Origin of the sequence: Blautia sp. MSK.20.85, from assembly GCF_013317245.1 — a bacterium.
Classification (GTDB): domain Bacteria; phylum Bacillota; class Clostridia; order Lachnospirales; family Lachnospiraceae; genus Blautia_A.
Genome location: NZ_JAAIUN010000029.1, coordinates 1 through 45,478, shown reverse-complemented (window position 1 = coordinate 45,478; position 45,478 = coordinate 1). Strand labels below are relative to the sequence as shown.

Sequence of the window (45,478 nt, the reverse complement as noted above, 5' to 3'; positions counted from 1 at the left end):
AGCTAATCCAACGCGGGTCCATCTTATACCACCGGAGTTTTTCACACCGGACCATGCGGTCCTGTGCGCTTATGCGGTATTAGCAGTCATTTCTGACTGTTATCCCCCTGTACAAGGCAGGTTACCCACGCGTTACTCACCCGTCCGCCACTAGAAACCAGCTAAATCTGCCGAAGCTTCAATAAAAGGTTTCCCGTTCGACTTGCATGTGTTAAGCACGCCGCCAGCGTTCATCCTGAGCCAGGATCAAACTCTCTGATAAAATGTTTGATTCGATCACTCAAGACAACCGTTTGGCTATCTCTCGTTTTTACTGCTTTTGGTTTGTTTAAACCGTTCTTTAAATGTAAAGAAATTTTCGAGAATCGTATGTGTTTCACTGTTTAGTTATCAAGGTTTTTCGTTCTGTCTCTCAGACAGCTCGTTTATTTTATCTCATCTCAAATCATTTGTCAAGTACTTTTTCAACTTTTTTCAAATTCTTTTTTGATGAATTTCTGTCTCGCTGACAGCTTGTTTACTTTATCATGTTTGCAAGCGTTTGTCAACAAGTTTTTTTATTTTTTTGAAAAGTTTATTTTTTTCAAAAAAATAACGGAGAAGGAGGGATTTGAACCCTCGCGCCGCGTTAGCGACCTATACCCTTAGCAGGGGCACCTCTTCGGCCTCTTGAGTACTTCTCCAGACTCCGAACTCATAATTTCTTATTAAATTGGAGTGCATTTCTTCTGTGTTTTCATCCGAAACGCAGGTTTAATTATAGCGGAAGGCGATATGCTTTGTCAACACCTTTTTTTATTTTTTTACATTAATTTTATTGTATTGTGATAGATGGGGAATAACAACGGGTATATACTGTTGTTTATTGCCTTATTGCATATGGCTACGCGGGTCGCATTGTAATGCGGGAATACGCAGGGGGAAGGCCATCTCAGAGTTCCGTAAGCCCGAAGGCCCTCCCCCTGCACCCCCACCCTCTTGGGCACGGAAAGAAGTGTTACATCTTCGATGTGTAACACAGTTGACTCTTGTCTGTATTCTTCGGTATTCAGGATGTAGCTCTTTGCCGATCCAATCTTCTGTATGCTACGATATTCAAAATGGTTCTCTTTGCCGATCTGGTTTTCTACATGCCACTCTATTTCAAAATGCTTCCCTTTGCCTATCCGGCGTTCTATATGCCACTCTATTCAAAATGCTTCCCTTCACTTATTTAATCCATATACACTATAAAAAACTCCACACAACCAGGACAGGGCGCCACAGCGCCCGCTTCCGTCCCTCTGCAGGCTTGTTTTCTCCTTTCCGGCCTGAATGCACAGCCGAGGCTCAGGATACTGGCTGGCTCTGCTTCTGCAGGAGGGGTGCGCTTCTTAGATGGCGGGAATCTGCGTTGTTTTTCAAAAGTTCGCTGTTTGAGCGAAGCGAGTTCGGACTTTTGGAAAACGGTTTTAGCAGATTTTCGGCATCTTAGAAGCCAGCCCCCGACGAAGCCGCAGACCGGACAGTATCCTGAGCCTCGGCGTCCCTTCAGCCACCAAACCGTCCAATCACCAACAACCTCCCGCAGAAGCCCACCCTCCCAGCCATCCAGCGCAGCGCTGATGGCTCAACAACCTTCAAATTCAACAAAAAAGAGACTGCACACCCATGCAGCCTCTTAATGTTATTGATACAGTTTTTCGTTAGATCATCCAGAAATTATCCGTGCAGACAATCTTCCTGTAAGTCTCAAACTTAAACCACTTATTATGAAACTCCGACTTATTATCAGCCGCCTTAAACTCCTTCAGGAACTGCTGATAATCATCATTACTGCGGATCTCCAGGGCAAAACCTCTCTCGTCCACAACAGGAAGCCCCATAAAGGCATACTTATCCAGCGGAATAATATCCAGCACCTTCTTATCACGAATAAGAACAGCTGCATTGTCCTCCAGGGATACAATATCAAAATAACCCGGATACTCGAAGCTATCACCCTCTGTAGGTACAGCATCCCCTACATGATAAGTCTTAACCTCTTTATCCGCCTTAGAAAGCAGCGCATTCTCAAGGTTAAAGTAAAACTCTTCAAAGACATAACCGCCAACCTTCACATCATCCTTCTGGAAATAAGGCTTCTCACCCTCAGTATCAACAGACTCCACAACACCACACGCAGAAGTCATATGACTCACACGATCGATCAGGATCAGCTCACCAAGAGTCTTGTTCTTCTTAAACTCATCCAGAACTACTTTGTCAGAAAGACCAATCTTACACAAAGCGATCTCATTCTTCTCAATGGTATCTGCATGAAGCTGCTCTCCAGTATTTACATCCGTCTTAAACTCAATACTCTTAACCACACCTGCGATCTTCTTGGTACCAAGCTTCACAAGATATTCCTTGCCCACTTCAAGTCTGGAATCATCCATCCAGAGAAGAGTAGCCTCGAAACCTTTTGCCACAGGAATCTCATTATTATTGGTAAGAACACAGCCACGGCTGACATCCACCTCTTTATCCAACTGAATGGTAACAGCCTGGCCTGCAACAGCCTCCTCACGGTTGTCGCTGCCCACCAGGATCGTCTTAACAGCCGCTGTCTCGTTGCTTGGAAGCGTAGTGATGGTATCGCCTACATGAACCCGGCCACTCTCGATCTGGCCCTGGAAACCACGGAATTCATGGTTTGGACGGGAAACACGCTGAACAGGCATATAAAACTCGCTGACATTCTCAGCCTCGGAAACATCCACAGTCTCAAGATGATCCAGAAGAGCTTTGCCCGTATACCATGGCATATTCGGAGACTTCTTCGTAACGTTATCACCCTCTGTAGCACTGACAGGAATGATCACAACATCCTGAAGACCCATAGTCTTTGAAAGCTCATTAATATCCTTCACGATCTCGTTAAAACGGCTCTCACTGTAATCAACAAGATCCATCTTATTAACAGCAAATACAAAATGATGGATACCCATCAGAGCGCAGATACGCGCATGACGTCTTGTCTGCACCAGAACACCCTGTTTTGCATCCACAAGAATAATGGAAAGCTGGGCAAAAGAAGCACCAACTGCCATGTTTCTTGTATACTCCTCATGACCAGGAGTATCCGCAACAATAAAACTTCTCTTATCCGTTGTAAAATAACGGTAAGCAACATCAATGGTGATACCCTGCTCACGCTCAGCCATCAGACCATCCAGAAGAAGAGAATAATCAATGGCACCACCTCTGGAACCTACCTTGCTGTCCAGAAGAAGGGCTTTTTCCTGGTCTGCATATAAAAGCTTGGAATCATAAAGAATATGGCCGATCAGTGTAGACTTTCCATCATCCACACTTCCGCAAGTGATAAATTTCAGTAATCCGCTCATCCTAGAAGTACCCCTCTCTCTTTCTTTTTTCCATGCTGGCAGCTCCGCCGTCAGAATCGATAACACGTGTAGTTCTCTCAGATTCCACAGAGCTTAAAGTCTCGTCAATGATCTCGTCCAGTGTCTCCGCGTCAGACTCGATACCACCTGTCAGAGGATAGCATCCAAGAGTACGGAAACGAACTTTTTTCATCTGCGGCTCCTCACCCGGGTTCAGACGCATTCTGTCGTCATCCACCATAATGATGTTGCCGTCTCTGTATACAACCGGACGCTCTTTTGCAAAATACAGCGGAACGATCGGGATATTTTCTCTCTTAATGTACTGCCAGATATCAGTCTCAGTCCAGTTGGAGATTGGGAAAACACGGATGCTTTCACCTTTGTTGATCTCAGTATTGTAAAGCTTCCACATCTCCGGACGCTGGTTCTTCGGATCCCAGGCCTGCTCTGCGTTACGGAAGGAGAAAATACGCTCTTTTGCACGGCTTTTCTCCTCATCACGACGGCCGCCGCCAAATGCAGCTGTGAAACCATATTTCTTAAGAGCCTGTTTCAGGGCCTGTGTTTTCATGATATCTGTATATGCGGAACCGCTGTCAAAAGGATTGATTCCCTGTTTCACACCGTCCTGGTTAATGTACTCAAGCATTTCGATCCCGAGATCTTTTGCAGTCTTGTCACGGAACTCGATCATCTCTTTAAATTTCCAGGTTGTATTTACATGAAGAAACGGGAATGGCGGTTTCTCCGGGTAAAAAGCTTTCATCGCAAGATGAAGCATTACAGAACTGTCTTTTCCTATAGAATAAAGCATTACCGGCTTTTCGCACTCTGCTGCAACTTCACGGATGATGTAAATTGCCTCCGCTTCCAGCTCATCCAAATGTGATAATCCACTCATATCTGATCTGATCCTCCTGTTTTGGCCGCCAAAACCGGCAGCACCTGTCTTCTAGTATTTATTCGAATTTCGTCGATCCACATCGATCACGGATGTGGAACCGTCTGTTTTTGTAATGATCCAGTGAAGGATATCACCTTCGCTTTTTACATTCATGATACTTCCGTTACCGCCGATATCCGCACCAAGGAAAAAGTCAATGGCACCGGCTTTACATTCCTTTACGCAGGAAACGCAGCCCCAGCAGTTTTTCGGATATTTCATCACGGCTTTTTTGTTTTCCATGACGATCAGGGTTCCCGGACATACTTCACTGCACTTTCTGCAGCCAACACATTTTTTCTGATCAATTCGTATGCTCATATGTGTCCTCCTTTACAATGTCACGGAAAATGATCTTGATCTCGCCGTTTTCCAGTTTCGAATTTACATATTTATAAAATTTCTCATCGGTTTCCGGATGATCCAGATTTTCGTTGAAAGAATGCCATCTGGTCTCTTTTCGGTTTTTCAGATGAGCAATCAGTGAACGACACACAATGAGACGCTCACGAAGTTCGTATGCAAACATCAGCTCATGCATATCTGCTGCCGCTGTTTTTTCGGCAAGAGCCTGAAGCTTAAGGATCTTTTCATCTGCAAGATCCAGCTGTTTCTCATTGAACTGATAATTGGAAGCAATTCCTCCCGCATACTCGTCCATGACTTTCTGCATGGCTTCCTCAAGCTCCTCAACGGAAAATGCCGGTGCATCTTCATTACGGAACTTTTCGTACTGAGAAAGGATTTTTTCTTCCTGAACTTTGATCTCCGCTTCTGTGGTAATATCCGCTTCTTTCAGAGATCCTGCGGAAAACTGTTTCACCATATCCAGTGCTGCAAGTTTTCCTTCTGCAAGTGCCCCTGTTACATATTTCTGGGGACATCCGCCTGCAACATCACCTGCTGCATAAAGACATTTCACAGTAGTCTCACGGCCTGTGTTTACCCAGTAGCCGCTGGCTGTATGGCCGCCTACGATATAGGGCTCTGTTCCCTGGATCTCCACATCCTGCTCACTTGGGTTTTTTCCACTTTCGATCCATTTCAGAGTCTGGCTTGGTGCCATGTTCAGATAAGCTTTCAGAAGATCTTCATCCTGCTCTTTCGTGATCCCTGTAGTCTTCAGGTAACACGGGCCATGGCCAAGCTGATTTTCCCGGACTGTTCCGTAAACTCGCTCGCTTGTGGTCAGACCGTATTTTGTCTCGTAGATCTCGCCTGCCGCATTGATCTGTTTTGCGCCGACACCCTGTGCGATGGTTCCTGTAGGAGCGATGGTGTCCTTGCAGCGAAGAGCAATAAAACGCATCTCAAAAGATGTCATCTCCGCGCCTGCCAGGATTCCCATTGCGTATCCGGCACCTGTGTTAAATGGCGGATACCACATCTTATGTCTGGAAAATCCAGGATTGTTCGGTTTATAAAGTCCAGCCGCTCCGCCGGTTGCAACAAGAACTGCTTTTGCCCGGATAACGTAAGCGGTTTCTTCCATAATAGAAAAACCAACGGCTCCGTAAACCTGACCGTCTTTTACAAGAAGGTCTGTGATATTTACATAATTCAGAACATCTACATTCTCAGCTTCATGAACTGCATCCGCAAGAAGTGGTTTGAAATTCTCGCCGTTGATCTTGATGTTACGGTTTCCTCTGGCTACATAATCGCCATTTTCATCCTTCAGGATCACAAGTCCAAGTTTTTCCATTTTTGCGGTAACTTCGTTGAAGTTCTCCGCTGCTGTAAGAAGAAGGTCCTGTCTTACGATCCCGGCGGCATCTTTTGTGGCGTAATCTACATAGTCCTGAGGCTTGCGGCCTTTTACAATGTAGGCATTGATGGCGTTGACACCAGCTGCCAGACAGCCGCTTCGCTTGATATTTGCTTTTTCTGCGATCAATACCCTGCCGGCTTTCTGTTCTGAGAGAACCAGCGCCGCATAGCAGCCTGCGGTACCTCCGCCTATGATCAGCACATCCGTTGTAATTTCTTTTGTGTTTAATCTGTTTTTCATACTCATCACTCTGTTATCTGAATCTCATGTACAGTTACATTTTTTTCTTTGTCTACGCCGAAGGCCTTCAGCACCGGGTTTTCTGCATCCATAAGGGAGAGGATCAGATATTCGATGTTCGGGTCAAAAGCAAGTCGTTTGTCTTCTTCGGAAGGCCTTGACGGAGACTCCGGATGAGAATGAAAGTTTCCGATCATCTGATATCCGTTCTGACGGATATCTTTGATCGCGCTCAGCTGTTCTTTCGGATCCATGGAAAAGTGCTCGTTACTCTCGTCGATATTTGTCAGTAAATACACCTTCTCGATGGTTTTTACATCGCCCTCAATGGTCCCGCCCAGAAGGCCGCAGGACTCATTGGGAAGTCCCTTTCTGCAATGGTCTAATATTTTTTCGTAATCTTCTTTTTTTAATTTCAGCATTATCTTCGCAGCCTCCAATGGGTTTCTATACTTATTTATACTGCCTGCACCAGCAGACACTTTTGACTTCTATATGATCAGTGTTTCAGCTCGCACACAGCCTGCTCGTAATCGATCAGCTCTGTGATGGTCGGATTGTCGCCGCATACCGGGCAGTGATGGTTCTTCGGAAGTTTTACGGTACGGAATGTCATCTTCAGCGCATCGTAGGTAAGAAGTCTTCCTGTAAGAAGGTCACCCTGTCCGATGATGTACTTGATGGCTTCCATTGCCTGAAGGCTTCCGATCACGCCGCCCATGGCTCCGATAACACCAGCCTGCTTACAGGTCGGTACGGCATCCTTTGGTGGCGGGCTCTGGAATGCACATCTGTAGCATGGTCCCTGTCCCGGAACGTAAGTCATCAGCTGTCCCTGGAAACGGATGATACCTGCATGTGAAAACGGTTTCTCAGCCATTACACAGGCATCGTTGATAAGGAATTTTGCAGGGAAGTTGTCCGTTCCATCCAGAATGAAATCGTAATCTTTGATCAGATCCATAATGTTGCTGGAATCTACAAATGTATGATATGTATTTACGGTAACGTCCGGGTTGATGGCTTTCATAGTCTCAGCCGCAGACTCTACTTTCAGTTTGCCAACATCTGCAGTTGTGTGGATGACCTGTCTCTGAAGATTTGAAAGATCTACCTCATCTGCATCTACGATTCCGATTGTTCCCACACCTGCTGCTGCAAGGTAAAGGGCTGCCGGTGATCCAAGTCCGCCGGCTCCGATGATAAGAACCTTGGCATTCAGAAGCTTTTTCTGGCCTTTTACTCCCACCTCTTTCAGGATGATGTGGCGGGAGTAACGCTCAAGCTGCTCATTTGTAAAAGCCATTATCTTGCGCCTCCTCCCATGTAGTACAGGAACTCAACAACATCACCGTCTTTTACAACTGTGTTCGGAACGTCTTCTTTGCTGATGAATTCATCGTTGATGGTTACGGTTACATACTCAGGACTTTCGATATCCTCTTTCTCAATAAGCTCTGTAAGTTTCAGTCCGTCTTCGTATTCTTTTTTATTTCCTGCAACTGTGATTGTCATTTCTCTGTTCTCCTATTCTTCAACTTTTCTTACGATCAGTGTATAAGTTCCATCTTCATTATCTTCAAGTTTCAGGATCTGATGTCCTTCTTCTTTTACGCTTCTCGGTACATTCTGTACTGGCTCGCCATCGTTCATTTTGATCGCCAGGATCTGTCCGTCGTCTAGCTCCTCAAGTGCTACTTTTGCTTTTACAAAAGTTACCGGGCAAACTACATCGGTAATATCTACTGTATCATCAATTTTAATATCAGCCATTGTATGCTCCTTTCAAAACTTCCTGAAGTTTTTCAGCGCCTACCCGGTCGATGGTAAATTTAAAACGCTCTCCCGGATTTGCATAGTCATCAAAGAACTGGATCGCTGCATCGGTCACTCTGAAAAGCTGTTCTTCAGAGGTGATCAGCGGAAGGAATTCCTGTCCCTTGCTGATGTGATTTCCAAACGTTCCGCCAAAGGAAACGATATATGCTTCGTTTACATCCCATGCATCCACCGGACAGGATTTTGCACATCTGCCACAGTAGTTACATTTCTCTGTATCGATCACCAGCTTGTCATCTTTAAAGGAAATGGCGTTTTCTCTGCAGGCCTTTTCGCAGACACCGCAGTGGATACATGCCTCCTCTTTCCAGCTGACCTCAGCCGCTCCCTTGATCCCTACATCATTCTCCTCTGCCTTCAGACAGTTGTTCTGGCATCCGGTAACACCGAATTTGAATTTATGGGGAAGCTCTCTTCCAAAATATCTCTCATTTAATTTCACCGCAATGTCATAGCTGTTGATGTTTCCGCTTGGACAGACTGCATTACCCTGGCAGGCTGTAACTGTACGGACTCTCGGTCCGCAGACACCAGGTTTGCATCCGCCTTTCGCAAGATCATCTTTTACATCATCAATATCATCTAATTTAATGAACGGGATCTCAACTCCCTGTCTGGAAGTAAGATGTACATATCCGTCACCGTATTTCTCAGCTACTTCTGCAATCTTCTTAAGGTTTTCTGCGGTAAGCGTACCGCCTACACAGGCAAGACGAAGAGAAAAATTATTTTTCTGCTTCTGTCTCATGAAACCACCTTTTTTTAATGTAGCGTAATCTACTTTTGTCATAGCGAACTCTCCATTTCTCTGCTGGTGCAGCTATCGATTTTATCTGTTACTCTCTATCGCTTGTTTGAAATCTTCTTTTAAATCTTCAATGTCTTCAATTCCCACGCTGATCCGGATCAGGTCTTCGAACACTCCGGACTGCTGTTTCTCCTCATCGGAGATGTGTGCCGCGATGGTGGATTCCGGATGGATCACCAGTGTCTTCGTATCTCCGATGTTGGAGATGATCAGCGGGATCTTCAGGGAATTGATAATGGAAAAAGCTTTCTCCTTGCTTCCGGTTCTTACGGTTACGATAGCTCCGTAACCATTCCTGAACTGCTTTTTCGCAATTTCGTGATAAGGGCTCTCTTCCAGTCCCGGATAATTTACTTCAATGTCACCACCCAGGCTCTGTAAAAATCTGGCAAGTTCCAGTGCGTTGTCACACTGTCTCTGCATTCGAAGTCCCAGGGTTTCCAGTCCCAGATTATTAAGGAAAGCATTCTGCGGAGCAAGACACGCGCCAGTGTTCCGGAAAAGTCCGTTTCGAAGTTTGGCGATGTATGCAAATGGTCCGAATTTCCGGTATGGAGCAAGTCCCGGATATCGGTCAGGGTCCCATTTCAGTCCCTTACCACAGACAAGAATGCCGCTGATCGCATCGCTGCTTCCATTGATATACTTGGAAGAAGAATGAACCACGATGTCAGCTCCAAGCTTCAGTGGCTGGATCAGATACGGGGTTGCCACCGTGTTGTCTACGATCAGCGGTACGTCATGCTTATGTGCCACTTCTGCAACTGCCTGGATATCGGTAACGTCCAGCTTGGGGTTTCCGATCGTCTCCGCAAAAACAAGTCTCGTTTTCTCTGTGATCTCTGCCTCAAAAGCTTCCGGCTTATTCTCACTTACGTACTTTACGGAGATCCCGAAAGGCTTCAGATCATCGAACAGTTCCACAGTTCCGCCGTACAGTCCGCAGGCTGCCACGATCTCGTCTCCTGCCTGCAGAATGTTCAGAAACGCATTGGTCAGCGCCGCCATTCCGGAAGCACATGCCACACTGCCGATTCCATCCTCCAGCATAGTCACTCTTTTCTCAAAGGACTCTACCGTAGGATTGTTGATCCTTGTATAGGAGAAGCCCATTTTTTTATTGTCAAAAATTTTCTCCAGGTCTTCCGCACTGTCATGTCGGAATGCGCTGCTCTGATAGATTGGAACCTGTGTGGCACCCTGCGGATATTTCTCATTGGTGCCGTGGAGCAGCCCTGTATTAAAGCCGTATTCGTTCATAGCCTCTTCCCTTTCTTTTGTTGACACTTATATTAACCTAGTATTCATAGTATGTCAATAGGAAATATGGATTAATTGCATTTTTTTTGATACAAAAGAAAGGGCTGACATGGTACAATGAAATTATACTTATAGAATCTCAGATCCGGATCAGGCGGATATCTGCAATCCGCATTCGCTACATAACTCTGCATCGAATAACCGTTTCTAATTTTATCAGGAGGTGATCTCTATCCATATAAATCTGAAACTCCGAGATATTTTCCACTCATTATTCAGCCCCACCCTGGATTTCCGTGTCCGGCTGTTCAACATCCTCGCCTCCGGTGGCACCATTATCAGTCTGATCATGGCTTTTCTCAGTTTCGGGACCGGCTCCTGGGGAAATGTGCTGATCAACTTCGCACTGGTTGTCATATCCGGAGGACTTTTTCTTTATTCCTATTATAGTGGGAAATATCAGCGCTGTTACCTGATCACCATTGTCCTGATCTTTCTCATTGTTTTTCCGATCATGTTTTTTACCAGCGGCGGATATCATGGCGGCATGCCGGCATTCTTCGTGTTTGCCATTATCTTCACTGTGCTGATGCTGGAAAAATGGCGTGCTCTGATCGTTTCTCTTCTGGAGATTGTCCTATATATGGGACTGTGTCTGGTTGCGTACCATTTTCCGGACAGTATGACTCCTTTTGCAACGGAAAAAGACCGGCTGGCAGATGTACTCCTGGCATTTGTCTCTGTAAGTATTGTCTGCGGCATTGTTCTCTATTTTCATCTGAAAGAATACAATCAGCAGCAGATCCTTCTTAAGGAACAGAACCAGCGGCTTCGTTCCCTTGACAATGCCAAGTCCACCTTCCTGACCACCGTTGCCCATGAGATCAAAAATCCTCTGAACTCCATCTCCCTCCACGCCCGTGACACCTCCGAGCTCCTTGAGGAAGATCCTCTGGATTTCTCTCTTATGCAGGAAAATCTCCGCACCATCGAACAGTCGGTAATGCGGATCGACCGGATCGTGCTGGATCTGATGGACACGGTTTCCATTGAGCAGGGACGACTTGCTCTTTCTCTTATGCCATCGGACCTGGGCACACTTTTACATTCTGTGGAAAAAGATTTCAGCAGTCATCCAAGCTCCGGGAATAACCAGCTGGTCCTTACGATACAGCCCGACCTCCCGGAAATTTCAGCAGATCCGGAACGGCTGATCCAGGTTGTCACCAATCTGATCTCCAATGCAGAGCGTCATACCAGGAACGGAATCATCACTATCTCACTGTCCGGTGGGCCCAGGTGGCAGACAATCTGCGTCTCCGACACCGGTTCCGGCATGTCCGAAGAAATGCGAAAAAATGCTCTCAAAGGTTACGTTTCCGCAGATAAAGATTACTGGCGGCACGGCATAGGTCTCTACGTCTGCCACCAGATCATCACCGCTCATGGCGGTAAAATATGGATAGAAAGTGAAGAAGGCAAAGGTACCCGCGTGTTCTTTTCCCTTCCGGAGGAGGAATCTTAAATGACTGAAAACAAACCACACATCCTCATGGTCGAGGATGAAGAACAGATCCTGAATACAAACTGCCGGATGCTGCGGCGCCGCGGTTATGATGTCCGCACCGCACAGACAGCCGCTGAGGCTTATCATCAAATTGATGAAAATCTGCCGGATCTTCTGATCCTGGATATTATGCTTCCTGACGGAAACGGTCTGGATATCTGCCGCCGCTTCCGCGAAAAAACCATGCGCCCGGTTCTTTTTCTCACCGGAAAAGGTGATGTCCGGGATAAAGTGGAAGGGCTTCAGCAGGGCGGCGATTATTATCTCACCAAGCCTTATAATTTCGATGAATTTCTGGCTGTGATCCAGATGCTTCTGGAACGCCAGAAACGAATGGAAAAAAAAATAAAAGAAAAATTTCAGTCCTCCCGTCAGATCACCATCGGCAGCCTGCGGCTGGATCTTTCGGACGGCCATGCATATCTCAATAATGCCGACACAGGCCTTACCCGGACCGAATTCTCTCTGCTGCGTCTCCTTGCAGAAAACCAGGAGAAGATTTTTTCTGCAAAGGAGCTCTACGAAACGGTATGGGGCAGCTGTGCAGGAACAGATACCAGCACGGTACGGCGGCATATCTTTAACCTCCGGACCAAGATCGGTGCCGAGGATACCGATGAATATGACATTGTCTCGGTTTATGGGAAGGGATATCTTTTTACCTGCCGGTAAATGTCTCTTTTTCTTCACATTTCTGAATACCGGGATCTGTCTGTTATAATATATACAACAGACAGATCTTTTTTAACAGAATCCCGAAAATCGACATACATTGCAAACCCGGAGGTGCCTATGCATAAAAAAATATTAATTCTTTTAACCGGTGCACTTACCCTTTCCATAACTTCCATCCCGGTTCTTGCTTCTGATCCTCCAACCGATGACGGTCAGTACATCTGGCAGGATGAAAACGGAGATTACTGGTACCGCAATGGTTCCGAAGACGAATATATCGGCGAAGGTAATTATGCCCCTGACCCGGATTCCGGTGAACTGATGGAAGGCAACGATGCCGGCTGGACCGAACAGGACGGTTATTTTGAGCCTCATTATTATTATGAGGACGGCAGTGTGTGGCTGGAAGATGCCACCGGAACCACATATATTGGCTCCAGAGATAAATATTATATTGATGACTACGGTAATCTTCAGGAATATTCCGATTCTGAAACTGATTCCTCCTCCGGAGATTATTCAGAAGAATCCTCCGATACCAGTGGAAACTCCTCCTCGCAGGATTCCGATTCTTCATACCCAAATTCCTCTTCCGATACAAACACGGAAGATTCCTCTGAATCGGAAAAGCGCGGCGAGCTTCATATGCGGGTTGGATTCCCTGCCGATGATACGATCAGAGAATCCATGCCCGAAAAAGAAGGTTATTTCGAGCAGCGTTCCGTAAATGACGGAAAAAGCACTGCCTTTGTTTTAAAAGTACCGAATTCCTCTCTGGAGGATTCTTCCCTGAAGGGTTTTCTGGCAGAATACTATCCGGTAAAGGGTGAGATCATCACAAAAAAGGACCTTACCTTTGAATCTTATCCCGCCACGAAATATCAATACTTAACCGCTGTCAACGAAGAAGAAAAAAATGTAGATGCTCTTGTATGCCAGACTGACGATTATACATTTGGACTTTTTGTCCTGACTCCGTCAGACACCTATGATAAGGCCGCCGAAAAGGAAGCCACAGAGCTGATCAAATCCATAGATTTCGTTTACGCAGAGCGTGTGGATATGGCCATGACGGATTACTTCCAGGTCCTCACTCCGGAGCGCTGGAAATATCTCTGCCATTATGAAACAACCGAAACCGAAAATGGTGGATATAAACTGACTTATTACAATGAGGATGTTCCTGTACTGACTCTGGAAGCCAGATATTACGATGGCGAAGACCAGCCTCTGGACAGTGTATGGCAGGGCTATCTCGGCCGTATCGAAACCGTCGACGGCAAAAAATACGATCTTCTGTCCACCATCAGCCAGTACTCCAGGGACGCCTCTGATGAATGGAAGGAAATGTATGACACTTATCTGGATGTCATAAACGGGATCCGTATAATGGACGGCTGTTCCCTGACCGAAGGAAGCCATGCCTGATCCCTTGTGATTCACATTGCCCCCTCTGCCGTTATTTTGCAGACCGGAAGATCCATAGCTGCATGTGATGTTGACAGCTGCTATATATCAGGTACAGATTTTCCAGTCGCAAAAGGCACATCATATTTACATAAAAGAAGCTGCAGACTCTGTTTTTTCACTGTTCTGCAGCTTCTTTGTGTTATTGTGTCCAACTATATCTTCTACTGTCTATCCTTCGTAAATCTGATCAAAAATCCCTCCATCTGAGAAATGTGTTTCCTGTGCCTTTTTCCATCCGTCGAAATCATCAATGGTGACAAGATTGATGTCCAGGTCAAACACATCGGAGTATTCCTTCAGAATATCCTGGTTTGACGGACGGTAATAATTATCACCAGCGATCCACTGTGCTTCATCGGAATAGAGATAATTCAGATATTCCTCTGCCACATCTCTGGTGCCTCTTTTGTCTACAACTTTATCGACTACTGCTACAGATGGCTGTGCAAGGATGCTGATGCTTGGTGTTACGATCTCGTAGTCGTCCGGATAATCCTTTACGGAAAGATAGGCTTCATTTTCCCAGGCGATCAGTACATCACCCTGTCCGTTTTCCACGAAAGAGGTCGTTGCGCCTCTGGCTCCGGTGTCCAGGACAAGTACGTTTTTGTAAAGATCTCCGATGAATTCTTTAATTTTATCCTCGTCTCCGTTATATTTATCTTTTGCATAGGCCCAGGCTGCCAGATAGTTCCATCTTGCTCCGCCGGAGGTTTTCGGGTTTGGTGTGATCACACCTACGTCTTTCTTTACCAGATCATCCCAGTCTTTGATGTTCTTGGGATTTCCTTTTCTTACAAGGAATACGATGGTTGAAGTGTAGGGAGAACTGTCTTCCGGAAATTCATCCACCCATCCGTCATCAATAAGTCCTGCATCCTGGATCGCATCCACGTCATACTCCAGTGCCAGTGTTACCACATCTGCTTCCAGTCCGTTGGCAACCTCAAGCGCCTGTTTTCCGGAGCCTCCATGAGACTGCGTGATATCCACATCCTGGCCAGTTTTTTCTTTCCAGTGTTTCTGGAAGATCTTATTGTACTGCTCATAAAGTTCTCGGGTCGGGTCATAAGATACATTGGTAATGCTGACGCTGTCCGCCGCATATGTGGTTACTCCTGTAAGGCTTCCGATCGCTGCTATTGCTGCAAGAGCTGCTACTGCTGATTTCCATCTTCTTTTCATAATACTTACCTCCTGTGTTTTGCCTCGTGTTTTGTTGTTGGGGCTATTATAAACATGAGTAAGTCCATATGAAAACTGTTAGATTAGAAACCGTTTTCAGCAGTTTTCAGAAACAGGGGTGTTTTTGCGGATTTCACAGGTTTTTATATCTGATTCCGGCCGATATTATGTTGTTTTTGTTGATTTTTGCATCGTATTTTATTGTTCCGGGAGTATATGTGAAAACGTCATCAGCCTTGTGAATCCAACAAGTTCTCCCAGTACTCCCCTCTGTTTGGCAAAAATCTTTCTGCATTTATTTTCTGAAACAGTTATCCACACCCGCCCAGGAAAATCGTTCTTTCAGGCGAGTGGTTTTCCACATATTCCACAGAAGTTATCCCCTGTTGGCTGTGCAGTCATCTATGCGCTTGTGTGACCTTATCTCTTTTTACAGATAGATGTAGTCGTTCATTACCGGCTGCAGACCGTGATCTTTCAGGGCATTGAATACTTCATCCACGGATCTTCCGTCTGAAATCTCAAACTGATCATCGCCTTTATCTTCGATGTCTTCCACATGGCTTCCGATTCCTGTGCTGACACCTGCAGAAATCTTGGTTGCTGCGATATTTACCAGGTTGTCACGGACACGCTCGCACTCTCTGGTGGATACGGTGATACTTGCAAACGGCATAAACAGACGGTATGCACAGACTACCTGCAGAAGCTGTGGTTCATGGACATCCTTCGGATTAATCCGGTCATTGTTGATGATCGGGCGGAGTCTCGGGCAGGAAAAAGCAATCTCTGCGTGTGGATATTTTCTCTGCAGAAGGTATGCGTGATATCCCGTCGCAAAAGCATCTTTACGGAAATCATCCAGCCCCAGAAGAGCTGCAAAGCCAACACCTCGCATGCCACCTTTCAGTGCACGCTCCTGTGTATTTAATCTGTATGGAAAAATCCTCTTATGGCCTGCCAGATGCAGGGTTTCGTACTTATCAGAATTATAGGTCTCCTGGAAAACGGTCACATAATCTGCACCGCATTTGTGAAGATATGCATACTCATCAGAGTTCATCGGATACACTTCAAGGCCTACTACCTTGAAATATTTCCGGGCAATCTCGCAGGCTTTTCCGATATATTCTACATTGGATTTGGATTTGCTTTCACCGGTAAGGATCAGGATTTCCTGAAGGCCGGTTTCTGCAATAGCTGCCATTTCCTTCTCAATCTCTTCCTCATTCAGCTGTGCACGGCGGATCTTGTTGTGGCAGTTAAATCCACAGTAAATACAGTAATTTTCGCAGTAGTTTGCAATGTAGATCGGTGTAAACATACAGACACTGTTTCCAAAATGTTTTCTTGTTTCGATCCGCGCTGCCTGTGCGATCTCTTCCAAAAGGGGCAGTGCTGCCGGTGAAAGCAGTGCCTGAAAATCTTCCGGTGTACGGTTGTCATGAGCCAGGGCTCTGCGTACATCTGCTTCTGTGTATTTGTCATAATCATATGCATTCATTGCGGAAATAACCTGATCCATCACATCAGACTCTTCCAGCTGTTCCATATCCGGAAGGTACTTCATGTGGTCAATACGATTCTTTTTCATGTCTTCCAGAATTTCTTCGTTTACGATACTCTCATTAAAATGGCCGTCCTGCTGACTGGCCTGTACTGTTTCTGCCATTGTTGTTATGTCGCTCCTCTCGCACTTTTATTATCTCGAATTTGCAATATTTCAGTATCTGATTCTACTTTTAGCTATCCGTTCTCTTTTCTTCTCTGGTTGATCTGCATCAGGCGGATATTCGCAATCTGCTTTCGATACATAAGTCTGCTCTTAATAACCCATATATTTCCAAATCTTTCAATATACTGTCATTATCCTATTCATGCAGAAATCCGGTCAGCGGTGAAGATGCGCTGGCGCCTCTCTCCAGGGTTCTTCCCATGCCGGAAAGGTATGCGCTTCTTCCTGCCTCGATGGCTTTCTTAAAAGCCTCCGCCATAACACGGACGTCCCCTGCTGTTGCGATGGCTGTGTTTGCCATAACTGCTGCAGCACCCATTTCCATAGCCTCACATGCCTGTGATGGACGGCCAATCCCTGCGTCTACGATGATCGGAAGATCGATTTCGTCGATAAGGATCTGGATGAATTCTTTTGTGCAGATTCCTTTGTTAGAACCGATCGGAGAACCAAGCGGCATTACACAGGCAGCTCCTGCGTTTACCAGATCTCTGGCTGCATTCAGATCCGGATACATGTACGGCATGACAACAAAGCCTTCTTTTGCAAGGATCTCAGTTGCTTTGATGGTCTCATAGTTATCCGGGAGAAGATATTTGGAATCATGGATGACTTCGATCTTTACAAAATCTCCGCAGCCAAGCTCACGGGAAAGTCTTGCGATGCGGACTGCCTCCTGTGCGTTTCTGGCACCGGATGTATTCGGAAGAAGTGTAACGTCCTTCGGCACATAGTCCAGGATGTTGGCAAGTCCACCTTCATTTGCACGGCGCAGAGCAAGTGTTACGATCTGTGTTCCTGCTTTTTCGATACATGCTTTTACAAGATCCAGGGAAAATTTTCCGGAACCAAGAATAAAACGGGAAGTAAACTCATGGCCTCCCAGGATCAGTTTGTCTTCATTTGTGTTTGCTGTTGTCATTTTTTATGTCCACCTTTCTTTTTATCTTCAATATACCTTTTATCTCAGCAGCTTCCGCCGCCCATAAACTGCAGAATCTCCACAACATCGCCGTCTTTCAGCACTGTTGTATCGTAAGTCTCTCTCTTGATGATCTCTTCATTCAGTTCAACTACTACCTGCACCGGAACATAATTGCAGGCTTTCAGATATTCGGTTACTGTCACCGGATTTTCCAGTGTTCTTTTCTCGCCGTTTACTGTGATCATAAGCTCTCCTTTCCGAGAATAAAAAAAGAGTCCACAAAGAAATACACCCGCGGTGGTGCACCCCTTCATGAACTCAGTTCACTCTCAAAATTTCCTGTATTCCGTTGTAGATACCAGGGTTAAAAGCATCTGCTCTTAAGCCCTTCCTTGTAAATCCTGATCATAAATAAAAAGGGAGATACACCAAAGTATCTCCCGTAAATTCATCCTATACGTTCCTACGTTGGCATTATCCAAATCAGGTATAAGGGTCGAAGTTGAAGACTTCCTCTCAGCCTGCCATCACAAGCTCCCCTGTTATTTACAATGCTTAGTATAAGGCGAATTATGATTAATGTCAAGCCTGAAAGGATTAAGCCACCTTACATAACGGAATAGAAAACCCCGGAAGTCTCGCACACTTCCGGGGTTTTCGTTTTTGCCAATGTTTAAATTTCATCACATTTCTTAGCTACTATTATCTTATACTTTCCACTCTGTTTTGTCAACCAGAGTATATTACAATTCCGGAACCACTGTAGTCCATAGATGATTTCCTATTTTCTGGAAATCCCCCTCCAGAGACATTACAGTTACTACTGCATCCTTGTCAGGAAACGCCAGACAGAACTGACCATAATTTCCATCGGATCGATAGGAACCGGCTTCCGGATTCATGACAAACTGATATCCATATCCAAAACCGGAATAAAGATTTCCCGGACTTCCTGCCGCTGAATTGTCTACAAGATTGGAAGTCGCAACTTTCATATATTCTTCCGGCACCAACTGTTTTCCATTGTATTTTCCTTTATGAAGGATCAGCTGTCCATATCTGGTGAACTCGTCAATATTTACATAAAGACCATTCGCCGCATGTACATGACCTTTCGGACACAAAGTCCAGTCCGGATTTCCAATTCCCAATGGTTCAAAAAATCGATTTCTCAGATATTCCAGAAGATTGACACCCGCACGTTTTTCAATAGCACAGCTGATCATATAGGTATTGAAATTACTGTACAGCCACTGAGTTCCTGGTTTATTTACAACCTTCGCATTTTCAAAGAAATATCTGATCCAGTCCAGCGTTGTATAACGTTCCGGCCAGTCACAGAAAAACAGCGAGCTTTCCAGACCGGTAGTCATTGTCAGCATTTTTTCCAGAGTCACATCACCAAGATATCCTTCTGTTTTTTCTGGAACATACTCCGGAAAAATATCAACGATCTTCTCATCCAGCTGAATCAATCCCTCATCCAGTGCAATTCCCACTGCACAGGATACCACGCCTTTGCATGCAGACCAGGTATTCAGGCGGGTTTTCACCGGCATTCTTTTATATTCTGCCGTTAACTGTCCTTCACGCCATATCTGCGCATACATAACATTGAGATTTTCTTTTAAAGTTTTGATAGCAAATTCATTGATCAGGTTCTGGTCTTTATTCATAAACATTAATCCTCCCACACACTTGTTTCCATCTTTACATCAGGACTTACACTTCTAAACCATCCGTAAGCCATGCATACTACAATGGCTATCAGACTGATGATTACTACCGGAAGTTTCAGGCTTCTGCAAGAATTGATAAAAATGCAGATATATGCAAACAGGCTCAAACAGCAGAGGAAATAATATTTTCCGTTAGAAATATGCATTGGTGATTTTTCCCATGCTTCTGCATGTTTTTTCGGAAGCTGGAAATAAGCATAAATCTGCAGAAATGCCAGTGCTGATGCCAGAAGCATAATATTATTTACAACATCACTGATAGAAAAGTCCAGTAACACAGGTAATATTCCCATAAGATAAGTAAATGTCATCAGTTTCCAGTAAGCCCCTCTTCTGTTCTGAGCTGCCCATGATTTCGGAAGCCATCCATCTTTACAGGACTGTGCAACCGGAATACAGTTATTGGAAATTGTTGAATTAATGGATGAAGACAGTGCAAGTACCGGACCACCAATCATAAATACTGTGAAAAGTGCCGGATTTAAAATATTTTTTGCAACCAGGGTAAGCGGCTGTCCGGCTACCTGATCCAGAGGAAGCACACCACTTGCTACAATTGCAACACCGCCATATACAACCATCAGTGTCGGAATACAGTACAGAAGTGCCTTTGGAATATCTTTATGTGCTTCTTTTGCCTGTTTACCATAATTCATAATGCAGGAATATCCGTTTGTTGAATATACATACAGCATGATTGCGGAAAAGAATCCGGATGGACCATTGGAGAAAAAGTCTGGTGCTGTAAACTCAAACACCGGATTTTTCAGCTGGAGGCATCCCAGAACAATAAACAGACCAAGTGCAACAAACAGCAGGGTAACCAGAATTTTCTGTACCTTCGCCATTACATCCACACCACACAGATTGATGGCAAAGAACACACTCAGGGCTGCAATTCCAAACCATTTCGCATTGATCTGCGGCCACAGGGAATTTGCATACATACCAATTGCCACACCATAAGTCGCCAGATTGATCGTCTGTGGCAAAAATCCTACTGCATACATACCGGCAACTCGTTTGCCGGCCATATCTCCTACCAGAGAATAAAATCCTCCTCCAAGTTTCAGTGTAGATGTGATCCATGGAATTGGTGCAATCATCATAAATCCCCAGATACATGCAGCTACATATGCCAGCCATGCTGACTGACCAGTCAAAAGAATTGCCGGTCCGATCAGTGTCAGAACACCCGATCCAATCGCCTGTCCTACACCGATTGTATAAAGATCACTTCGTTTCAGGTAACCTGTTTTTTCTTTTATTTCCTTTACTGTTGACGACATAAAAGCCCCCCTTTTTTATTGGCTCTAATATTAATAGTGCAATTAATTCTCTTTCTGACGTCATATGAATTATTTAATGCTATATTAACATCTAGGTTTCAAGATTTCTATTGACAATATTATTAAAAATACACACTTTAATTTGTGCATTATTTACATCTTTTTTATATCAAGAAGAATTTTTTACTCCATTATATTGTAATCAAACTTTACACCTGTTATAATTTATTATACTAATCGTACAATACAGGAGGTTTTCATGAAAATAGAACAGTTGATCCGTGAAAAAATATCTTCTCTTTCTGCTGGCCAGAAGAAAGTCGCCGAATATATATTACAACACCTTGATTCATTCAGTTATTCCACCCTTGCGAAACTCAGCAAGGAAATTTCCGTAAGCGAAACCACTATCATACGCCTTGCCTATTCCCTGGGATTTGAAAGTTTTTCTGAAATGCAGCGTACTGTACAGAATGATATTCTTTCCATTCCCACAGCTACAGCAGATGACACACTGGACAATGGGAATTTCTATCAGAACATCATTGCAAAAGAACTCCATTCCATGGAAAACTGGGCTTCACACCTGAGTCAGGATGATATGGATCAGATCGTTACCTATCTGACCAATGCGAAGAAACGTCTGATTGTAGGCGCCCGTTCCTCTTACAGTGCAGCACTCTGGATGGGAACCTTGCTGAATCAGCTTCTTGGAAATACCAAGGTGGTTCATGAATTTTATGATCCCCATTTTGAATATCTCACGGAAGCTTCTGAAGATACTGTTGTTCTTCTGCTCTCTTTTGCCCGCTATACCAAATGGTCACTGAAATACGCACAGGTTGCCAAAAACCATGATGCAAAGATCCTTGCCATCACAGACAGTATTTCATCACCGGCATGGTCTCTGGCGGATCATGCGGTCATTACAGAGATCAATCTCAATGAAATGGGATTTAACTCCTTTTCCTGTCTCTATTGTCTTTTTGACAGCATTGTTGCAAAAATCCGAAAAAGCAAGTGCAAGTCCATCAGTACACGCCTTCATGACCTGGAAGAACTTTACTCAGACTTTGATCTTTTTTACGAATAATAATTACAGGGGGGGATTATCATGCAGGAAATTTTAGATATTTTTCTTGAAAAATCTAAACATCATCATTCCAATATTATCTATGCCCAGATATATAAAAACGATGTTTTAAAAGAAGAATTCAGGCTTTTTCCGGTAAAAACCCGATTAAATATATGGTCTATCAGCAAGCCTTTTGTTGCCATGGCTGCTGGTATCGCAGAACGCGAAGGACTGATCACTCTTGATGAATATATTTATCCCTGGTTTGAAAAATATTTCCCATCTGATCCTTCCGAAAATCTTTACAAAATAAAGATCCGTGATCTGCTTACGATGTCATCCGGTCAGAAAGATCCTCTCTTTTTCTGCGACGGTCCGGAACGATACAGAGAAAAAGACTGGGTAAGATATTTTTTCCAGAATGATTCTTTTCCCTATACACCAGGTACCCATTTCGTGTACAGCAATTTCTGTTCCTATATTTTGTCTGTTCTTCTGGAAGAAAAATCCGGAACCGGTTTGTTGAATTATCTGCGATATCGTCTGTTTGAACCAATTGGCATCCCGAATCCGGACTGGACCCTCTGCCCTCAGGGACATTGCATGGCAGCTAATGGACTGTATCTGACGATTGATGAACTGGCCCGTTTTGGGCATCTGCTTCTGCATGAAGGTGCTCTGAACGGAAAACAGATCGTCCCAAAAAAATTCGTGATTGATGCCTGTCAGAAACATATCGATTCTTACAATCCACTGACGGAGCATCCGGATTACCAGAGCTATGGTTATGGATATTTCATATATATGGGACCTATGGAAGATACACTAATCCTGTCCGGCAATTACGGCCAATACTGCGTCGTTGATAAAAAACACCATATGGTATCCTGCGTTATGTCTTTGGATGGAAATGACCACAAAAAAATCCGTGATGATCTGGTAGATTCCCTTGCAGAATATTACGGTGTGAAAATTTCACATATATAAAAAAATGCCGCTCCCGCGGCCACATCATATGATATTCGCAATCCGCTAACGCTACTTGCTCATAAAAAAATGCCGCTCCCGCGGCAAATCATATGATATTCGCAATCCGCTAGCGCTACTTGCTCATAAAAAAATGCCGCTCCCGCGGCATTTTTTTATATAACCAACCAATCCTCAACCATAGCCGTATTATGCAGCAGCACAGCTTCATTCCCCTTCGTCACAAAGATCCTCTGTACGAAAACATCCACAACTTCGCCTTCCCGGACGGGTTCTTCGTCAAGGCTTCTTCTGGCGCTGAGTGTGGTGTTTCCTACACGAACTTTCAGTTCCAGGCTGCTGCCACGGAATGCGACTCGTTCTACGATGCCTTCTGTGGCAGAACTTTTATATTTCTGCTCCTCGTTCTTCTTGGTCACTTTCACAAACTCCGGACGGATAATAGCTTTTTCTCCGCCTGGAACTTCCTCGAAGTGATTGAACACCTGATAATCCTCGATCACCGACGTCTGTCCGAAAAATCCCGCCGTAAACGCAGTATCCGGATTCTGGTAAACCTCCAGCGGCGTTCCCTTCTGCTCGATACGTCCCCGGTTGGTAATGATGATCTCATCCGCCACCTCAATGGCCTCGTCCTGATCATGGGTAACGAAAATACTGGTGATTCCCAGTTTCTCGATCATATCCTTCAGCCAGCTTCGAAGCTCTGTACGGATCTTCGCATCAATGGCAGCAAAAGGCTCATCCAGAAGAAGCAGCTGCGGATTCGGAGCAAGGGCCCGGGCAAAAGCAACTCGCTGTCTCTGGCCGCCGGACAGCTGACTTGGATATCTTTTTTCCAGTCCTTTCAGCCCGATCAGCTCTACCAGTTCCATAACCCTCTGCTTGATATACTTCTTATCCGCTTTCTGTACTTTCAGTCCAAACGCAATATTATCATACACAGTCATATAACGGAAAAGGGCATAATTCTGGAACACAAATCCAATGCCTCGCTCGCTGGCAGGAACATCATTGACCACTCTTCCGTCAATGATAATCTCCCCGCTGTCCGGCTGTTCCAGACCGGCGATCATACGGAGGATTGTCGTCTTTCCGCTTCCACTTGGTCCCAGAAGACCGATCAGCTTACCTTTTTCGATGCCAAAACTTACGTTGTCCGATGCCTTGTAATCCCCATATGTTTTATTGATATTTTTTAACTCAACGTACATCGCCTTTTTCCCCCTTTCCTTTATGTTCCAGAACATTTCTCGCGATCAGAAGGATCACCGCCAGGATCACCAGGATCGAAGAAACCGCAAACGCCGGAACATACTGGAATTCGTTATAAAGAATTTCCACATGAAGCGGAAGTGTATTTGTTTTTCCACGGAGATGTCCGGACAGTACGGACACGGCTCCAAACTCTCCCATAGCTCTCGCTGTACACAGCACAACGCCATAAAGGAATGCCCACTTGATATGCGGGAAAGTCACTTTGGTAAAGATCGTCCAGCCTTTTGCTCCCATCAGTGCTGCCGCCTCTTCCTCATCGGACCCTATAGATTCCAGCACCGGAATGATCTCTCTTGATACAAATGGAAACGTAACAAAAATCGTTGCCAGGATAATTCCAGGAACTGCAAACACGATCTGGATCCCTGCTTTGTCAAGAACAGAATAAAGCGGGCTCTGCTTTCCAAAAACCAGAATATAAATAAGACCTGCGATGACCGGTGACACCGTAACCGGAATGTCGATCAGCGTCGTCAGAAGCTTTTTTCCCCGGAAATGAAATCTGGTCATTGCCCACGCTGCACACAGGCCGAAGATCGTGTTGCATACAACAGCAGCCACCGTTGCTTCTATGGTCAGTGCCAGAGCTTTCAGCGTATACTCATCTGTCACAGCCTGCACGTAGCACTCCCAGCCTTTACTCAGCGCCTGGGTCACAACAACCACCAGCGGAAGCACCAGCATTACAAAAAGAAAGATCACGGAAATCCCAATGAGGATCCATTTCACCGGCCCGGAAGCCTGCTTCTTTTTTTCGTCCATTATGCGTCCCTCCCTCTGATTCGTTTCGTATTTCTTGCCTGCACCAGATTCACGCCAAACAGGATCAAAAACGATACCGCCAGTGTAACCAGCGCGATAGATGTTGCACTTTCGTAGTCAAACTCCTGAAGTTTTGACATGATGATCAGCGGCGTGATCTCTGTATAATAAGGTTTGTTTCCTGCGATAAAAACAACACTTCCGTACTCTCCCAGGCAGCGTCCGAAGGCAAGTCCCGCTCCGGAAAGCATTGCCGGAAGAAGCTCTGGAAGGATAACCCTCCGGAAAATGGTGAATGGTTTTGCACCCATGACACGGGCCGCCTCCTCATAGGAACCGTCCAGTTTTTCCAGCACCGGCTGAATGGCCCGGACTACAAAAGGAATCCCCACAAAGATCAGAGCTACCGTGATACCGATCCTGGTATACGCGATCTTGATCCCGAACTTTGCAAAAAAGCTTCCCACCAGTCCTTTGTCGGATGTCAGTGATGTCAGCGAGATACCGGCAACTGCAGTTGGCAGCGCAAAAGGCAGCTCGATCATTCCATCCATGATCCTTTTTCCCGGAAAATCATACCGCACCAGCACCCACGCAAGGATCAGTCCCATGATGGCATTCACCACCGTGGCCGCAAATGCAGTAATAAAACTTACGTAAAATCCGGACAAAACTCGAGGTCTCGTGATCACCTGGATAAATTCCCGAAATCCCAGCCGCGCCGAATAAACTGCCAGAGATGCAAGGGGAATCAGAACCACGATACTCAGCATCGCCAAAGTCACTCCCATTGTCAGCCCAAAGCCTGGTATCACCCGTTTACTCTGTTGTTTCTTCATTTCTGTCTCCCCTCTTTTCTGTATCCGCTATGCTTTTTTACTCTTCATAAATCTCATCAAACACTCCACCGTCCGCAAAATGTTTCTTCTGTACTGCATCCCATCCGCCGAAATCTTTGATGGTAGTCAGCTTCACACTCAGGTTAAAAGTATCTGCATGTTTTTTCAAGATGGTCTGATTGACCGGTCTGTAATAATTCTCAGCGATCAGCTCCTGCGCTTCATCGGAATACAGATATTTCAGATAAGCTTTTGCGGCATCTGCGTTATCGTGTTTTTTTACATTTTCATCTACAACAGCAACGGACGGCTGTGCCAGGATACTGATGCTCGGTGTTACGATCTCGTAATCATCCGGATTGTCCCTTACAGAAAGAAACGCTTCATTTTCCCAGGCGATCAGCACATCACCCTGTCCGTTTTCCACAAAAGAAGTGGTGGCACCTCTTGCTCCGGAATCCAGAACCAGGACATTTTTGTAAAGCTTCTTAATAAAAGCCTTCATCTCTATCTCGTTGCCGTTATATTTCTCATTGGCATAAGCCCAGGCTGCCATGTAATTCCAGCGGGCACCTCCGGAAGTTTTCGGGTTTGGTGTAATCACTCCCACACCATCCTTCGTCAGATCATCCCAGTCGTGGATATTCTTCGGATTTCCCTTCCGAACAAGAAATACAATGGTGGAAGTATAAGGAGCACTGTCATCCGGATATTCATTAATCCAGCCATTGTCGATCAGTCCGGAATTCTGGATTGCATCAATGTCGTATTCCAGGGCAAGTGTTGCCACATCTGCCGGAAGTCCGTTGGAAATCTCCAACGCCTGTTTTCCAGAACCGCCATGAGACTGGATCACATCCACACTCTGGCCGGTTTCCCCTTTCCAGTAATCTGCAAAGATCTTGTTGTATTCCTCATAAAATTCTCTGGTTGGATCATAGGACACATTGATGATCTCTACCTGATTTTTATCCTTTGTATTGTTTCCTGATACTGCAAAAGTTCCTGCCAGTACCACTGCTGCCAGTGCGATACAGACACCTGCGATGCGTCTTTTTTTCATGATTTATGTACTCCTTTTTGTCACTGCTGCGACCTTCTGTAAACGTTATCCTGATTGAATACATTAAACCATATTATTCCCATTAATTAAATAGGAATATCTGAAAACGTTTTCACGCATATATTCTGTCAAAGCTGCAAATATTTCATATCTCATCATATCAGCAATCCTCAGATACAATAATCGCTCCACATACTGTCCTCCACACTGCTGCAGCTGTTCCGGATCACCAGCTTTCCTTCCAGTTCCATCCGGACAATACCGGAATGTCCGCCTCTCAGTCGGTCCAGCAGCAGATACAGTGCGAATTTTCCCATATCCTCTTTCGGCAGACTTACCGTTGTCAGCATCGGCTTGGTAAACTGTGCTTCCTGAATATCATCACTGGATATGATAGAAGGCATATAATACCGGTTCCGGAATTTATTCAGACATTTCAGCATTCCTATCGCCGAAATATCATTGGCGCAATAGATTCCGGTTGGCATGTCGTCCGACTGGAAGAATTTTTCCATGGCCTCATATCCTTCGGCCTCTGTCTGTTTCGTCTCAATAACATACTCAGGAATCACATCCAGATCATGCTTCTTCAGGGTTTCCAGATATCCATTGTACCGGTCTTCGCTGTGGCACTGACCAATATATCCGATATTTTTATGCCCCAGGGAAATCAGATATTCCACTGCCGCTGACGCGATCTTTTTTCCATCGCAAAGGACTTCATCCACTTCATAATTGGTGGAATTCCGGTTCACCGACACCACGCTCTTATATTTCTTATTCAGTTTTTTCAGGGCTTCCTTATTACATCTGCCTATGATGATCAGTCCGTCCCTCTTCCCGTCTACCTCGCCATACATTCCATCAACCAGCCGGTCCAGATTCTCCCTACGGCACTTCCGGTCATCAGAAAATACCGACATATACCATACTTTGGAAAGGATGCAGTTTTTATCATGGATCTCACTTTCGATCACCCGGAGAAGCTCCGCAAAAAACGGATCGGTGGTGGAAGAATCGGTTCTTGTCATCAGAATATTGATGTACCAGGTTTTCTCCTGCTTCGCGGAAACACCTCTTTTCAGATTCCGGGCCGCCTCATTTGGCACATAATTCATCTCGATGGCTGTTTTCCATATCTTATCCCGGAGTCCGGGAATGGAACATTTATAATTGGGATTGTTCAAAACCCGGGAAACCGTCGCCGGTGAAACCCCTGCCTTTTCTGCGATTTTCTTGATGGACATGTACCTTTCCCCTCTCTCTGAAAAAAATTTCCGCTCACTGACAATCCTGTAAATCTCTCAAATTTATCTGAGCAACAAATACTTTTTATTATTCCTTATTTCATAGTAACTAAATATGATTTATATGATAATCAGACTGGTAAAAAAAGTCAATCTTATTTTGTGAAAACGTATTCTTTTTTATTTTAACTGCAAAAACAGGCCAGACTCCTCTGTGGGAATCTGGCCTGTTTGATGATATAACTCTATTTGCATATTCTGCTGTATGTTCCGTTGTTTATTTTACCGTTACCTTACAGGTCAGTTTTTTCGAACCGCTCTGCACGGTGATGGTTGCGGTTCCTTTTCGGATTCCTTTTACAACACCTTTGGAGGTTACTGTTGCGATCTTACTGTTTGAAGATTTATAAGTAATCTTCTCATCTGTATTTCGTGGTGATGCAGCTGCTTTGATCGTGAAGTTTTTTCCTCTGGTCACGGTCTTTGTTTTTGGCACGCCGGTGAGTGTTGTTGTTTTTACCTTTGGCATTACCTTGATGGTAACAACTGCTTTTTTACTTCCGGCTTTTACTGTGATCTTTGCAGAACCTACCTGTTTTCCTGTGACAACCCCTCCGGAGGTTACTGTTGCGATATTTTTGTCAGAAGTGCTGTATGTAACCTTATCCTGGCTTGTGATCGGGTCCAGCATTGGTTTCAGAGTTACTGTTTCTCCTTTTACAATACTGGTGGATCGCAGGTTTGTAATGTAGCGGGTGGATACATTGCCTTTCTGGACGGTGACCAGTATGTCTGCACTCATTCCACTATTCAGTTTGATCGTTACCCTCGTGGAACCGGATTTTTTCTTTGCAGTAACTTTGAATGTTCCGTTTCTGTTAATATTGGATATAGTTACAAGATCCTTAATTTTCGGAGTTACACTCTTCAGATAATCACCGTTTTTGAATCCGGATGCACGAACTGAGGTTGTGGACTGGCCATATTTCAGTGTGATCCGGTCGGTGTTGACGTGAATTGCATAAGTCAGCCCCTTTCCTTCTGTCTGTCCACACCGTTCACATTTACGTTCTTTCAGATAATCACTGATAATATCTATCTGGCAGCTCTTTCCCGCCGGGAATCCCTGAGCATACCCATTCATCGGGATCAACTTCCAGGCTGACCATTTGTGGTCTGTTGGAGGAATAAACAGATCACTATCCTGTGTGACTTCCTCTTTCGCTTCTTTGTCACGGAAATCTTTTCCACATTCACCGCAATGATAGTAGTCAATCTGGCCGGAGTTCCCACAATCAGCAGCTCTTCCCGGGCAGAACATTAATCTGTGATTTTCATTTCTTGGAATGATCAGTTCCGCTTCTGTTACTTCCTGTGTTCCATTTTCGTCGAGAAAGAGTTTTCTGCAATTATTGCAAATATAGTACGTCTTCATACCTTCGCGCACACAGGTTGCTTCATATCCTTTTTCACACCGGATATTATGATTGTTTTTATCTTCCGGAATAACCAGATCCTGGCTTGTCACCTCCTGTTTGCCTTCCTGATCGAGGAAAAATTTACCACAATTGTTGCAGTAATAATAGTCATATCTACCCTCGTTCTGACAATCGGCAACTACTCCCGGAATAAATTCCAGATTATGACCTGTTGCAGGATATATTACAGATTCTAATTCTTTTCCGTTATAAGTATCATCATAATTTTTCCCACAGCGTTCACAATGCCAGTAATCAATGTTTCCATCTTCTGTACAGGTTGCGTCTTTCCGATCAATCCGGGTAAATTTATGTTTAAGCTTCTTGATTTTCGTTTCACCGGAAAGTACGGTTCCCTCTTCATTGCCGAAATCTTTTCCGCATACATCGCAATGCCAATATTCAATGTTTCCATCATTTATACACGTAGACTCAACTCTTGCATAATGTGTTAAAGGATCTTCAACATTGTGAAATACAAACCCATTTTCTGTTGCATAGATTTCGACTGCCGAATCTTTACGGCCTATAATTACAAGTGTGCTGTTTTTCTCGGTATTTGAATTATATCCTATTGCACGTTTCCCAATTTTTACAGAATCCCCTGAAATGTAAACACTTCTGAGTGCCTGGCAGTCTTTAAATGCATCGGTATCAATCAGAATTACATTTTCCGGAATGCTGATATCTGCAAGTTTACTGCAGGATGAAAATGTACCATACGCAATACTTGTCAGCTCCTTGGGCAAAGAGATTTTTTCAAGATTAGAGCAGTATTCAAATGCGTATTCCCCAATCTCTGTTACACTGTCCGGAATTTCCAGGCTTGCGATACTCCAGCACCAGGTAAATGCGTTCTCACCTATTGTTTTCAGGTTCTTCGGCAGTTTTACGCTTTCAAGCATCTCATCATTGTTAAATGTATTTGCTTTTATTTCAGTAATATTGTCCGGTAGTTCAATGTTTTTTAAATTATGACTTCTGGCAAATGCGGATTCTCCTATATCTGTTACGGATTCCGGAATTACAATAGTACTGTATTTACCATATTCAAATGCTTTATCTCCGATTGTTTTCAGACCATTCGGTAAATCAAACTCTGTTATGCCAGTACTGTTAAATGCGCCTGCTTCAATCGTCGTTAAGCCAGCTGGCAGATTAATTTCTGTCAGCCTTGCACAGCGACCAAATGCATATTCCCCTATTTCTGCTATGCTGTCTGGTAACTCAATACTGTTCAATCTTTTACAATCTGAAAACATAGAGTCATTTATGCGTTTCAATTCGGATGGAAGTTTAACATTTCTCAAGTCTGAACAACTGGAAAAGACTCTTTTTCCTATATCTGTCAGATTATCCGGAAGTGAAATTTCTTTTATACCAGTATTATAAAACGCTGAATTTCCCATGCTTGTCAGACTGTTTGGAAATATTACACTACTCATGGTTGTACAATTATAAAACGCTGCATCTCCAATACTTGTTACGCCCTCTGGAATTTCAATAGCTGTCAGACTGTTACAATTATAAAAAGTATTTGCTTCCACACTTTTCAGATTTTTGGAAAGTATTACATTGCTGAGATTCTCGCAATTTTTAAATGCTTCATTTCCTAAAGTTGTCAGGCTATCTGGTAATACAATACTGTTACCTAATTTACTGCAATTTCCAAATGCAAATGCTCCTATTGAAGTTACTCCTTGCGGAATATTGATGCTGCTCAGGCTACTGCAGTTACAAAACGCATTTTCTTCAATAGTTATAAGATTTTCTGCTAATATGATATTATCTAGATTCTTACAGCTACGAAATGCTCCCCATTTTATTGACGTGACACTTTTAGGAATATTAATGCTGCTCAGACTGCTGCAATTTTCAAATGCGTACTGCCCAATAGTCGTTATTCCCTCTTGTAATACAACATTTTGCAAACCACTACATTCATAAAATGTACGTCGCTCTATCGTTGTTACTCCCTGAGGGATCGAAATATTATTTAAATTTTTACAGTATGAAAATGTCCAATCTCCTAAAGTTGTCAAACTTTTTGGCAAGGTTACACTGATCAGATCACTGCAATACGCAAATACTCCCACTCCCTCTGACCCCTTAAGAGCTGTAATTCCTTCCCCAATTTCCGCACTCCTGATTTTCTTATTACTGTCCGTGATGCTGTGAAAATATTCATTTACCACACCGCTACCTTCAATCACAAGCCGTCCATCCCCATATAGCATATAAGTAGCATCAGTTCCACACTTTCCACTGTCAACAACTTCTGAACTTTCATCAGTCACGGCCTTTCTAGTTTCTCCATCTGAGAATCCAGATCCCGCGTCTGTCTCCGTTTCTGCGGTATTGGAACTGTCTGCTTCTGCCTCTTCATTCAGTTTCTCTGCACTGTCATCAAAAATCTCCAGATCACTGTTGTTGTCATCCTGTGTATTCTCCCCGGATACTTCATCTGCAGTCTCTTCCGCTTCTTCTGTATTCGGCTCTGCATTGACAGTTTCCTCGCTTTCAGCCGTTTCCGCTGTTGCATTTTCTACCGGTCCATTTTCTGTGGTGTCTTCCGCAACATCTGCTGCAGTTGTCGCCGTTGTTTCTGCTGTTCCTGCTTCTTCTGTTTCATCTGCCTGGAATTCCTCTGCCGCATACACCGGCATTATTTCAAGCGGAGTCGCTGCTGTCGTCAGAATCACAGCTGCGGAAAGTAACCAGGCAATGTTCTTTTTCTTCATAGATTTTCCCCCATTTTCCAATGAACACTTAATATATCCTGTAAATTAATTTCATTATACACATCTAGCCATTTCCCATCACTGATAATTGCAAAAAATCCCCGGCAGTTTACAGTCGTTCCTGCACTCAGTAATTTGCCTTGATACAGCAATTTCTGAAACTGTTACAAAACGCTATAATATCTGCCAGGGATTTTAACCAAATCAAGTAAGTAGCGAAGCGGATTGCGAATATCCGCTTGACCAATCCGCTGATTATTTATTTTACAGTTACCTTACAGGTCAGTTTTTTCGAACCGCTCTGAACGGTAATGGTTGCGGTCCCTTTTCGGATTCCCTTTACAACTCCACTGGAATTCACTGTTGCAATTTTTGTATTTGAAGATTTGAAAACAATCCGTTCATCGCTGTAGTTCGGTACAGCCACAGCTTTTATCGTAAATATTTTTCCTTTGGTTATCACTTTTGTTTTTGGTACACCGGTTATATTTGTGGTCTTCACAGTTGCGGTACTGCCGAGGAAACGGAATCCATATTTCTTTGCATAAGTTTGAGCAGTAGAACCTTTTTTCCCGGCAATAACAAGCATCTTATTTTTTCCGCCATCAAAATTATAACCAACGGCTTCTTTTTCTATCACTGTTTTACTGTTTAGGATCGTAATCTTTTTCATTGCCTGGCAATCATAAAAAGCATTGCTTCTGATCTTTTTCACGCTGGCGGGTATCGTAATATTCCCCAGTTTTCGACAGTTACCGAATGCACCGTTCCCAATCTCTGTAAGCTTCTTCGGTAACGTCACTTTTCTGAGATCTGAACAAAGAGAGAACGCACTCTCATCAATAAGCGTAACACTGTCAGGAAAACTTATTCCTGTCAAACCACAATGCCGAAAAGCAGCTCGTTCTATCCTGGAAACGCCCTGTCCCAAAGTAACTTTTTTCAGTTTCATATCTGCCTCAAACAACGATTCCGGTAATGTTTTTACACTTCCCGGAATACTGACAGATTCCAGACTGCTACAGTAACTGAAAGCATATTCCTCAATTTTTGTCACTGTTTTCGGTATATCCAGGCTCGTAATTTTACTCTGGTAAAAAGCATATGCGCCAATGCTTTTCAGTCCATTCGGAAGCTTGATGCTGGTGATCGAAGTATCACCAAATGCCCGAACGCCGATACTCCGCAAAGTTCCCGGCAATGAAATTCTCTTCAGATTTTTACAGTTTGAAAAAGTTCTGTCACCGATTCCCGTGATCCCGGATGCAACTGTTACCGTTTTTATCGTTTCGGATCTGTATGAAAAATCATCGGTAACTTTAACTTCCCCTTTTCCCTGTATCTGAAGATTTCCATTGGAATACAGCCGGTAAGTGGCATTGCTTCCGCAGGATCCTTTCGCAACAAGTTTTGCAGTGCTCTGCGTGCCTGCTGCCGATGCTTCCTGTGTATGATCAGCCGCATAACCAGTCTGTGCATGCACAACCACAGAAGGTACACAGGCCCCTGTTATGATCATTACTGTTGATAATATCGCCGCAATTTTTTTCCCAAACATATAGCTTCCTCCCTAAAAAAAACAATCAGCTATATCACAGAAGGACCGGCATACATCCGGTCCTCTCTGCTCATGTCAAGCGGATATTGGCAATCCGCATTCGGTTAAAATTTATTTGTTAATCCAACCACATACATATCTTCTTTATACTCAGGAATCTTCACCAGAAGTCCCTCTTCTGTATCCTCAGTTTCTACTTTAACTGCCGGATCAAAAGATCTCAGCTGGCCATGATAACCTTTGATCAGGAACTCATTTGCTCCCTCTTTCAGATGATCTGCAAACACATTGAGATTTCCCTCTTTCTGTGTATAATGCAGCTCAATTCCATTCTCCAGCATCTCAGATTCGCGGTCGCTGCAGCGTGTGCCATAAATACCATCATGGTTAACTTTCAGCCATGCGCCAAGAATCTTCAGCCTCTTTACCTGTTCTTCCGGAATTGTTCCGTCTGCTTTTGGTCCGATGTTCAGAAGCAGGTTTCCATTGTTTGCAACAGTTCCTACCAGAAGTGAAATTAGATCCGGAACAGAAATCAGTTTGTCATCACCTTCATTGGCATTATAACCGAAGGATAATCCCATTCCACGGCACATTTCCCATTTCTCTTTTCGATTCACAGAACCGGATTTGTACTCCTTGGTAAGGAAGTCATGGTAACGGTCATTGAAACGGTCGTTTACTACACCTTCCGGCACTTTGTTATAATAATGTGCCAGGAAATACGGCATCATCTCTTCGCTCTGTTTCGGCCATCCGATATCGTTCCAGAAAACGCTTGGTGCATAATCATCTACCAGTTCATTCATCTGGTTGTATGAATAATCTGCATATGCAAATGTCGGGCTGGCTGTTCCAAACAGATCATCATCCTCAAAAATAGGATCATTTGCATACTGCCAGTCAATCAGTCCTGAATAATACAGCCCCATACGGATACCTGCATCCCGGACAGCCTCTGTCAGCTCACCGGTGATATTTCTCTTCGGTCCCATTTCCACAGAGTTAAAGTGTGTATACTTACTCGGGAACAGGCAGAATCCATCATGATGCTTGGTTGTCAGAACAACATACTCTGCACCTGCTTCTTTAAAAATCTCTGCCCACTGTTTCGGATCCCAGTTTTCAGCTTTCCACATAGGAATAAAATCTTCATATTTGAAATCTTTTCCGTATTTTTCCATATGATGCTCATATGTCGGGCCTTTTCCTATGTTCAGAGAATTATAATACCACTCTGCGTAAGGATTATCCGCAAACCACTCTTTGGAATCAACTTCTCCCAGTTCCCATGTATGTGGCGCAAAAGCCGGTACAGAATAAATTCCCCAGTGAATAAAAATTCCGAATTTACAGTCCTCATACCATTTTGGAACGGTATGTGTATTTACAGAGTTCCAGTTTCCTGTGTATCTTTTATTTCCCATAGTGTAATCCCCATAACCTTTCTGTTATACATAAGTTTTTGCTGATTTTCCTGTATTTTTCTGCCGGAACAGTTCCGACAGTATCCCCCGTTTATTCTCCGATAATTTACTCTATCGTGATCTTCAGTACCACCGGCATATCCCCTGCATCAACCGCTCCTCTTCCGCAGGAAATATCCAGTTCTTTGTTTCTTGCATATGACGGATGCAGATCTGTTCCAAGAATCTCAATATCCCTGATCGTAGATTTCAAAAGTTTCATATCATTTCCAAGAGATTTGATATGGATCTCTCCGTCTTCCGGCCAGTGAAGTACCGTTGCGTAAATATGGTTGCTCTTGCTTGTGAAACGAATATCCTCAGAAGTAAAATGCTTGTCATAAGTATCTGTGAAATGGCCTTCCGGAACCACCGTCGGACCCTCTCCAAATACTTTCCAGTATCTGGTTCCGTAAATTGCCTCTCCGTTTACTTTCAGCCATTTTCCCATTTCTCTCAGGATATGTGCATCTTCTTCCGGAATCGTGCCATCCGGCTTCGGTCCGATATTGAGAAGAAGTGCGCCATTTTTGCTGACTACATCGATCAGATCCAGAACTACATCTGAAGGTTTCTTGTAATCATTTCCGATGGTATAGCCCCAGGAATTCTTCGCTACAGAAGTATCGTTCTGCCAGAGATCCGGTGTGATATGGTCTAACTGACCTCTCTCCAGATCATTGACCGCACTGCCGTAAACATATGCGTCAAATTTTGCATCAATAGCAGTTTCTTTTCCCCACTGAGCAGAACGGTTGTAATAATATGCCGCAAATTTACGGAGATACGGTTTCCATGCATACTGCTGAATCCACCAGTCAAAATATACGATGGAAGGCTGATATTTATCTACAATCTCACATGTACGAACAAGCCAGTCCTGCATATGCTCCTCTGAAGGAGGATTGTCATAAATGCTACTGATATCTCTGCTGATTCCTGCTGCCGGTCCGTAAAGATCATCATACCCCGGATCATTGACATCAGATTCAGGAATCTGACGTCCGCCATTAAAGAACCAGTAATGCTCTGCTCTGTGAGTAGAAGCACCAAGTACCATTCCCTCTTTTTCAACTTCTGTTTTCAGTTCTCCGAGAATATCTCTCTTTGGTCCCATCTCTGCTGCATTCCAACGGCAGAGATCACTGGCATACATCTGGAATCCATCATGATGCTCAGCAACCGGAACAACAAATTTTGCGCCTGCTTCCTTAAAAAGCTCAGCCCATTCCTTCGGATCGAACTTCTCTGCTTTGAACTGCGGAATAAAATCTTTATATCCGAATTTATCCAGAGTTCCATATTTCTCTATATGATGCAGATTTTCTTTGGAGCCTTTCACATACATATTTCTGGGATACCACTCGTTTCCAAATGCCGGAACACTATATACACCCCAGTGAATAAAAATTCCAAACTTATCTCTTGCATACCACTTCGGAGTAGGATGCTCACAGAGAGAATCCCACGTATCGGTATATGGTCCCTGTGCGATCACTTCATCGATCAGGGAAAGATATTCTTCTTTTTTCATTTCACAGTCCTCTTTTGTGTTTTTATTCATATTTAACAGGTGTTTATATGTTACCATCAAATGTTTTAGTTGTATACGCTTAACAATTCACAAATAAAACGTTTCGTTTTTGTGCAATATACATATCAAAAAAAAAGCTCCGATGATGTTTTTATTTAAACTTCATCAGAGCCTTTTCTGTTTTTATATAGTATTCTCTTCGATCACTTTCTCGATCCGTCTCTTTACTTCTTCCGCAATCTCCGTTGTATGCATATCCTTATATTCCTCATAATACATTGGAGGAAGGATATGTACCTGCACTGTGATCTTCTCTGTGGAACCGGTATCAAAAGCTTTAAAAGAATCGATCAGCGCAACAGGAACGATCGGACATTTTGTCTTTGTCGCAGTCTTAAAACTGCCGCCCTTGAATGTTCCCGGGTGATTTCCGTTCTTACTTCTGGTTCCTTCCGCAAAGATCAGATAATTACGACCTGCCCTTACCTCGCGGATCACATTGACAATGACCTGCATGGACTGCTTCAGGTCTTCCCTGTCAATGATAAAAGCCTTCATGCAGGCAAAAACCTGCTTCAGGAATGGAATATCTCCCACTTCTTTCTTAGCTACTACAGAAAAAGGAACCGGGCAGGCTTTAATGATCGCCAGTACATCAAACAGTCCCTGGTGATTCGGAAAAAACATAAATCCGTTTTCCTTGGGGATGTTTTCCTGCCCATGCACATCAATATGGATATTTCCGCCTTCGATGGCATGCTCATCTACATGTCTCAGGAATGTGTATTTCTTCTCTTCCGGATAATCATCTGTATGCGCCGCATACCAGCAAAGTTTGATCCACCAGTAGGGAACAAAGATCAGATTCCTGATCACCATCAGCAAAATTCGCTTCATTCTTATGTCCTCCTGCCTGTTTTATCCGTTCAGTTTCCCTGCGATTTTATCTTCATATCCCGGATTCTTTTTCAGAAAGACCTCATAAGCCTTGGTATAGTCTGTATAAGTTTTGGTGGTCATAAATTTCTGATAATCTGCCGCAGCCTGCTGGCTGATCTCATCTGAGATCTCAGCCGGCGAATACAGATAATATTTCTTATCCTGCACTTTTACAAGGTAAGTACTGATGCACGGATATTCCTGGTCATTCTGCAGTACAAGATTATAGCGGATATAAACATACGTATAATTTTTACTCTCAGAAATGGCCTCACAGCTGTCAATATTTACATCCTTTGCTCCATGAGCCTGGAAATATTTGACCGTGGATGAAATCTCTGTTTTTGCCTCATCAGAAATCTTATCCGCACCATAACATTCCTGCATTTTTTTGTCCTTGCCTTCTACCGCAGCCTTGATATAACTTTCCACAAGCCCCTCCGGGGTTCTGTGGCTGATCCCCCCACAGCCTCTGGCTGCCAGGATGATCACCAGCAGTATCAGAATAACTCCTGCCAGTGTCGCCACATGGACAAAATTCAGTTTTTTGTTGGAATATTTCAGTTTTTTCACAGATTTTTTTCTGCGTTTCTTTTTTGTCGTCGTCATGACTTATCCTCGACCTTATTCTTCTTCACTGCCTGTGACAGTTTCATCTGCGGATATTTCTTCCTCGTTATCGTTGGTCTCTCCGTCAGCTTTTTCGGAATTTACCTCCACTTCCGGATCTTTATCTCTTACCTTGGCGATGCTTGCAACCGTTACACCATCTGTAAGATTGATCATCTTCACACCGGAAGTGATCCTTCCAAGAACTGAGATATCTGCACACTGCAGACGGATGATGATACCTTCTGTTGTGATCATCATGATCTCGTTCTCTTCGTTCACAGCCTTGGCTCCGACAACGTTTCCGGTCTTCTCGGTGATCTTGTAGCACTTCACACCTTTACCGCCACGGTTCTGGACAACAAACTCACTCATTGCTGTACGTTTGCCCATTCCGTTCTCAGAAACTACCAGCAGATAATCCCCCTGGGTATTCAGCTGCATGGCAACAACTTCATCACCATCTGTAAGATTCATACCTCTTACACCCATGGATGCACGGCCTGTGCTGCGGACATCAGTCTCTTTAAAACGGATGCACTGTCCGTCCTTGGTCACAAGAATGATATCTTTGTTATTATCGGTAGCTTTAACCTCGATAAGCTCATCATCGTCACGGAGAACAATCGCTGTAAGGCCTGTCTTACGTACATTCTCGTAATCTCTGATCGGAGTTTTCTTCACAAGACCTTTCTTGGTTGCCATCATCAGATAATGACCCTCTTCATATTTGCGGAGCGGGATCACAGCTGTGATCTTTTCTCCCGGTACAAGCTGCAGCAGGTTGATGATCGCAGTTCCTCTGGCTGTACGGCCGGCCTCCGGAATCTCATATGCCTTCAGTCTGTATACACGTCCGGTATTGGTAAAGAACATGAGATAATGATGGGTTGTAGTCATCAACAGCTCTTCAATATAATCGTCCTCAATGGTCTGCATACCCTTGATTCCTCTGCCGCCACGGTTCTGACTGCGGAAGTTATCAACCGTCATACGCTTGATGTAACCAAGCTTGGTCATTGCGATCACGGTATTCTCTCTCGGGATCAGATCCTCTGTGGAAATATCGTATACATCGTATCCGATGGAAGTCTTTCTGTCATCGCCGTATTTTTCTGCAACAGCGAGGATCTCCTCGCGGATCACACGGAGAAGAAGCTTACGGTCAGCGAGGATTGCCTGGAACTTGCGGATCTTCTCCATAAGCTCTGCATACTCGGCTTCCAGCTTCTCTCTTTCCAGACCTGTCAGTGCACGGAGACGCATATCCACGATTGCCTGAGCCTGAACGTCTGTCAGCTCAAAACGCTCAATAAGTTCCTGTTTCGCGATCTGTACATTACGGGAACCACGGATGATACGGATCACTTCATCGATATTATCAAGTGCTTTCAGGAGGCCTTCCAAAATGTGGGCTCTCTCCTGGGCTTTATTCAGATCGTACTGTGTTCTTCTGCGAACAACATTCTCCTGATGTTCCAGATAATACTCCAGCATCTCTTTCAGGTTTAGAACTTTCGGTTCCATGCTTCCATGATTCGGAACAAGGGAAAGCATGATCACGCCAAAAGTATCCTGCAGCTGTGTATGTTTGTAGAGCAGGTTCAGGATCACATTGGCATTGGCATCTTTACGGAGATCGATGCAGATACGCATACCTTCACGGCTGGAATGGTCATTCAGGTCTGTGATTCCATCGATCTTTTTATCACGGACAAGCTCTGCGATCTTCTCGATAAGGCGTGCCTTATTTACAAGGTATGGAAGCTCTGTGACTACGATACGGGATTTACCATTGGGCAAAGTCTCGATATTTGTCACAGCGCGGACACGGATCTTGCCACGACCTGTACGATAAGCTTCCTCGATTCCTCTTGTTCCGAGGATGGTTGCTCCTGTAGGGAAGTCCGGTCCCTTGACGATCTCAAGAAGTTCTTCCATTGCTGTCTCGCGGTCTTCTTCCACAATGTTATCAATGATCTTAACAACGGCATTAACTGTCTCACGAAGATTATGAGGTGGAATATTGGTCGCCATACCTACAGCGATACCTGTTGTACCGTTTACCAGCAGATTCGGAAAACGTGCCGGAAGTACAACCGGCTCACGTTCTGTCTCATCAAAGTTCGGCTGGAAATCAACGGTATCTTTGTTGATGTCTGCAAGCATCTCCATGGAAATCTTGCTGAGACGTGCCTCTGTGTATCGCATGGCAGCCGCACCGTCACCATCCACGGAACCAAAGTTTCCATGTCCGTCAACCAACGGATATCTTGTTGACCACTCCTGAGCCATATTAACCAGCGCACCGTAGATGGAACTGTCACCATGAGGGTGATATTTACCCATGGTATCACCGACAATACGCGCACATTTTCTGTGTGGTTTGTCAGGACCATTGTTCAGCTCGATCATGGAATACAGCACTCGGCGCTGTACCGGTTTCAGGCCGTCTCTTACATCCGGCAGAGCTCGTGAGGCGATAACACTCATGGCATAGTCGATGTAAGATTCTTTCATAGTTTTTTCCAAATCCACTTCGTGGACTTTGTCAAAAATATTATCTTCCATTCTTCTTTATTCTCCTAGATATCAAGATTCTTGACGAATCTTGCATTTTCTTCGATAAATTCACGTCTTGGCTCTACCTTGTCTCCCATAAGAGTGGTAAATGTCAGATCGATCTCAGATGTGGCAGCCTCGTCCATAGTCACACGGAGAAGAATTCTCTTCTCAGGGTCCATAGTAGTCTCCCAGAGCTGTTCCGCATCCATCTCACCCAGACCTTTATAACGCTGGATCTTATTGTTTCCGTCACGTCCGATCTCGGTAAGGATATTGTTCAGTTCATCATCATCGTATGCGTACCATACTTTCTTGTTTTTCTCGACTTTATAAAGAGGCGGCTGTGCCAGGTATACATATCCCTGCTTGATCAGCTCCGGCATAAAACGATACAGGAATGTCAGAAGCAGTGTTGCGATGTGCGCACCGTCAACATCGGCATCGGTCATAATGATGATCTTATGGTAACGAAGTTTGGAGATATCAAAATCCTCATGGATTCCGGTTCCGAAAGCAGTGATCATGGCCTTGATCTCTTTGTTTCCATAGATCTTGTCCAGACGTGCTTTTTCAACGTTCAGGATCTTACCACGAAGTGGAAGGATCGCCTGTGTGGCACGGTTTCTCGCTGTCTTGGCGGAACCGCCCGCGGAATCTCCCTCTACGATATAGATCTCGCAGTTCTCCGGATTCTTGTCCGAACAGTCTGCAAGTTTTCCAGGAAGAGACATGCTGTCCAGTGCGGATTTTCTTCTTGTAAGGTCACGGGCCTTTCTGGCTGCTTCTCTGGCTCTCTGTGCAAGAACAGATTTCTCAACAGTAGCCTTGGCAACTGCCGGATTCTGCTCCAGGAAAATCTCCAGCTGCTTGCTTACAACGCTGTCTACCGCACCTCTTGCCTCGCTGTTTCCAAGTTTCTGCTTGGTCTGTCCCTCAAACTGCGGATTCTCGATCTTAACGCTGACGATCGCGGTCAGACCTTCACGGATATCATCACCGCTTAAGTTCGGCTCGCTGTCCTTAAGAAGCTTATTCTTACGTGCGTAATCATTGAATGTATTGGTGATCGCATTACGGAAACCGGTAATGTGTGTACCGCCCTCCGGTGTATTGATATTATTTACAAAACCATAGGTATTCTCTGTATAGGAATCATTATGCTGCAGAGCAACCTCTACAGATACACCATCCTTCTCACCTTCACAGTAAATGATCTCCGGGTAAAGTGCCTCTTTACTTCTGTTCAGGTAGCTTACAAACTCACGGATACCACCCTCATAGTGGAATACCTTCTCGCGCTCCTGGCCCTCTCTCTTATCTTCCAGCACAATGCGAAGACCCTTGGTCAGGAAAGCCATCTCACGAAGTCTCTGTTTCAGGATATCGTAATCATAAACGGTCTCCTCAAAGATCTCCTTGTCCGGAAGGAAATAAACCTTCGTTCCGGAAAGCTCCGGATCACAGTCGCCTACAACCTTCAGCGGATACATGGTCTTGCCACGCTCATATCTCTGTTTATATTCTTTACCCTCGTGGTAGATAGTAACCTCCAGCCACTCGGAAAGTGCATTTACAACCGATGCACCAACACCGTGAAGACCACCGGAAACCTTATATCCTCCACCGCCGAACTTACCACCTGCGTGAAGAATGGTAAATACAACCTCAACTGCCGGAATACCAGCCTTATGATTGATGCCAACCGGGATACCACGGCCATTATCTGTAACGGTAATGGAATTATCCGGATTGATATCTACATGAATCTCCGTACAAAAACCAGCCAGTGCTTCATCGACTGCATTATCCACGATCTCATATACGAGATGATGAAGTCCACGGCTGGAGGTACTTCCGATATACATTCCAGGCCTCTTACGTACGGCTTCCAGTCCCTCCAGGATCTGGATCTGATCTGCGCCGTATTCTGTATTCTCTGCGCCCATGTCATTCCTCCTGTTCTTGTCTGTCCGGACGTGTTTGAAAATTCATTTCTGCAGAACCACAGCAATTTCAGAAATTACTGCACCATACCCTGATCCATTAATTTCAGCAAATATGGTATTTTCAAATTTTGCAGAAAGCAATTCTCAAACCCGCTCCAGAAGTGTCATTTATACCTGTAAAATAAACGTTTTTTACATACGAATACAGAGTTTATTGTAGCACAAAAAAGCCTGTATTTCCACGCAAAATCATAGGAAATACAGACAAAAAAGTATCTTATTAAATGCAATCCAAAAGTCCAGCACAATATGCTCTTAAAATGTATAAAATATTCAGCTACTCTTGTAAAAGCCCGAATTCCTTTAATAAACTCTTCTGGTATTCCGGATCTGATGCAGATTTTATAATATCAGATGTCCTTCCCAATTTCGCAAGACAGAGGATCAAACTGTTAATACTATGTTCTCCCTGCTGCATCCCCTGCTGCATCCCCATTCCATAGCCCTCATCATAACCAGCCTGTAAACTGTTTCTTATCTTCTCTTCAATCTGATCCTGTATGATCCGATTTAACGCTTCGCACATACAATCCGCCTCCTTGAATTTTTCTTCATTAGCCCTTACGATCATCTGCATAACTGATTCGTATAAAGGATTTTTCTGCTTTTCTCTGTATTCATTGAGAAGCCGTTTCATATCTTCCTTATCTTTTATTCTGTCCGTCAGACTTCTCAGCCACAGATTTTTCTCTTTGGATAACTGCTGTGTTACAATGACCTGGATTGGAATTTTAGGTCCTGATACATAGTAAATCCGCTCTGCCTCCAGTTCTATCTGAATATCAGCAAAAAATGCAGGGTGCCACTGCAGTGGTTTAGAGCTGTTTGTTCTGTTTTCGTTTACAATCATACACGACTCCTCTGTTCTGATTTCAAGGAGTCTCATCTGAAAACTCCTGCTGAAAAATGGAAAAAAGCATGAATTTTCTGAGATGACAGGCTCTCTGCCTGATATATGAAATGTAATAGAAAAATAAGATTGTTTTTAGAAAAATATGCTTTCAAGTTTTGATAATCTCAGCTTACCACAATATGGTCTATACTGCAAGCAAATCATTTCGACAAAATCCGCACAGTACGTTTTATGTCACTGTTCACTAGAATATTCCTCGTGGCATTTTTTTTGCAGGCAAAGATCACAAAAAAGCTGCATATGTTTCCCCGCTCTCGGGTCACAACATGCAGCTTTTCGTTTGTTTATAAATATGTTTCCTATGCTCCCTGCCTCAATTTTCGTCCGGTCATTCACTGGAATCCTCTCCATCCAGCAGAGCCTTATAAATATCCCTCTTGGAAACACCACGATCCCTAGCGGCAAGCTTCATAGCATCCTTTCTGGAATTCCCCTGCTGCTCATACATCGCCACATGCTCCGCAATGGAAACCTCCTCCCAGGAAGCACGCTTCTCCGCTTCCATTTCACTGCGGCTTCTGCCCTCGATCACAAGGACACACTCACCCAGTGGCTTCTCATCTTTATAAAAATCCATCAGATCATCGATCGTCGTCCGAAACGCCGTCTCATGTTTCTTGGTCAGCTCCCTGCAAAGAGTCATCCTGCGGTTACCAAGTGCCTCTCTGAGCTCGCCAAGGGTCCGTACAAGCCTGTGAGGCGCCTCATACAGGATAATAGTCCTCGTCTCGCTGGAAAGCTCTTCCAGAATCGTTTTTCGCTCTTTCTTATCCGCCGGAAGAAACGCCTCGAAGGCAAAACGCCTGGTATGCAGACCTGACAAAGTCAGAGCAGTAATACAGGCAGCAGGCCCCGGCAATGAAGTCACCTCAATACCAGCTTCGTAACACATAGCTGCAAGTTCTTCTCCAGGATCTGAGATACCCGGAGTACCTGCATCTGTGATCAACGCAATGTTTGTGCCTGAGAGCATTTTTTCCACAAGAACGTGACCTTTATCGATCTTATTGTATTCGTGGTAGCTGGTCATGGGGGTTTTTATATCAAAATGATTCAGAAGTTTTATGCTGTTGCGGGTATCCTCCGCAGCGATTAAGTCCACTTCCCGAAGGGTTCTTAGTACTCGAAGGGTGATGTCTTCGAGGTTTCCTATGGGGGTGGCGCATAAGTATAGTTTTCCGTTTTGTTTCATATTTTCCTCTTTTCTCGCTTGACCGCGGGGAGTTGTTTTCCACTTGGCCGTGGGGGAGTTGTTTTGCTTAACCGCGGAGGATATTCCACTTAACCGTGGGGGATATTCCGCTTGACCGCGGGGGTTTGTTTAAGTTTGGGAACTTTGAAAACCGCAAAGGGGCCGCAAAGCCGCGCCCCCTCTGCACACCCCTTGGGCTTTTTTTAAGTAGTGCAAGGGATTCGCTGTTCTTATTTGTTGACTTGTGTCTGTATGCTTCGGTATTCAGCGCGCTACGCTGTGCCGATGTTGTTTTATTTCTTCTCTTTCTCTGTGGTTCACTTCTGGCAAGGTGTCTGTATGCTTCGATACTCAGCGCGCTACGCTGTGCCGATGTTGTTTTATTTCTTCTCTTTCTCTGTGGTTC

At 44.3% G+C, this 45,478-nt stretch carries 37 protein-coding genes, 1 tRNA gene, 1 rRNA gene and 1 riboswitch; of the genes, 5 read left to right on the top strand and 34 right to left on the bottom strand.

Annotation, left to right across the window (positions count from 1 at the left end):
- The 12 genes from G5B12_RS13610 to G5B12_RS13555 all read right to left on the bottom strand — a co-directional run.
- Positions 1-262 (bottom strand): 16S ribosomal RNA (locus tag G5B12_RS13610); the annotation flags it as partial.
- A gap of 333 nt (positions 263-595) precedes the next feature.
- A tRNA-Ser gene (locus G5B12_RS13605) sits at positions 596-683 on the bottom strand.
- A gap of 1,002 nt (positions 684-1,685) precedes the next feature.
- Positions 1,686-3,371 (bottom strand): sulfate adenylyltransferase subunit 1, encoded by a 1,686-nt coding sequence (locus G5B12_RS13600; protein WP_174088490.1) that lies wholly within the window; start codon positions 3,369-3,371, stop codon positions 1,686-1,688.
- 1 nt (position 3,372) lies between these two features.
- The gene (cysD, locus tag G5B12_RS13595; protein ID WP_015526618.1) at positions 3,373-4,275 is read right to left on the bottom strand and encodes a sulfate adenylyltransferase subunit CysD; all 903 of its coding nucleotides are present in this window, start codon (positions 4,273-4,275) and stop codon (positions 3,373-3,375) included.
- Positions 4,276-4,326: 51 nt separating this feature from the next.
- The gene (locus G5B12_RS13590; RefSeq protein ID WP_092073302.1) at positions 4,327-4,638 is read right to left on the bottom strand and encodes a 4Fe-4S dicluster domain-containing protein; all 312 of its coding nucleotides are present in this window, start codon (positions 4,636-4,638) and stop codon (positions 4,327-4,329) included.
- Positions 4,622-6,328, bottom strand: coding sequence for an adenylyl-sulfate reductase subunit alpha (locus tag G5B12_RS13585; RefSeq protein ID WP_174088488.1), 1,707 nt, complete (start codon positions 6,326-6,328; stop codon positions 4,622-4,624). Before G5B12_RS13585 ends, G5B12_RS13590 begins: the two co-directional genes overlap by 17 nt.
- Positions 6,329-6,333: 5 nt before the next feature.
- The gene (locus G5B12_RS13580; protein ID WP_021976043.1) at positions 6,334-6,750 is read right to left on the bottom strand and encodes a M67 family metallopeptidase; all 417 of its coding nucleotides are present in this window, start codon (positions 6,748-6,750) and stop codon (positions 6,334-6,336) included.
- Between the two features lie 77 nt (positions 6,751-6,827).
- The gene (gene thiF / locus G5B12_RS13575; RefSeq protein ID WP_118063599.1) at positions 6,828-7,634 is read right to left on the bottom strand and encodes a thiazole biosynthesis adenylyltransferase ThiF; all 807 of its coding nucleotides are present in this window, start codon (positions 7,632-7,634) and stop codon (positions 6,828-6,830) included.
- On the bottom strand, positions 7,634-7,843 hold the full coding sequence (gene thiS / locus G5B12_RS13570) for a sulfur carrier protein ThiS (protein ID WP_021976045.1): 210 nt from the start codon (positions 7,841-7,843) through the stop codon (positions 7,634-7,636). Before thiS (G5B12_RS13570) ends, thiF begins: the two co-directional genes overlap by 1 nt.
- A gap of 12 nt (positions 7,844-7,855) precedes the next feature.
- Positions 7,856-8,101 carry a sulfurtransferase TusA family protein gene (locus G5B12_RS13565; protein WP_015526613.1) on the bottom strand — a complete coding sequence of 82 codons (246 nt, stop codon included), beginning with the start codon at positions 8,099-8,101 and terminating at the stop codon, positions 7,856-7,858.
- Positions 8,094-8,957, bottom strand: a complete 864-nt coding sequence (locus G5B12_RS13560; protein ID WP_174088487.1) for a 4Fe-4S binding protein — start codon at positions 8,955-8,957, stop codon at positions 8,094-8,096. Before G5B12_RS13560 ends, G5B12_RS13565 begins: the two co-directional genes overlap by 8 nt.
- A 39-nt stretch (positions 8,958-8,996) precedes the next feature.
- Positions 8,997-10,235: an O-acetylhomoserine aminocarboxypropyltransferase/cysteine synthase family protein gene (locus tag G5B12_RS13555; protein WP_118071856.1), complete on the bottom strand. Its 1,239-nt coding sequence runs from the start codon at positions 10,233-10,235 to the stop codon at positions 8,997-8,999.
- A 349-nt stretch (positions 10,236-10,584) separates the two neighbouring features.
- On the opposite strand from G5B12_RS13555, the gene G5B12_RS13550 reads away from it, so the two are divergent.
- The 3 genes from G5B12_RS13550 (at position 10,585) to G5B12_RS13540 (ending at position 13,905) form a co-directional block, all read left to right on the top strand.
- Entirely contained in the window at positions 10,585-11,760 is a 1,176-nt protein-coding gene (locus G5B12_RS13550; protein ID WP_244096097.1) for a sensor histidine kinase, read from the top strand.
- Entirely contained in the window at positions 11,761-12,474 is a 714-nt protein-coding gene (locus G5B12_RS13545) for a response regulator transcription factor (RefSeq protein ID WP_174088486.1), read from the top strand.
- 120 nt (positions 12,475-12,594) lie between these two features.
- Complete coding sequence (locus G5B12_RS13540) at positions 12,595-13,905, top strand: hypothetical protein (RefSeq protein WP_174088485.1); 1,311 nt, start codon at positions 12,595-12,597, stop codon at positions 13,903-13,905.
- Between the two features lie 210 nt (positions 13,906-14,115).
- Here G5B12_RS13540 and G5B12_RS13535 read toward each other — a convergent pair whose 3' ends face one another.
- The 6 genes from G5B12_RS13535 to G5B12_RS13510 form a co-directional block, all read right to left on the bottom strand.
- Positions 14,116-15,132: a sulfate ABC transporter substrate-binding protein gene (locus G5B12_RS13535; RefSeq protein WP_174088484.1), complete on the bottom strand. Its 1,017-nt coding sequence runs from the start codon at positions 15,130-15,132 to the stop codon at positions 14,116-14,118.
- A gap of 430 nt (positions 15,133-15,562) precedes the next feature.
- On the bottom strand, positions 15,563-16,804 hold the full coding sequence (gene thiH / locus G5B12_RS13530; protein ID WP_021977210.1) for a 2-iminoacetate synthase ThiH: 1,242 nt from the start codon (positions 16,802-16,804) through the stop codon (positions 15,563-15,565).
- 199 nt (positions 16,805-17,003) lie between these two features.
- Entirely contained in the window at positions 17,004-17,789 is a 786-nt protein-coding gene (locus G5B12_RS13525; protein ID WP_021977211.1) for a thiazole synthase, read from the bottom strand.
- Positions 17,790-17,833: 44 nt separating this feature from the next.
- Entirely contained in the window at positions 17,834-18,037 is a 204-nt protein-coding gene (thiS, locus tag G5B12_RS13520; protein WP_021977212.1) for a sulfur carrier protein ThiS, read from the bottom strand.
- Positions 18,038-18,235: 198 nt separating this feature from the next.
- Positions 18,236-18,343, bottom strand: a riboswitch (TPP riboswitch).
- A gap of 192 nt (positions 18,344-18,535) precedes the next feature.
- Complete coding sequence (locus G5B12_RS13515) at positions 18,536-19,468, bottom strand: serine hydrolase domain-containing protein (RefSeq protein WP_174088483.1); 933 nt, start codon at positions 19,466-19,468, stop codon at positions 18,536-18,538.
- A gap of 5 nt (positions 19,469-19,473) precedes the next feature.
- The gene (locus G5B12_RS13510) at positions 19,474-20,820 is read right to left on the bottom strand and encodes an APC family permease (protein ID WP_118063615.1); all 1,347 of its coding nucleotides are present in this window, start codon (positions 20,818-20,820) and stop codon (positions 19,474-19,476) included.
- A 259-nt stretch (positions 20,821-21,079) separates the two neighbouring features.
- On the opposite strand from G5B12_RS13510, the gene G5B12_RS13505 reads away from it, so the two are divergent.
- Both G5B12_RS13505 and G5B12_RS13500 read left to right on the top strand, forming a co-directional pair.
- Positions 21,080-21,913, top strand: coding sequence for a MurR/RpiR family transcriptional regulator (locus G5B12_RS13505; protein WP_174088482.1), 834 nt, complete (start codon positions 21,080-21,082; stop codon positions 21,911-21,913).
- Between the two features lie 21 nt (positions 21,914-21,934).
- Entirely contained in the window at positions 21,935-22,882 is a 948-nt protein-coding gene (locus G5B12_RS13500; protein ID WP_118063619.1) for a serine hydrolase domain-containing protein, read from the top strand.
- 155 nt (positions 22,883-23,037) lie between these two features.
- Here the strand turns inward: G5B12_RS13500 and G5B12_RS13495 are convergent, their stop codons facing one another.
- The 16 genes from G5B12_RS13495 to G5B12_RS17305 form a co-directional block, all read right to left on the bottom strand.
- Positions 23,038-24,096, bottom strand: coding sequence for an ABC transporter ATP-binding protein (locus tag G5B12_RS13495; RefSeq protein ID WP_174088481.1), 1,059 nt, complete (start codon positions 24,094-24,096; stop codon positions 23,038-23,040).
- Positions 24,086-24,922, bottom strand: coding sequence for a sulfate ABC transporter permease subunit CysW (cysW, locus tag G5B12_RS13490; protein WP_021977791.1), 837 nt, complete (start codon positions 24,920-24,922; stop codon positions 24,086-24,088). Before cysW ends, G5B12_RS13495 begins: the two co-directional genes overlap by 11 nt.
- Complete coding sequence (cysT, locus tag G5B12_RS13485; protein ID WP_174088480.1) at positions 24,922-25,761, bottom strand: sulfate ABC transporter permease subunit CysT; 840 nt, start codon at positions 25,759-25,761, stop codon at positions 24,922-24,924. Before cysT ends, cysW begins: the two co-directional genes overlap by 1 nt.
- 37 nt (positions 25,762-25,798) lie before the next feature.
- The gene (locus tag G5B12_RS13480) at positions 25,799-26,824 is read right to left on the bottom strand and encodes a sulfate ABC transporter substrate-binding protein (RefSeq protein WP_244096096.1); all 1,026 of its coding nucleotides are present in this window, start codon (positions 26,822-26,824) and stop codon (positions 25,799-25,801) included.
- A gap of 170 nt (positions 26,825-26,994) precedes the next feature.
- Positions 26,995-28,071 (bottom strand): LacI family DNA-binding transcriptional regulator, encoded by a 1,077-nt coding sequence (locus G5B12_RS13475; RefSeq protein WP_174088479.1) that lies wholly within the window; start codon positions 28,069-28,071, stop codon positions 26,995-26,997.
- A gap of 277 nt (positions 28,072-28,348) precedes the next feature.
- On the bottom strand, positions 28,349-32,290 hold the full coding sequence (locus tag G5B12_RS13470) for a leucine-rich repeat protein (protein ID WP_174088478.1): 3,942 nt from the start codon (positions 32,288-32,290) through the stop codon (positions 28,349-28,351).
- Positions 32,291-32,549: 259 nt separating this feature from the next.
- Entirely contained in the window at positions 32,550-33,848 is a 1,299-nt protein-coding gene (locus tag G5B12_RS17580; protein WP_174088477.1) for a leucine-rich repeat protein, read from the bottom strand.
- A gap of 104 nt (positions 33,849-33,952) precedes the next feature.
- On the bottom strand, positions 33,953-35,275 hold the full coding sequence (locus G5B12_RS13460; RefSeq protein ID WP_118071850.1) for an alpha-L-fucosidase: 1,323 nt from the start codon (positions 35,273-35,275) through the stop codon (positions 33,953-33,955).
- A 106-nt stretch (positions 35,276-35,381) separates the two neighbouring features.
- Positions 35,382-36,848, bottom strand: coding sequence for an alpha-L-fucosidase (locus G5B12_RS13455; RefSeq protein ID WP_174088476.1), 1,467 nt, complete (start codon positions 36,846-36,848; stop codon positions 35,382-35,384).
- A 183-nt stretch (positions 36,849-37,031) separates the two neighbouring features.
- Positions 37,032-37,745: a lysophospholipid acyltransferase family protein gene (locus tag G5B12_RS13450; protein WP_118170179.1), complete on the bottom strand. Its 714-nt coding sequence runs from the start codon at positions 37,743-37,745 to the stop codon at positions 37,032-37,034.
- 21 nt (positions 37,746-37,766) lie between these two features.
- The gene (locus G5B12_RS13445; RefSeq protein ID WP_243006139.1) at positions 37,767-38,396 is read right to left on the bottom strand and encodes a hypothetical protein; all 630 of its coding nucleotides are present in this window, start codon (positions 38,394-38,396) and stop codon (positions 37,767-37,769) included.
- Between the two features lie 15 nt (positions 38,397-38,411).
- Complete coding sequence (gene gyrA / locus G5B12_RS13440) at positions 38,412-40,967, bottom strand: DNA gyrase subunit A (RefSeq protein ID WP_174088475.1); 2,556 nt, start codon at positions 40,965-40,967, stop codon at positions 38,412-38,414.
- 14 nt (positions 40,968-40,981) lie between these two features.
- Positions 40,982-42,907 carry a DNA topoisomerase (ATP-hydrolyzing) subunit B gene (gyrB, locus tag G5B12_RS13435; protein WP_021976143.1) on the bottom strand — a complete coding sequence of 642 codons (1,926 nt, stop codon included), beginning with the start codon at positions 42,905-42,907 and terminating at the stop codon, positions 40,982-40,984.
- Between the two features lie 337 nt (positions 42,908-43,244).
- Positions 43,245-43,817 carry a hypothetical protein gene (locus tag G5B12_RS13430; protein WP_174088474.1) on the bottom strand — a complete coding sequence of 191 codons (573 nt, stop codon included), beginning with the start codon at positions 43,815-43,817 and terminating at the stop codon, positions 43,245-43,247.
- 391 nt (positions 43,818-44,208) lie between these two features.
- On the bottom strand, positions 44,209-45,072 hold the full coding sequence (gene rsmI / locus G5B12_RS13425) for a 16S rRNA (cytidine(1402)-2'-O)-methyltransferase (RefSeq protein ID WP_118063639.1): 864 nt from the start codon (positions 45,070-45,072) through the stop codon (positions 44,209-44,211).
- A 67-nt stretch (positions 45,073-45,139) separates the two neighbouring features.
- A partial coding sequence (locus tag G5B12_RS17305; protein ID WP_207719569.1) for a hypothetical protein occupies positions 45,140-45,478 on the bottom strand: 339 nt, incomplete at its 5' end.

Bases quoted from the DNA above. Each gene is read 5' to 3' on its own strand.
- G5B12_RS13600 (WP_174088490.1), bottom strand. From the start codon at position 3,371: ATGAGCGGATTACTGAAATTTATCACTTGCGGAAGTGTGGATGATGGA.
- cysD (WP_015526618.1), bottom strand. From the start codon at position 4,275: ATGAGTGGATTATCACATTTGGATGAGCTGGAAGCGGAGGCAATTTAC.
- G5B12_RS13590 (WP_092073302.1), bottom strand. From the start codon at position 4,638: ATGAGCATACGAATTGATCAGAAAAAATGTGTTGGCTGCAGAAAGTGC.
- G5B12_RS13585 (WP_174088488.1), bottom strand. From the start codon at position 6,328: ATGAAAAACAGATTAAACACAAAAGAAATTACAACGGATGTGCTGATC.
- G5B12_RS13580 (WP_021976043.1), bottom strand. From the start codon at position 6,750: ATGCTGAAATTAAAAAAAGAAGATTACGAAAAAATATTAGACCATTGC.
- thiF (WP_118063599.1), bottom strand. From the start codon at position 7,634: ATGGCTTTTACAAATGAGCAGCTTGAGCGTTACTCCCGCCACATCATC.
- thiS (WP_021976045.1), bottom strand. From the start codon at position 7,843: ATGACAATCACAGTTGCAGGAAATAAAAAAGAATACGAAGACGGACTG.
- G5B12_RS13565 (WP_015526613.1), bottom strand. From the start codon at position 8,101: ATGGCTGATATTAAAATTGATGATACAGTAGATATTACCGATGTAGTT.
- G5B12_RS13560 (WP_174088487.1), bottom strand. From the start codon at position 8,957: ATGACAAAAGTAGATTACGCTACATTAAAAAAAGGTGGTTTCATGAGA.
- G5B12_RS13555 (WP_118071856.1), bottom strand. From the start codon at position 10,235: ATGAACGAATACGGCTTTAATACAGGGCTGCTCCACGGCACCAATGAG.
- G5B12_RS13550 (WP_244096097.1), top strand. From the start codon at position 10,585: ATGGCTTTTCTCAGTTTCGGGACCGGCTCCTGGGGAAATGTGCTGATC.
- G5B12_RS13545 (WP_174088486.1), top strand. From the start codon at position 11,761: ATGACTGAAAACAAACCACACATCCTCATGGTCGAGGATGAAGAACAG.
- G5B12_RS13540 (WP_174088485.1), top strand. From the start codon at position 12,595: ATGCATAAAAAAATATTAATTCTTTTAACCGGTGCACTTACCCTTTCC.
- G5B12_RS13535 (WP_174088484.1), bottom strand. From the start codon at position 15,132: ATGAAAAGAAGATGGAAATCAGCAGTAGCAGCTCTTGCAGCAATAGCA.
- thiH (WP_021977210.1), bottom strand. From the start codon at position 16,804: ATGGCAGAAACAGTACAGGCCAGTCAGCAGGACGGCCATTTTAATGAG.
- G5B12_RS13525 (WP_021977211.1), bottom strand. From the start codon at position 17,789: ATGACAACAGCAAACACAAATGAAGACAAACTGATCCTGGGAGGCCAT.
- thiS (WP_021977212.1), bottom strand. From the start codon at position 18,037: ATGATCACAGTAAACGGCGAGAAAAGAACACTGGAAAATCCGGTGACA.
- G5B12_RS13515 (WP_174088483.1), bottom strand. From the start codon at position 19,468: ATGAATAAAGACCAGAACCTGATCAATGAATTTGCTATCAAAACTTTA.
- G5B12_RS13510 (WP_118063615.1), bottom strand. From the start codon at position 20,820: ATGTCGTCAACAGTAAAGGAAATAAAAGAAAAAACAGGTTACCTGAAA.
- G5B12_RS13505 (WP_174088482.1), top strand. From the start codon at position 21,080: ATGAAAATAGAACAGTTGATCCGTGAAAAAATATCTTCTCTTTCTGCT.
- G5B12_RS13500 (WP_118063619.1), top strand. From the start codon at position 21,935: ATGCAGGAAATTTTAGATATTTTTCTTGAAAAATCTAAACATCATCAT.
- G5B12_RS13495 (WP_174088481.1), bottom strand. From the start codon at position 24,096: ATGTACGTTGAGTTAAAAAATATCAATAAAACATATGGGGATTACAAG.
- cysW (WP_021977791.1), bottom strand. From the start codon at position 24,922: ATGGACGAAAAAAAGAAGCAGGCTTCCGGGCCGGTGAAATGGATCCTC.
- cysT (WP_174088480.1), bottom strand. From the start codon at position 25,761: ATGAAGAAACAACAGAGTAAACGGGTGATACCAGGCTTTGGGCTGACA.
- G5B12_RS13480 (WP_244096096.1), bottom strand. From the start codon at position 26,824: ATGAAAAAAAGACGCATCGCAGGTGTCTGTATCGCACTGGCAGCAGTG.
- G5B12_RS13475 (WP_174088479.1), bottom strand. From the start codon at position 28,071: ATGTCCATCAAGAAAATCGCAGAAAAGGCAGGGGTTTCACCGGCGACG.
- G5B12_RS13470 (WP_174088478.1), bottom strand. From the start codon at position 32,290: ATGAAGAAAAAGAACATTGCCTGGTTACTTTCCGCAGCTGTGATTCTG.
- G5B12_RS17580 (WP_174088477.1), bottom strand. From the start codon at position 33,848: ATGTTTGGGAAAAAAATTGCGGCGATATTATCAACAGTAATGATCATA.
- G5B12_RS13460 (WP_118071850.1), bottom strand. From the start codon at position 35,275: ATGGGAAATAAAAGATACACAGGAAACTGGAACTCTGTAAATACACAT.
- G5B12_RS13455 (WP_174088476.1), bottom strand. From the start codon at position 36,848: ATGAAAAAAGAAGAATATCTTTCCCTGATCGATGAAGTGATCGCACAG.
- G5B12_RS13450 (WP_118170179.1), bottom strand. From the start codon at position 37,745: ATGAAGCGAATTTTGCTGATGGTGATCAGGAATCTGATCTTTGTTCCC.
- G5B12_RS13445 (WP_243006139.1), bottom strand. From the start codon at position 38,396: ATGACGACGACAAAAAAGAAACGCAGAAAAAAATCTGTGAAAAAACTG.
- gyrA (WP_174088475.1), bottom strand. From the start codon at position 40,967: ATGGAAGATAATATTTTTGACAAAGTCCACGAAGTGGATTTGGAAAAA.
- gyrB (WP_021976143.1), bottom strand. From the start codon at position 42,907: ATGGGCGCAGAGAATACAGAATACGGCGCAGATCAGATCCAGATCCTG.
- G5B12_RS13430 (WP_174088474.1), bottom strand. From the start codon at position 43,817: ATGATTGTAAACGAAAACAGAACAAACAGCTCTAAACCACTGCAGTGG.
- rsmI (WP_118063639.1), bottom strand. From the start codon at position 45,072: ATGAAACAAAACGGAAAACTATACTTATGCGCCACCCCCATAGGAAAC.